This window comes from Ramlibacter sp. (genome assembly GCF_028291745.1).
Classification (GTDB): Bacteria; Pseudomonadota; Gammaproteobacteria; order Burkholderiales; family Burkholderiaceae_C; genus Ramlibacter.
Genome location: NZ_JAQGNQ010000087.1, coordinates 1 through 48,878 on the forward strand (window position 1 = coordinate 1; position 48,878 = coordinate 48,878).

The window sequence follows — 48,878 nt, forward strand, 5'->3', positions numbered from 1 at the left end:
CAGGGCGCGATCTTGCGGCATCGGCGCGAGTCACCCCTGCGAGGCGCCGTCAACGCCCCTTGCGAGGCGGCTTGGCGGCGCCGGTGACGCGCGGCGGCAGGCCGGTGTGCTGGGTCAGCATGCGGCCCTTCACAGGAGTCGACGACCTCAGTGCGACCGGCGCTGCGGTTGAGTTCTTGCGCCGCGCGCTGGTGTAGCCGCCGTCGGTGAGCGGCTGGAAGGTCGGGATCAGGTGGTGCTTGCCGTTGCCGATCAGGTCGGCCCGGCCCATCGCCTTCAGCGCCTCGCGCAACAACGGCCAGTTGTTGGCATCGTGGTAGCGCAGGAAGGCCTTGTGCAGCCGCCGGCGTTTCTCGCCCCGGACGATGTCCACGCTGTCGTCCGCCGTCGCCTCACGCCGCACCTTGCGCAGCGTGTTGCGGCCGCTGTGGTACATCGCGGTGGCCGACGCCATCGGACTGGGATAGAAGGTCTGCACCTGGTCGGCACGGAAGCCGTTCTTCTTCAGCCACAGCGCCAGGTTCATCATGTCTTCGTCGCTGGTGCCCGGATGCGCGGCGATGAAGTACGGGATCAGGTACTGCTTCTTGCCGACCTCTGCCGAGAACTTGTCGAACATGGTCTTGAAGCGGTCGTAGCTGCCGATGCCCGGCTTCATCATTTTCGAGAGCGGGCCGCCCTCGGTGTGCTCGGGCGCGATCTTGAGATAGCCGCCGACGTGGTGCTGCACGAGCTCCTTCACGTACTCGGGCGACTGCACGGCGAGGTCGTAGCGCAGGCCCGAGCCGATCAGGATCTTCTTGATGCCCTTGAGCGCACGCGCGCGCCGATAGATCTTGATCAGCGGACCGTGATCGGTGTTGAGGTTGCTGCAGATGCCCGGGTACACGCAGCTCGGGCGGCGGCAGGCAGCCTCGATCTCGGGCGTCTTGCAGCCGATGCGGTACATGTTGGCCGTCGGTCCGCCCAGGTCCGAGATCACGCCGGTGAAGCCCGCCACCTTGTCGCGGATGTCCTCGACCTCCTGGATGATCGATTCCTCGCTGCGGCTCTGGATGATGCGGCCCTCGTGCTCGGTGATCGAGCAGAAGGTGCAGCCGCCGAAGCAGCCGCGCATGATGTTCACGCTGAAGCGGATCATGTCCCACGCCGGGATCTTCGCGTCGCCGTACACCGGGTGCGGCGCACGGGCATAGGGCAGCCCGAAGACGTGGTCCATCTCCGCGGTGGTCAGCGGGATGGGCGGCGGATTCAGCCAGACATCGCGCTCGCCGTGCGCCTGCACGAGGGCCCGGGCGTTGCCCGGGTTGGTCTCGAGGTGCAGCACGCGACTGGCGTGGGCGTAGAGGACGGCATCCGACTTGACGGCTTCGTACGCAGGCAGGCGGATGACGGTGTGGTCGCGCGGCGGGGGTCTGAGCTTGACCTTGGGATTGGCCACGAAAGTCAGCGGCTGCGCCTGGATGTCATTGCGGGCTTGACCCGCAATCCATGCAGCGCCCGGATCCACCGCCGCACTGGATCCCGGCTCGAGGCCGGGATGACATCCTTCATCCTTTGCCTTCTCCTCCTTCGCGCACGTCTCCCCCTGCGCCTTCGCCTGGTCGGAGATGGTCAGGTAGGGGTTGATGTGCTCCTCGACGCGGCCGGGTGCATCGACGCTGGTGGAGTCGATCTCGAACCAGCCCTCGGGGGTGCTGCGGCGCACGAAGGCCGTGCCACGCACATCGGTGATCGTGTCGACCGGCTCGCGCGCGGCGAGGCGGTGCGCCACTTCGACCAGCGCGCGTTCGGCGTTGCCGTACAGGAGCAGGTCGCACTTGGCATCGAGCACCACGCTGTGCCGCACCTTCTCCGACCAGTAGTCGTAATGGGCAATGCGGCGCAGGCTGCCTTCGATGCCGCCCAGCACGATCGGCACGTCCTTGTACGCCTCCCGGCAACGCTGGCTGTACACGATGGCGGCGCGGTCCGGCCGCTTGCCGCCGACGTCGCCGGGCGTGTACGCATCGTCGCTGCGCAGCTTCCGGTCCGCCGTGTAGCGGTTGATCATCGAATCCATGTTGCCGGCGGTCACGCCCCAGAACAGGTTGGGCTTGCCCAGCGCCTTGAAGGGCTCGGCACTCTGCCAATCCGGCTGCGCGATGATGCCGACGCGAAAACCCTGCGCCTCGAGCACGCGGCCGATCACCGCCATGCCGAAGCTGGGGTGGTCGACATAGGCGTCGCCGGTGACCAGGATCACGTCGCAGCTGTCCCAGCCGAGCGCGTCCATCTCCTTGCGGCTCATGGGCAGCATGGGGGCGGGGCCGAAGCGATGCGCCCAGTACTTGCGGTAGCTGGTCAGGGGCTTCGCGGCGCGAGCGAACAGGGAGACGTCGACGGGGGCGTTCATGGAGTCTTTGGGGAACCGAGTATTCTATGATTCCCCCGCGCGCGACATGCAGGCATGGATATTCCCGCGCCGCCGAGCCAGTGCCGCTCACTCGTGCACGTGGGCCAGCACGCGTTCCAGCAGGCCGGCCAGCTGCCGCTGCTCCGGCCCGCTGAGGCAACCGAAGATCTCCTCGTTGCGCCGCTCGATCAGCCGCATCACGCGCGTCCAGAGCCGGCGGCCTTCTGCCGTGGGCTTCAACTCCACCCCGCGGGCGTCTGCCCGGCTGGTCTCCTTGCTGACGAGTCCGCGATCGACCAGCGCCTGCGCCGCGCGACTCGCTTGTCCCTTGTCGAGGTTGGCCCGGGCGGCCAGCTGGTTGATCGACACCGGCGCGAAATGGCCGATCGCCGCCAGGCAGCGCGCCTCCCCCACGGGCAACCCGACCTCCTGGGCATAGGCGTCGATGCTGCCGCGGTCGGTCACCTTGCTGACCTGGTGCAGCCGGTAGCTGAGGAATTGGTCCAGTGGCTGGACATCGCGACGGGTGGCCATGGTCACTCCTGCAGGATGCGGTCACGCGAGCGCGCGACCAGGGTGACGATCTCGTCCGCGCCGCCGGAGCGCGCCATCAGCGCCAGGGCGACCATGGCCAGCAGCATTTCGCTGCGCCCCGGCCCGACCGCGCCGAGTGCCTGGCACAAGGCGGTGTAGCTGCGATCCAGATCCGCGTCGTTCATGGCTGCAATCCTTTCGCGTGCAGGCAGGCGAGCACCGGCGCCGGGTCGAGCCCGCGCCAGCGGCCCATCACGTAACCGTCCGGGCGCACCAGCACCAGCCCGGTGGCGCCATCGTGTTGCAGGCCGTAGCGCGATCGTGCCTGGCCATGCGCATCGGCTTCGGGCATCACGTCCAGCACCGCGACCCCGTGCGTGGCCAGGTCGGCCACCGCATGCGGCACCGAGCCGTCGCCGAACACCACGCAGGTGAAGTCGGTGCCAAAGCATTGGGACAAATGGAAGTCGCCGCGCGACCCGCGCAGCAGCGCCTCCGGCGCCGGCTGCCCAGGCGCGGCCAGCGCGCTGGACCACTCGCCCTGCTGTGGGCCGTTCAGCGGCGAATCGGCATGGGCGATGGGTGCGGACTGGCGCGGATTGATCAGCGGCCGCACGGCGGGCTCGTCCAGCGCCAGTCGCAAGGTCGCTTCGCGCATCAGGGAAAAGGCGAAATCCGGCGGCGCCATGAACTCGGTGCTCTTGGCGCCGTAGGCGATGTTCTCGCGCGCGGCGGGCACGCGCTCGAGCGAATAGGAGTCGAGCAGCGCGTCGCCGGCCGATCCCTCCAGCACCAGGGCGAGCTTCCACGCCAGGTTGGCCGCGTCGTCCAGGCCGGAGTTGAGGCCGCGCACGCCGAAGATCGGCACCAGGTGCGCGGCGTCCCCCGCGAACAGCACGCGGCCCTGCCGATATGAGGGCAAGGTCAGGCACTTGGCGTTGTACATCGAGGACCAGAGCAGCTGCCACGGCTCGTGCTCGCCGATCATCTCGAGGTGGCTGCGCACGCGAGGCAGGATGTTCTCCGGCTTCAGCGCTTCGGCCGCATCCTCGTCGTCGCGCAACTGGTAGTCGATGCGCCAGACGTCATCGGGCTGGCGGTGCATCAGCAGCGTGGAGCCGGGATTCGAGGGCGGGTCGAACCAGGCGAGCCGCTCCACCGGCCGGTGCGTCTTCTGCACGATGTCGACGATGACGTAGCGCCCTTCGTATTGCGTGCCCTCGAATTGCAGTCCGAGCTGCTCGCGCACCGTGCTGCGCCCGCCGTCGCAGGCGAGCAGCCAGCCGGCATGGATGTCATGACGGCCGTGCGCGTCCTCCACTTGCACCAGCACCCCCTCGCCTTGCGGCTGCACGCGCTCCACGCGGGTGGACCACGCCACCCGCGCCAGCTCGGGCACCTGCTGCAGCGCCTGGTGCACGAAAGCCTCGACGTGGTACTGCTGGATGTTGACCATGGGCGCGAAGCGCTGGGTCGGCTCGTGCGGCATGTGGAACTGCAGCACCTCGCGATGGCGCCAGTAGCTGCGCCCGCCGGTCCAGGGCAGCGCCTTGGCCGCAAGCGCGGCGCCGGCGCCGGCCACCGACAGGATCTCCTGCGAGCGGCGCGCAATGCAGATCGCGCGGCTACCGGTGCAATAGCCCTCGTCGGCTTCGACGACCAGGCTGCGCACGCCGTGCCGCGCCAGCAGCGCGGCCAGCGTCAGCCCCACCGGACCGCCGCCGGCGATGAGAACAGGGATCTCCTGCGGCAACGGCTGCACCGGCTGCACGCGCCCTCCTGAAGGTTGGCGGGCGACTATAGAGCCGGAGGGTTGCGCGCGCAACCATCCGGCTGTGGGGCCGCTGCTGTCAGCCGCGCCGCGGACGCAGCTGCCCGCGGATCTCGCCGCCCGGGTTCTGCGCGGTGTGCAGGTTGACGTACGTCTGCCCGGCGGAAATCTGCGCGAGCTGCTCGGGCGTGATCACCATTTCGCCCTGGAAGGGCGACACGTTCATGGCCCCCGTGAACGGGACCAGCACGCCGGCATTGGTGCCCGGCGCTGCCGGACCGTGGATGTGGGCCGCGGTCACCGGGCCAGTCAGGCCGCTGTACGTGATCTTGTAGCGCAGCATGCCCGTGTTCCGGTTGTATTGCACTTCCGCCATGCCGCTGCCACCGGTCGTCTTGGGCGGCACTTCCTCGCCGCCGCTCATGGTTGCCTCCCAGATCTCGGTGCTCTGCGACGGACGCATGGCCCCGCAGCCGGCGAGCACGGCGCCGGCCAGCGCGACGGCCACACTGGTGCGAACAAAAACGGATCGGTTCATCTCACATCCTCTGCTGGTACGAAGGGATGCGAATGATGGCCGGACTTCGCCGCGCGCCCGTGTAGGACGCGACCGCGCGCTGCGGCATGGGGCTCAGCGGTCCTTGGGCAGATGACCGCGCGCGGCGTCCAGCTCGTAAGGGCTGGACTCGACATTGGGGCCGTCGGGGTAAGCCTCGCTGCCTTTGGCCACGCCCGGTCGCGGCCGCGCGCCTGGCACGCCGGCCGGCACCTGCGCGCCGGCCTCGTCGATCACGCCTTCGGCGCCAGCCGCAGGCTGTTGCGCGGCCTGGTCGCCGAGGGTCTTGTTGCCGCAGCCGTCCGCATTGGCGGGATTGTCGTTGCCGCCCCTGGCACCTTCGGGTCCGATGCTGGTTGAAGTGCTCATGGTCGCACTCTAGGCAGCACGCGCGGGCGCGGGTGCAAGCACGGTCGCCACACGCCTGTAGGACGAAGGCGGCCGGGCAGCGTGCCTGGGCGCAGGCCCTTTCCTACGGACTCGCCGTCTTCCTCCGACATGCGCGGCGCACGCGCGTTCTTACATTGAAGTTCGAGAGCCGGCGGGCGCCGGTTCTTCGAACTATCAGGAGAGCTTCATGGGACAAGGCCAAGAGCAGAGTCGGCAACAGCAGGATCAGCAGAACCAGAACCAGAACCAGCAGAACCAGAATCAGCAGGACCAGCAGAACCAGCAGAATCAACAGGACCAGCAACGCCAGCAGGACCAGCAGCGCCAACAGGGCGGCAGCAGCCAGGACCAGCAAAGGCAGCAGGACCAGCAGCAGCAGCGCCAGGACCAGCAACGCCAGCGTTGACCCTTGCACTTGCCGCCGCGGGGGCCTTGGGTCCCCGCTTTTTTTCGTTCCGCGTGCTGCCCGCCGACCGACCCGCACCCATGCACTCTCGCCCTTCAGCCGCCGACGTCGTCAAGTTCTGGCGCGACGCCGGGCCCCGCCGGTGGTTCCGGCATGACGAGGCTTTCGACGCCGCGTTTCGCGAGCGCTTCCTCGTTGCGCACGAGGCGGCCGTCGCTGGAGAACTGGCCGAGTGGGGAGCGAGTGCCGAAGGCGCGCTGGCCCTCGTGCTGCTGCTGGACCAGTTTCCGCGCAATGCGTTTCGCGAGACACCGCGCATGTACGCGAGCGACGCGCAGGCCCGGCAAGCCGCCGGGGCGGCGCTGGCGCAGGGCTTCGACCGCGAGGTGGACGACCCCCTGCGGCAGTTCTTCTATCTGCCCTTCATGCACTCCGAGCAGCTTGCCGACCTCGAGCGCTGCGTCGCCTTGAATCGCGCGCAGGGCGGTGAAAGCCTGCGCTATGCGCTACACCACCGGGACATCGTGGCACGCTTCGGCCGCTTTCCCCACCGCAACGCGGTGCTGGGTCGGCCGAACACGCCAGAGGAGCAACGCTTCCTCGCCGAGGGCGGCTTCAAGGGCTAGTGGATATCGATGGCTTCGCTGGCGCTGTCGAAGGCCAGCGAGGACAGGTCCACTTCCGAATCGCCGAACTCCGGCGCGTCCGCGGCAGGGACGTGCGCGTGCGCCGCCTCGGGAACATAGGTCTCGGGCGAGATCACCAGTCCGCCGAGGGGAGCGGCGGCGGCGACTTCGGCCGCGCGCAAGGGCTGCTCACCGAGCGGCGTGCACCACAGCCGGCCGCGCACCCGGAAATAGGCGAGCGTGCACAGGCCGCTCACGACGCCGATGCGCAGTGCCATGCCCGCTGCAGCGCGTTGCAGGTCGAGCGCCATGCGGACGGCGGCTCCGGGGTCTTCGAACGTGATCAGCGCCGTGGCATTCACATAGGCATCGAGCCGGCCATGGTGACGCGCATTGAGGCGCTGCAGTTCCTGGGAAAAGTGCTCGCTTGCGCTGCCCGCGGCCCGCGCGTCCGCGTCGACGTGGACCAGGCTCAGGTGCAGCTCCTCGAAGCGGATGCTGTCGCGCTCGGTCCCCAGGAACAATCCGCGCCACACGGCGGGCGGCAGCTGGTGCAGCACCTTGTCGGACAAGGCTTCCAGCAGCAAGGCCGATGGCTCGGTGGTGGTCGTCATGAGGCTTTCCATAGCTCGTAACCAGATGAAACCACACGCTTGTGCCTCGTCGGTAGGCGAAACGTCCGGCAGGGTTAAGCAATTCGCCTAGCCGCCGGAAGGGCCACCTCACCGCCGCTTGCTGGGCGTAGCAGGCGGGAGTTCCAGTTCGATCCACGTCGGCGCGTGATCGCTGGCCTTTTCTTCGCCGCGCACCCAGGTATCCACCCCGGCGGCCCGCAAGGCGGGGGCGAGGCGTCGATTGAGCAGCAGGTGGTCGATGCGCAGGCCGGAGTTGTGCTCCCAGTGCTGGCGGAAGTAGTCCCAGAAGGTGAACACGGCCTGCTCGGGATGCAGGTGCCGGATCGCGTCGGTCCAGCCTTGGGCCAGCAGGCGCGCATAGCACTCGCGGGTCTGCGGCTGCAAGAGCGCGTCCCTGCGCCAGGAGCGCGGGTTGTAGATGTCGAAGTCGGTCGGCACCACGTTGTAGTCGCCGCACATGACGACCGGATGGTCCGAGTCCACCAGCGTTTGCGCGTGCGCGATGAGGCGCTCGAACCAGGCGAGCTTGTAGTCGAACTTGGGACCGGGTTGCGGGTTGCCATTGGGCAGGTACAGGCAGGCGACGATCACGCCAGCCACCGCCGCTTCCAGGTAGCGACTCTGTTCGTCGGCTTCGTCGCCGGGCAGGCTGCGGCGGATCTCGATCGGCTCCACGCCGCGCGCAAGTATCGCCACCCCGTTCCACGAGCGCTGTCCCTGCCACAGCGGGTGGTAGCCGGCCGCGCGGATTTCCTCGGCGGGGAAGCTCTCGTCCAGCGCCTTCAGTTCCTGCAGGCAGGCGACATCGGGCTGCTCCCTGGCCAGCCAGCGCAGCAGGTGCGGCAGCCGCGCCTTCACGCCGTTGACGTTGAACGTGGCGATTTTCATGGGCGGCGATCCTACAGAAGCAAGGCCGGCTCGGGCTTAGATTGGGCACGACAACCTGCAAGGAGAACGCACATGCCCGACGCGAAGGACAACGCCAAGCTCACCGGCGACACCCATCCGCCCGAAGTCGAAGACCTGGACGACGGCAGCCCCGAAGGGCAGGCCCGCACCGAGGGCGCCGACGGCGCGCCGGCCGACAGCTCGCTCAGTCGCGACGTGCAGAACGAAGGCCGCGCCGGCAAGGGCGTCAACCAGGCCGGCTTCCTCAAGGACAAGGACGCTCCCGGCATGGGAGGCGGCAAGTCCTGAACCTGCGGGCCTCAGGGCTTGGTCCGACGGCGGCTGAACGCTTCGGCGCCGCCGCTGCCGGCGCCGTCGGGGAAGTCGTGCGGATCCAGGCGCGGCTTCGGCGCCGGAGCCTGCGGTGCTTCCATGATCGTACTGGCCGAATTCTCGCCGTGGTCCGGCTTGGCCGGTACCGAGGAGGTGGGGCGCTCGCCGAGATTGGCGCGGCTAGCGCGGGTGTCGCGGGACTTCATGCCGCAAAATTAGCCAAGGGTCCGGCCCGCCCATGTCGGACAAGCCCGCGAAGGACGCCATGAAGATCGCCTGTGCCCTCCTCGTCCTGGCCGCCGCGTCGCTGCCGCCGCGCGCGCAGGAAAGTGATCCCCTGAAGTCACCGGCCTGTGGTGCGGCGCTGGCGCGATTGCAGGCCGCGCGCGCTGCCGACAACACATCGGCCGAGGCGGTCGAAGCCGTGCGCAGCGCCGCGGCGACCGCATGCCTGGGCAGCGGCTCGCCGCCCGCGCGCCCCGGCCGCGTGCTGCAGGCGCCGGTGGCGATCCCGCCGACGCAGATCGAGCTGCCGCAGCATGTCGCGCCCTTCCCTGCGCCGACCGCACTGCCGCCTCCCGTCGCCATCGACCGGCCTGCCGCGCCCGCCCTGTGCGATGCCGCCGGATGCTGGGCCGACGACGGCACGCATCTGCGGCAGGTGCCCCCCACGTCGCTGGTCGGCCCGCGCGGCCTGTGCACGCAGCGCGCCGGCCAGCTGTTCTGCCCCTGAGTCGCTCTGCGCCCTGCACGCGCTTCCTGCACCGTCCTACAGGGGGGCGGCGGTGACTCCCCTACCGTGGTCGGGCTGCCTCAAGGAAATCATGCCCGCACCGACCAGCTCTCGCACGCTGTGGAAAGGGGCCATCAGCTTCGGCCTGGTCCACATTCCCGTCACCCTGCATTCGGCGACCGCCGAGAGCCGGATGAAGTTCAACCTGCTCGACAAGTCGACGATGACCCGCGTGGGCAACAAGCAGGTCAACAAGGCCACCGGCGAGGCGGCTTCCAGGGAGGAGATCGTCAAGGGCTTCGAGGTCGAGAAGGACCATTTCGTGGTCCTCACGCCCGAGGAGATCAAGGCGGCGCTGCCTCGCTCCACGCAGACCATCGACATCGAGGCCTTCGTCGACCGCGAGCAGATTCCCAGCGTCTACTTCAACAAACCGTATTACGTGAGTCCTGGCGGCAAGGGCGGGCAGAAGCCCTTCGCGCTGCTGCGCGAAACGCTGCAGCGCACCGGCAAGGTCGGCATCGCCAAGGTGGTGATCTCCACCAAGCAGCACCTGGCGCTGCTCGCCCCGCACGGCCAGGGCCTGGTGCTGAACCTGCTGCGCTGGTCCGACGAGGTGCGCGACACCGCGGGCCTGGCCTGGCCGGGCGAGGACATCAGCGTCAGTGCCGCCGAACTGAAGATGGCCGAACAGCTCGTGGCCGCGATGGCGGGCGACTGGCAGCCGGACCTGTTCCATGACGAGTTCCGCGAAAAGCTGATGGCGCTGGTGGAAGAGAAGTCGAAGGAAGGCGCCGTGCGCACCGTGGCGCCGCTGCCGGGCGAAGACGTGCCGACGAGCGCCGAAGTGATCGACCTCACCGAGCTGCTGCGGCGCAGCCTGAAGGGCAATGCAGCCGCAGGCGCAGCACCGGCGGGGGCGAAGAAGACCACGACGCGCCGCGAGGAAGCCGCCGCCAACGACGAAGCCACGCCGGTGCGCAAGGCCGCGGCGCGCAAGACCCCGGCGACCGCGCGGGCGAGCACCAAACCTGCGACCACGCGCCGCAAGAGCGGATGATCCGGCCCGAGCGGACCATGCCAGTCCGGGCCGCAATTCCTGTCCTCGTGCTGGCGCTGTTGGCGCTGGCGGGCTGTGACGCTCGCACGGCCAAGCCCGACCACAGCAACAACACCGCGGTGCTGGGCAGCTACGGTCCGCCCACGGACGGGACTGCGGGCGCAGCGCTCACCGACGCCCAAGGCCAGGCCATCCCCGCTCCGCCGGCGCCGCACGGCGCCCGTGCGCAGATGGCGCGCTCGGGAGACGAAAGCGCACTGGCCGTCTGGGTGGCCGACGACCACGTCGTCGCCTCCGGCTGGACCCGCGCCAGCGGCTGGAGCGCACCGCAGCCCCTGGAGCGCATCTACGGCGCCTCGAGCGATCCGCGGATCGCCAGCAACGAACGCGGATCGGCGATGGCGGTGTGGCATCACCGGGTGGGCAACATCCACAGCCTGCGCTTCAGCCGCTTCGACGCCGGCTCGGGCTGGAGCCTGCCCGACGTGGTGCCCGGCGCGTTGCCGGAGCCCGAGGTCGCCGGCGCACCCCCGGGGCGCGATGCGCCCCAGTTGCAGATGGATGCGGCCGGCACGGTCGTCGCGCGCTGGCCAAGCGGCTTCCACGCCAATGAAGTGCAAAGCGCGCGCTACCTGCCCGGGCAGGGCTGGACGCCCCCGGCGAGCGAGGCGCTAGCGGCAGCGACGCCGGCATCGGCCGCGCCCCGCGCTGCATCGTCGGCGCGCTAGCGTCAGCGCACCGTGCGCCGCAGGCTTTCGAAGAACAGGTCCGACTGCATGCGTTCGCCCAGCGTCTGCGCGGCGACGCGTGCCGCGAGCTCGGGCGCCACCGGGCGCAGCGGTCGGCCGGTGGAGTGCGCCAGCACCTGGTGCATGCAGGCGCGCTCGAGGTAGTAGAGGTCGTCGAAGGCCCAGGCGATCTGCTCGCCGCAGACGATGACGCCGTGGTTGGCGAGGAACACGACGTCGGCGCCGTGCATGGCCCGCGCGATGCGCTCGCCCTCGCCGGCATCGAGCGCCAGCCCGTTGTACTCCGCATCGACGGCGACCCGCCCGTGAAAGCGCATCGCGTTCTGCGACAGCGTGGTGTCCAGCGCCCGCAGATCGGTCAGCGTGAGCGCGGTCGCATGGGGCATGTGCGTGTGCATCACGCAGGCCTTGGCGGCAATGCGATGCACCGCCGCGTGAATGAACAGGGCCGTTGGCTCGCTGGGATGGCGGCCTGCCAGTTGGCGGCCCTGCGCGTCGACGAGCACGATGTCGTCCGCCTGCACCTCGCTCCAGTGCAGCCCGCGCGGATTCAGCAGGAACCAGTCCGGCCTTTGCGGCAGGACGACGCTGAAATGGTTGCACACCCCCTCGCCCAGGCCATGCTGCGCGGCCGCGCGCAAGGCCAGGGCCAGGTCGTTGCGCAAGCCGCGCACGGCCGCATCGTCGAACAACGATCGCGCCTCGATCGAGCCATCGCCCATGGAACACCTCCTGGACAGCGATGGTAGCGCCGCGCTGCACGGCTGAGGCTTTGTCCTACTGCCCGTGCCTCCGCACGACTACAGTCTGGCGCCACGCGACCGTCAGACTGCTCCGACACACACGAGGATCAGCAGGTGGTGAAACGCGCCAAGCGCGGGCAACCCGAGCCCGTGCGCCCCAAGGAAGCCGTCCCGGCATTGCCGCCGCTCGAGCGCCACAGCGGCGAAGGTTCGGCGAGCGCGCTGGAAACGCTGCAGAAGCTGGAGAAGCGCCGCACCGCGGCCAAGCCTTCCGATTCGGCCTGACGCGTCAGCCGGCGAGCCGTTCTTCGAGCGATGACGTCCCAGATTCGCTGGGCCCTTGTCCTACAAAGGACAGCCAGCGCGGATGACAGGATCGCCTCGTCCCGTTTTTCCCACGGTCCCCGATTTGCCGCCTGCCGTCCTCCTTCCCAGCCAGTCCGCTTGCCTCGCCGCTCCGCTGAGCGTCCTGCGCGCCGCGACCCGCCCCCACCATGACCGCATCGACGCCCTGATGAACCTGCGGCGCATGCGGCAGCCCGGCCACTACCTGCGGGTGCTGCAGGTCTTCGACAGTTTCCTCGCCGGCTGGGAGCCGGCGGTGGCCGCCGCCCTGCCGGAGCGCGCGCCCTGGCTGCGCGCGCGCTCGCGCCGTCCCTTCCTGCAGCAGGACCTGCAGCTCCTGGGGGCGCCGGCGGGTGAGACGGCCGTCTTGCCCGCGCTGCCCAGCGGCGCCGCCGCCTGGGGTTCGGTCTACGTGATGGAGGGCTCCGCCCTCGGCGGCGCGACGATCAGCCGCAGCCTGGCGGGCGCCGGCCTCGGCCCGGAGCGCGGCGCCGCGTACTTCCATGGCTGGGGCGAAGCGAGAGGCCGCATGTGGCGCGAAGCGCGCGACGTGCTGGAAAGCGAACTCGCCTGCCCCGAGGCACTGGCGCAGGCCTGCGATGCGGCGCGCGCCACCTTCGACACGCTCTCCGCCCTGCTGGAAAAGGCCATGAATGAGCGCGCTCCCGCTGCCTGACCTGTCGCAGTGCGCGAACGAGCCGATCCGCGTGCCGGGTGCGATCCAGCCGCATGGCCGGCTCGCGGTGCTGGCAGCGGACAGCGGGCAGCTGCTGGCGTACAGCGCCAACTGGAACAGCGAAGAGGCCGTGCGGCAGGCGCTCGCCACCCTGCCGGTCGACAGCGGCCGACTGCAGCCCGCCACCGATCCGGCCTGGGTCGGCACCCTGCCGCTGGCCGGCGCCACCTTCGATGTCGCGGCCCATCGCCACGGATCGCACCTGCTGGTGGAATACGAACCGGCGGGCCCTTCGGCCAGCATGCATGCGCCGCTGTATGCCGTCGCGCGTGACCTGCTGCCGCTGCTGGCCCAGGCCCATTCGGTGATCGGCCTGTGCGAGCTGGTGGCCCGGGAGATGAAGCGCCTCACCGGCTTCGGCCGCTGCCTGGTTTACCGCTTCGATGCCGACGACCACGGCCAGGTGCTGGCCGAACGCGCGGATCCCGGTTACCACTCCTATGCCGGCCACCGCTTCCCGGCCAGCGACATCCCGCGCCAGGCGCGCGAGCTCTATCGGGCCAATCACATCCGGGTGATCCCGGATGCCAGCTACGAGCCGGTGCCGCTGGTGGCAGCCGCCGGCGCACCGGAGCCCACCGGCATCGACCTCAGCTTCGCGGCCCTGCGCAGCGTCTCTCCGGTGCACCTGGAGTACATGCGCAACATGGGCACGCCGGCCTCGATGTCGGTTTCCATCGTCGCGCGCGGCAAGCTCTGGGGCCTGATCTCCTGCCACCACCGGGCGCCGCGCCAGCTGCCGTTCCAGACCCGGGTGGCGTGCGAGCACCTGGGCCGGCTGCTGTCGCTGCAGATCCAGGCGCAGGAGGACAACGCCGAAGTCGCCCAGCGGCTGGCGCTGCACCAGCGCGTGCTGACGCTGGTGGCGCTGATGGCCGAGACCGACGGCACCTTGCAGCGCCTCGCCGCCCCGGAGCTGAAATTGCACGAACTGGCCGATGCGAGCGGCGCCGCAGTGGTGCTGAATGACATCTGCTGGATGATCGGCGCCACACCGGCCGCGCAGGAGATCCTCCCGCTCGCGCACTGGGTGGCCGCGCGCGGAGAGGATGTGTTCTCCACCGATCGCCTGTCGGAGTCGTACGACGGTGGCAAGCTCTTGCTGCCTGCGTGCGCCGGCGTGCTCGCGATCTCGATCTCGCACGTGCACCGGCACGTCGTCCTGTGGTTCCGGCCGGAACTGGTGCAGACCATCCGGTGGGCCGGCGATCCGCGCAAGACGCTGCCGGCCAGCGGCCGCATCCATCCGCGCCAGAGTTTCGAGAGCTGGCAGCAACGCGTGCAGGGTCGCTGCGCGCCCTGGCAGGCGGCGCAGGAAGGCGCGGTCGGTGAATTGCGCCAGGCGCTGCTGGCGCTGGTGCTGCGGCGGGCGGAGGAGATGGCCAGCCATGCCGTCGAACTCGGTCGCGTGAACAAGGAACTCGAAGCCTTCAGCTACACCGTGTCGCACGACCTGCGGGCGCCGATGCGCCACATCGCCGGCTATGTCGACCTGGTGGTCGAGGACAACGGCGACAAGCTGGACGAGCGCGCCCGGCGTTACCTGAAGCACGTCAAGGACGCCGCCGCCTATGCCGGGCAGCTGGTCGACGCGCTGCTGGATTTTTCCCGCCTGGGCCGATCCGGCCTGCGCCCGTCTTCGGTGGACGCCGCGTCGCTGGTCGAAGACCTGGTCGACGAGTTCCGGCAGCAGGAACGGGGCCGCGAGATCGAATGGGAAATCGTGCAGCCGCTGCCCCGCCTGCATGCCGACCCGCTGCTGCTGCAGGTGGCGATCCGCAACCTGCTGTCCAACGCGGCCAAGTACACGCGCGGCCGCAATCCCGCGCGCATCCGCATCGTCCCCGTCACCCAGCCGGAAGGCAACGGGCTCGAGGTCAGTGACAATGGCGTGGGCTTCCCGATGAAGTATGTCGGCAAGCTGTTCGGCGTGTTCCAGCGACTGCACCGCAGCGAGGATTTCGACGGCACCGGCATCGGCCTGGCCAACGTGAAGCGCATCGTCGAACGGCACGGCGGCACGGTCTGGGCCCGCGGTGAGCCCGACCGCGGCGCCAGCTTCGGCTTCGTCCTGCCGCCCGCCCCTGACACCAACTACGACGCAGCCGCCGCTGGAGCGCGCCGCGAGGAGTCTGCCTGATGATCAAGCCCATCCTGTTGGTCGAGGATGATCCACGCGACCTGGAACTCACCCTGGTGGCACTCGAACGCAGCCAGCTTGCCAACGAGGTCATCGTCGTGCGCGACGGCGAAGCCGCCCTCGAGTACCTCACGCGCAGCGGCGAGCATGCCGCCCGCGCCGAAGGCAATCCGGCGGTCATCCTGCTGGACCTGAAGCTGCCCAAGGTCAACGGCCTCGAGGTGCTCCAGACGGTGCGCAACACCGATGCCCTGCGCAGCATCCCCGTGGTGATGCTGACCTCTTCGCACGAGGAGACCGACGTCCTGCGCAGCTACCAGCTGGGCGTCAATGCCTATGTGGTGAAGCCGGTGGAGTTCAAGCAGTTCGTCGAGGCGATCGCCGATCTCGGCATCTTCTGGGCCGTGCTGAACGAGCCGCCGCCGGGCTCGTCGCGCACGAGGCGCCGGCATGAGTGACAGCGCGCCGGGCGCCGCAGCGGCGCCTGCCATGACCCTGCCCGGGGCCGGCACGCGGGGACCCGGCGGAAGTGCATGCCCGGCTGGCCGAGGCGCTCTGCGCCCACCCTGCCACGACACCGTAGTCCGCACGAAGCACAGCGGGGGGTCGGCGTCGGACGGGGCTTGCCGCCTGGGTCTTACAGCCGTGCTTGGGACGGACTCCCAGAATGCGAGGCATCCCAGCAGATCAACAAAGGAGTCTCGCCATGCGCCAAACCGCTTTCATCCTCGCCGGCCTCGTGTCCGTCGCCGCGATCGGCCTCGCCGGCTGCGACGTGAAGAAGACCCAGGAGGGCAAGGTCGACCTGCCGAAGTACGAAGTCTCCAAGACGCAGGAAGGCAACGTGCAGCTGCCGAAGTACAACGTCGAAGCGCCGAAGGTCGACGTGAGCACCGAGAAGAAGGAAGTCAACGTGCCCAAGGTTGGCGTCTACACCGAGAAGGAGACGATGACCGTGCCGAAGGTCTCGATCACCCCGGCCAAGGACCGCACCGACAAGGTCGCGACCAAGGACAAAGAGTCCTCCAAGAAATAAGAACAAAAAGCGCAAAGCATCGGGTTGCGGGGGCCGGCAGTTGCCGGCCCTTTGCTTTGCCGGCGCGGCTGCGCACCCAACCTGCCCGGCGGCGCCAGCCCTTGCGCGTGGGCGAACATCCGGCTCGCGTGACAGACAAATCCTTCAACTGAGCGGCGCGGCCCCGCAGAGGTGAGAAGGGCTTAGACTCCGGCCTGCCCGGAACGCAATCCCGGACGGTCCCGCGCCAGTGCCACACAACACCATCACCACCCACGTCCTGCTCGTCGACGACCAGCCCGCCAATCTGCTGGCCCTGGAGGCGGCGCTCGATTCGCTCGGGGTCGACATGGTGCGCGCGCAGTCCGGCCCGCAGGCACTGGCCGCGCTGGAAAAGCAGGACTTCGCCGCCGTGCTGCTCGACGTGCGGATGCCCGGGATGGACGGCTTCGAGGTAGCGCGCGCGATCCGCTCGCGGGCGCGTTCGCGCTTCACGCCCATCCTGTTCGTCACGGCCGGCGACGATCCCGACGAGGCGATGCTCTCGGCGTATGCGCTGGGCGCGGTCGACTTCCTGGCCAAGCCGCTGCGCACCGAGATCCTCAAGGCCAAGGTCGGCGTGTTCGTCGAGCTCTATCGCAGCAAGGAGGAACTGCGCCTGCGCGAGCGGCGCGACTTCGAGCAGCGGCTGGAGGCCAAGGAGGAGCGCTACCGCGCCCTGTTCGAGTCGATCGACGAGGGCTTCTGCGTGGTCAAGCTCCAGCGCGATCGCGACGGCCGGGTGCGCGACTACCGTTTCGAGGAGGCCAACGAGGCCTTCGCCATGCACACCGGCCTGCGCAACGCCATCGGCAAGAGCGTCCTCGAATTGCTGCCGCAGGCCGAGAGCCACTCGATGGAGATGTACGACCGCGTCGCCCGCACCGGCGAAGCGATCCGCTTCGTGCAGGAAGTGAAGTTCATGAAGCGCTGGTTCGACGTCTACGCAACCCGGCTGGGTGGCGAAGGCAACGACCTCGTCGCGATCCTGTTTTCCGACATCACGCAGCGCCTGGTCGCCGAGCAGGACCTGCGCCGCCTGAACGACGAGCTGGCGCAGGCCAACCGGCGCAAGACCGAATTCCTGGCCACGCTCGCGCACGAACTGCGCAATCCGCTGGCGCCGCTGTCCAACGGGCTGCACCTGATGCGCATGGCATCGAGCAAGCCCGAGCTGCTGGACAAGACCCGGCAGATGATGGAGCGGCAGATCCAGCACATGGTGCACCTGGTCGACGACCTGCTGGACGTGGCGCGCATCAGCACCGGCAAGGTCGAACTGCGCCGCCAGCGCATCGACCTGAAGGAAGTGGTCGCCACCGCCGTCGAGACCAGCACTTCGCTGATCGAGGCGGCCGGCCACAAGCTCACCGTCGAAGTTCCGGTGCAGCCGCTGCCCATGGATGCCGATCCGACCCGCATCGCGCAGATCATCAGCAACCTCCTGAACAACGCCGCCAAGTACACCCCCGAGGGCGGACGCATCGCCCTGAAAGTGTGGACCGAGGACCGGCAGGCGGTGCTGTCCGTGGCCGACACCGGCATCGGCATCGGGCCGGAGGCGATCGACAAGGTGTTCGAGATGTTTGCGCAAGTGCCCGGAGCCGGCAAGCCGCAGGGCGGACTGGGCATCGGTCTGTCGCTGGTGCAGAGCCTGGTCGCGCTGCATGGCGGCAGCGTCTCGGCCGGGAGCGCGGGTGTCGGGCGCGGCAGCACTTTTACCGTGCGACTGCCGCTGACTGGGGCCGCCGACGCGGGCACTTCGCCGCAGGCAGTGACGGCTGCCGGCAAGCCGGGCCAGTTGCAGGTGCTGGTGGTCGACGACAACACCGACGCCGCCGAAAGCCTGGGCGTGCTGCTCGACATCGAGGGCCACGCAGCGCACATTGCGCACAGCGGCGCCGAGGCCTTGCAGCTGGCGCAATCGCAGGCGCTCGACGTGGTGTTCCTGGACATCGGCTTGCCGGACATGACGGGCTACGACGTCGCCAAGCGCATGCGCATGTTTCCCAGCATGCAGAAGACGCTGCTGGTCGCGCTGACCGGCTGGGGCACGCAGGACGACCGCCAGCGCACCCGCGACGCCGGCTTCGACCGCCACCTCACCAAGCCGGCGGAGCTGACCGCGGTGGAAGAACTGCTCAGGGCGGCGGCGCAGGCGAAGCGGGGGGAGTGAGGCGTTGGGGCCGGACGTGCCGGGGTGAGTGGCAGTTCAAGCAAGTCTGAACGCAGAAGGCGCGGAAGTGACGCAGAACTCGCAGAAGAAAATTCATCGAATGCGTTCTGACCCTTCGGCGTGTTCTGCATCACTTCTGCGTTTTCTGCGTTTCAAAATTGCCGAACACACCCCCGCGCTCTGCCCGCTCCACTGCACTCAGGTGCCAGGCCGCTCAGCCCTGCGCCAACAGCGCCCGCGCGATCCCGTCCAGCTCCGCCGACAGCGGCCCCACCACCGTGGCCGCCTCCGCCGCCTGCCTGGCCTGCTGCCACAGTGAGCCCAGTTCGACTCGACGTGCTTCCACGGCCGCCACCACCTCGCTGCGCCATCCGGCCGGGGCGGCATCGGGCGTCTCGTGCAGGCCCCGATGGGCGACGGCCAGGTAGGCGAGCAGCAGGTTTTCGGTGAAGGTCTGCAGCAGCTCGTCGCCCAGCTGCACCTGCGGCTGGCCGGAAGCGCTGCCGCGGTTCTTCCAGGTTGCCGCGACGTAGGCGGCGCCACCGCCGATCACCGCGCCCAGCGCGGCCGCCGCACCGAGCGTGAGCCCCCCGGTCAGCAAGTCGATGCCGGCACCCATGGCCGCACCGGTTGCCGCGCCGGCGGCACCCGCTTGCGGCGCATCGATCGCGTGCTGTTCGGCGAAGCCGAAGTCCATGCGCCCCGCGGCAATCGGCGCGACCGGCGTGCCGGTGCGGTGCAGCTGCACCAGGTCGGCAAACACGCGCGTCTCGCCTTCGCGCAGCCGCTGCAACAACGCCGCACGGGCGGCCTCGCGCGCGCGTTGCACCGCGTCGCGGTCGGCCGCGTTGACCAGGTGGCGCAGGCCCACCGGCTCGCTGCCGGCCTCCTCGTGGTCGCGCGCCGCCCGCACGAGTTCGTTCGCCAGCAGCCGCATCGCCTCGCCGAAGCGTGTCGTGTTGCGCTCCTTCCAGGTGGCGGCCAGCCGCTCGAAGCCGGCGCGCTTGTTGGTGGCGATCCGCGCGGCGGCGGCATCCAGCAACTGCGGATCGCACAGCCAATGGGCCGTCGCGCCGGCAAGCGGCAGCACCTCCGCGGCCAGCCCGAGGCGCTGCGCGGCCGCCCGCAACGGTGACTCCTCGCCCGGCGCCAGCACCAGCACGGGCTGCGCCACCCACTGCAGCATGCGGCCCGCTTCCTGCAGGTCGCTGCTGCCCGCGGGCACCAGCAGCATCAGGTCGGTGTCGGCCAGGGTGGCCTGCGCGGCATCGCGCTCCTGCGGGCGGGGGGCCGCCTTGAAGCGCGCCAACAGGTCCTGCAGCCAGGCCTGCGCCGCCGCGCCGTTGCCGGCCTGCGCCGTCACCGTCGGGGCAGGCGGACGAAAGCCCGCCGGCACCTCGAACACGCGCAGCACGTCGCCCTTGGCGGTGCTGAGCACGGTCCACGGGCCACCGTCCTCGGGCGGCGGCCGGTCGGCGACCTGGCGCAACATGCGCAGCACCACGTCCCGCGCGGGACCTTCGCGCGCCACCAGGCTGAAGGTGACGCGCGCCGGGCTCACCCGCGCCAGGACCTGCACGAAGTAGGGATCGCGCAGGTCGATGCCGATGGCGCGCCCGCGCCGCAAGCGCAGCCACGCCGTCCACCCCGCCAGCACCAGCCGCGGGACGATCACCACGGCGAACAGCAGCGCGACGTACATCCAGACCCAGCGCCGCGCCTCGTCGACGCCGATGGCGGCGCCGGAACGGAAGGCCATGCGCTGCAGGTCCGCCACCGAGAAGGTGTCGAAAGGCAGCAGCGCCACCACCGGGGCGAACAGCGCGGACAGCAGCCCGTGCACCTGGTCGACTCCCAGCAGCGTGCTCTCCCAGCCCACGCGGTACTCGCGCACGATTCCCCCCAGCACGATCGAGATTGCCAGCCCCAGCGCCCAGCCCGCGGCGCTCAGGTGCAGCAGTTCCTTCCACCACAACCACTGCTGCGCGCCGGCTGCTTCGTGCCAGTGTTGCTGGAAGCGCGCGAGGACGTCCGGGCGCAGCCGGCCCGTGCGCCGACCGCTGGCGGGCACGCCGGCCAGCCATCGCTGCAGGTGCGGCAAGGGCACGCGCGGCGCCCAGGTGCCGGGTACGACGGCGGTGACGACGATCAGTGCGTAGATCGCGAGGTTCCACGCCAGCACCCCCAGCAAGGGGGGCGACAGCATGTTCACCTGGTGCGGGTTGTCGATGCGATCGATGGCGGCGCCGAACACGCAGGCCGCCAGCGGCAGCAGCAACAGCAGCCAGCCGCTCCACGGCGTGCGATCCTGCAGGGCGGCAATGCGCGGGTTGCGGTTCTCCACCGCCTGCAGCATGCGGTGCGCGCGCTCCTTCAGGTAGCGCGCCACGTCCATCCCGCCGGCGCCGACGCGCGTCGCTTCGAGGGCCTCGCGTTCGAGCTGTTCGCGCTCCACCTCGCTGAGCAGCTTGCCCTGCGTGTCCACGTCCTCGATGGCGCGCACCAGCACCAGTTGCCGGGCGCTGCCTTCGTCGAGGTACAGGATGCCGTCTTCCACTGCCGACCAGTCTAGGGTGCGACGCCGTGCCTGTCCCTCACCGACACACGCCGTAACCTTCTTCATCGAACGGTGGCGGAGCGGAGGGTCCCTCCAGCTCCGCCCCGTGGCCCTCCTCCGGGTCGCCGATTTCAGCGCGCCTGCCGCAGGAAGCGGCGAACGTTGTCGGGGTCATGACCCACGTACGTGACTGCGTGTTCGAGTTCCTGCTCGCTGCATCCGAGCCAGTTGCACCAGTTGCGGCGCTCCCACGCCGGCTCCAGGTGAATCAGCAACTGGTCGGCGGCCATCTTGTTCGCGTCTTCCGACATGGTCAGTTCCCCCTTTTCCGATGGCTCCAGAGTAGGTGGGGCGCGGGACTGCCGCGGCAGGACGAGCGAGCGGCCGACCGTGCGACCACGGTTTCGCCCGCTGTAGGACTCTCAGCCGGCACGGCTCGGCGCCGGCGCCGCGGCGCCGGCAGCCGTCCTGCGGCGCGGGCGGCGGCCAGCCTACACGGGCCGCCGCAACGGCGGCCGACGATCCAGGGCACGAGGAGTCCTGTCATGTTGCTGCGCAAGCTCATTGTCTTTGCCATCACCTCCGGCCTGGCCAGGAAGGCCTGGGACCACTACCGGAAGGACCCCCGCCCTCACCTGCCGGTGGACCTGACCGATGTGGTCGCCCGGCCCGTCGCCAGCGCCGATCCGGCCGAGCGCCATCGCAGCCGCAAGGTGGGAGCGCGCCGGCGCAAGGAAGGGCCGGTTTCCTGACCGCCGAAACAGTGCGCGGGCAGCGTATACACTCCCGCGATGCTGCAGAAAACCGTCCTCGTAATCGCCCTCGCCGCCGCCGCTGCGGTCGCGCACGCCCAAACCACACCTGCCCCGGCCAGCCCGGCTTCCGCCCCGGCGCTGCCCTCGACGCCGGCCAAGCGCGAGCTGGTCGCCCGCATCCTCAAGGTGCAGCAGCCCGGCATCGAAGCCATGGCGCGCAACCTGGTGGAGCAGCCGGCCCTGGAGATGATGGACCGCGCCGCCAACGCCCTGCCGCAACGCGTGCCCGCCGACAAGCGCGAATCGGTGGCGCGCGACATCCAGGCCGACGCCCGCAAGTTCGTCGACGAGACCCTGCCGACCGTGCGTGACCGCGCGCTCAAGCTGGCGCCGACCACCATCGGCACGGTGCTGGAAGAGCGCTTCACCGAGGACGAACTCAAGCAGATTGCCACCATGATGGAATCGCCCGTGTTCGCCAAATTCCAGCAGATCGGCGGCGACATGCAGAAGGCGCTGGTCGACAAGCTGGTGACCGACACCGGCCCACAGGTCGAGCCGCGCGTGCGCACGCTCGAAGCCTCGATCGCCCGCCGCCTGGGCATCAATCCCAACCAGCCGCAGCCGCCCTCCGGCCCCGCGCCGACCGCACCGGCCGCCACCAGCAAGGCACCGGCCAAGAAGTAAGGCCTGAGCGTGTGATGCCGGGCTCGACCCGACAGCGACGCTAGCGGCGGCACGCGCTCACGGCTGCAGCAACTGCGCCAGCGGCCCGAAGTCGCGTTCGCGCGCGATGTCGGCCGCGGTCTTGCCGCGGTCGTCGCGCAGCGCGCGGTCCGCACCGCGCGCGATCAGCAGCCGCGCCACCGCTTCATGGCCATAGCCGGCCGCCCACATCAGCAGCGTGAGCTCGTTGGCGTGGCGGGCGTTCACCGGCTGGCCGGCCCCCAGCAGTTCCTCGAGGCAGGCCGTGCAGCCCTGCCCGGCCGCGTAGACGGACGCATCCTTCTTCACGCGGTCGACCGCATCGGTGCGCGCACCCGCCGCCAGCAACTTGCGCACGATCTGCGCATTGCCGGCATAGGCCGCGGCCATCAGCGGCGTCACGCCCGAGAGGTTGGCTTGCTGCACGTCGGCACCGGCGCGCAGCAGCACGTCCACCAGTTCGATGTTGCCGCGCGCGGCCGCCATGTTCAGCGGCGTGTCGCCATTGCGGTCGCGCGAGTTGACCTGCGCGCCGGCGGCCAGCAGCGCGGCGACCCGCGGCACCACGCCCGCGCGCGCGGCGAGCACCAGCTGGCCGTTGGCGTTGATGTCGCCGGCGCCCTGCTGCGCGGAGGCCGGCAGGGCGAGGGCACTGGACAGCAGGGTGGCCGCAATGCGGGCAGGGATGCCGTACATGGTGGAGCGCCTCCTTGTGCGCGGGCAGAGAAATCATGATACTCACCTCGGCTCTTCCATAGCCAGCCCGACGCCCGCGCGCCGGACTTCACTCGTCCCACCTCGCGAGGAGAAGTCTCATGCTACTCATTCGTCACTTCCTGCCACCCGTGGCACTCGCGTGTGCGCTGGCGGCGCCCACCCACCCCGCAGCCCAGGAGGTCCAGCGACCGCGCGGCGCCGGCGGTCCACCGATGATCCTGAAGTCGCCCAACGTGACGCAGGGCATGCTGAACGAGGCCGACCGGCAGTCGGTGAACTGGCTGCACACCAATGGCGGCTATGCGCAGCAGCGCTACTACCCCGGCTCGCAGATCAACGCCGGCAACGTCAAGCGGCTGCGCCCCTCGTTCATGTTCCAGACCGAGGTGAACGAGTCGATGGAGACCGCGCCCGTGGTGGTCGACGGCGTCATGTACATGACGACCTCGTTCAACCACGTGTATGCGCTCGACGCCACCACCGGCCGCCAGTTCTGGCACTACAAGCACAAGATGGGGCCGATCACCACCTTCTGCTGCGGCCCCAACAACCGCGGCGTGGCGATCGAGGGCGGCAAGCTGTTCATGGGCACACTCGACGCCAAGCTGGTGGCCCTGGATGCGCGCACCGGCGACGTGGTCTGGCAGACCGAGATCGCGGACCCCGAGAAGGGCTACAGCGAAACGATGGCGCCCACCGTCGCCGACGGCAAGGTGCTGATCGGAACCAACGGCGGCGAGTACGGGATCCGCGGCTTCGTCAAGGCCTTCGACGCGCGCGACGGCAAGCTGCTGTGGACCTTCTACACCATCCCCGAGAAGGGCCACGAAGGCGTCTGGGCCGAGAACGACGCGACCGGCCGCAACATGAAGCGCAACATCCCCGCCGAGAAGCAGGCGCTGGCGCGCGACAGCAACTTCTACCAGACCCTCGGCGGCGGTGTCTGGATGAATCCGGCGGTGGACCTGAAGACCCGCACCATCTTCTTCGTCGTCGGCAATCCCTCGCCGGACCTGTTCGGCGCCGAACGCCCGGGCGACAACCTCTACACCGACTCGATGGTGGCGGTGGACCTGGACACCGGCCAGTACAAGTGGCACTCGCAGTACATCGCGCACGACGTGTGGGACCTGGACGCAGTGAGCCCGCCGATGCTGGTCGATGCGAAGGACGAGAACGGCCGGATGATTCCGGCGGTGATCCACGGCGGCAAGACCGGGCACGTGTACGTGCACGACCGCGCCACCGGCCGCCTGATCCGCTACTCCGAGGCGATGATCCCGCAGGAGAACATGTGGGTGCAGCCGACCGCAACCGGCGCGCGCATGCTGCCGGGCGCCAACGGCGGCGTCGAGTGGTCGCCGATGGCGTTCAGTCCCAAGCACCGGCTTGCCTATGCGCTCAACCTGCACCAGCCCATGACCTACCACGTGGAAGACGCGAAGTATCCGGGCGGCAAGCTGTGGCTCGGCGGTGCCTTCAAGGCCATCGAGGGCGAGCAGCAGTGGGGGCGTCTCGCCGCGGTCAACGTCGACACCGGCAAGCTGGCCTGGAAGTTCGACACCGAGCAGCCCCTGATCGGCGGCGCGCTGGCCACCGGCGGCGACCTGGTGTTCTACGGCGAGGGCAACGGCTTCATCCGCGCCCTGCACGCAGGCACCGGCCAGAAGCTGTGGGAGTTCAACTGCGGCGCCGGCGCCAATGCCATGCCGGTGAGCTACATGGTCGGGCGCAAGCAGTACGTGGCGATGGGTTGCGGCGGCAACACGCAGCTCGATTTCAAGCGCGGCAACACGATGGTGGTGTTCGCGCTGCCGGACTGAGTGCATGCGGCGCGCAGGGGTACTGCTGGCCGCCGCGCTGCTTGCCTGGGCGTCGGCGGCGCCACGGCCAGCGGCTGCGCAGGACATCGAGGCAGGCCGCGCGAAAGCGCAGGCCTGCGCCGCCTGCCACGGCGCCGACGGCAACGCCGTTTCGGCGGACTTCCCCAGCCTGGCCGGCCAGACCTGGCGCTACCTGTACGTGCAGCTGCGCGACTTCAAGGAGGGCCGGCGCAGCAATCCGCTGATGTCACCGATGGCGGCGGCGCTGTCGCGCGACGACATGATCAACATCGCCAACTTCTATGCGGCGCAGCCGCTGAAACCTGCGGCCTTCGCGGTGGACGAGGCCAAGGCCCGCCTGGGCAAGGCCAAGGCCGACGAGACGCTGTGCACGATGTGCCACCTGGGTGGCCTGCTCGGACAGAACGAGATCCCGCGGCTGGCCGGGCAGAACTACTCCTACCTGGTCGCGCAGCTGCAAGCGTTCAAGGCGCGCACGCGCACCAACGATGCGGGCACGATGACGAGCGTGGCGCAGACGCTGAGCGCGGACGATATCGACAACCTGGGGCACTATCTCGCCGGTCTGCGGTGAGAGGAAGGCTCGGATCGGATGTCATCCCGGGCTCGACCCGGGATCCATGCAGCGCATATGCACGCGCCGTCGTGGATTGCGGGTCAAGCCCGCAATGACATGGGACGCGACCGCCCCTTGCCGCTCACCTCCGTCAGGCCGCGGCGTCCGGTGCCGACTCGGCGTTGATCGGGGCGCCGTTCAGGCCGACCTTGGCGTCGAAACTGAAGCACGCCGCCTCGAACGCGCGGATCTCGCGCAGGGCTTCCTTCAGGCTCATCTCGCCGTGCTCCATCAGCTTGCCGGCCAAGTGCTCGGTCAGCGGCTTCAGGCGCGCGAGGGTGGCCTTGGTCTCGGCGTAGAGGCGCTCGCTCTGCATCTCCATGATCGCGCGGGTCTCTTCGTCGACCGTGCGGTTGCCCGAGTCGTTGAGCGCGCCGAAATTCAGGCGCGTCTTGCGGTACATGCCCATCTCGGCCACCGCATGATGCAGCAGCTTGGTGACGCGGGTGATGTCGTTGTGGGCGCCATTGGTGGTGCCCTCCTCGCCGAAGAACAGTTCCTCGTTGGCCATGCCGCCCAGCAGCACGCGCACGTCGTGCTCGATGTCGGACTTGGTCTTGAGCAGGTTGTTGCCCTGCTTGTGGAACACGAAGCCCAGCGCGTTGTTGCGCGGGTTGGCCTTCAGCGAGATCTTGATGGTCTTCATCTCGGACTGGAGCTTCTCCCAGTCGCCACCGGTCTGCTTGCGCTCCAGTTCGAAGTCCACCAGGAAGTGGCCCCACTCGTGGATCGCGATGATGCGGCGATCGCGCTCGCGCTCCTTGGTGGTGTCGCCGTTGACGTTGCCGACCAGCACGCGCTCGGCGGCCTGCATCAGCGTGTCGCCGTCGATCAGGTCCCCGGCCTGCACCGCGGTGATGCCCGCCTGGTTGACGATGGTCTCCAGGTCGGCGGGGCTGCGGCCTTCGGTGATCTCCACCATGTGGCGCAGGTCCAGGTTGGAGGCCACCTTGTCGGCGCGGCTGTGCAGGTAGTGCGCGATGATCGCGCCGCGCTCTTCCTTGTTCGGCAGGCGGAAGTCCACCTTCATCTGGAAGCGGCGCAGCATCGCCTCGTCCATCTGCATGGATTCGCTGTTGAAGTTGGAGGCCACGATCCAGATGATCTCGGCGTCGCTCTTGGTGCGCACGCCATCGAGGATCGCCAGCAACATGTTCTGCGTGTCGTCGTCGAACTTGCGGTGGCCGCCGCGCTTCATGAACAGGTCCTGCGCCTCGTCGAGGAAGACGATGCAGCGCTTGCGGCGCTTGGCCATCGAGGCGATGCGCGCCAGCGTGTTCGAACCGCCCGCCACATAGCCCGTCTCGAGGTTGGCGGCGGAGTGGAACAGGATCGGCAGGTTCAGTTCCTTGGCCAGGTAGCTGGCCAGCTTGGTCTTGCCGGTGCCCGCGGGGCCGCTGAACATCACGTTGAAGGGCTTGTTGATCCCGTACTCGGCGTACGCGGCGCGCCGGTCGTACTGGTCCTTGATCTGGCGCACTTCGCTCTTGATGTCTTCCATGCCGACGAGATCGTCGAGCGAGCCGTGCACCTGCTGCGGCTCCACGAAGCGCAGCGACTTGAACTGGCCCTTCATGTGGAAGGCGAGGTAGCCGAGCAGGCCCAGGGTCAGCGCGGCCGACAATGCGCCGCTCACGCCGGCCTTCCAGCCGTCTTTTTCGGACTGCGGCCGGGCGCTGGCGAAGCGCTCGTCCAGCTTCTCCAGCATGTCGAGGCTGCTGGCGCTCAGCTCGCCACGCGGCACGAAGACCAGCTTGCCGCCCCAGGCGGCGTTGACCGCGCGATCGGAGAAGATCTTGGTCTCCATGTCGCTCGGGTAGTAGGCGTACTGCTTGCCACCGGACTCGATCAGCAGGATGCGCTCGGACACGTTCCACATCAGCGGCTTGTAGATCACGGTGATGCGGTCCACCGGGTTCTGCTCGAGAAAGCCCAGCGCCGAGCCGGTGCCGAAGACCACGGGCAGCTTCTCGTTCAGCGTCGACAGCGCGTCGCCGCCAGACCGCTCCGCCATCGCCTTGACCTGCTCGGCCACCTGCACCTGGCGCTGCCACACGGTGAACGAGTAGCAGGCCGACAGCGGGATGAGGATCGCCACGGCGATCACCAGCAGCTTCACGGCCGTGGTCTGGACGGCATACCAGTCGGACACGCGCGCGCCCAGTTTCTTCAGAGTGAGCCACACACTCGGCGCGTCCGCGGCGGCGTCGGTCGCCTCCACGGGGTCCTTGTTGGCGGAAAGTTCGGACATGCTGTTCCTGCTAAGAGGTTGCCGCGCGGCGCGCGGCAACACGAAATGTGTTCTGGCGGCCCCTGCGCGGGGACGGCTCCACTGTCAGAGTCATCCTACAGAAAGGGTTCCGTAGAGGCGAGTTCAATAAAAGGGATGGTGTCGGCGTTCAGCCACGCGACGTGACAAATTCCCGAACCGGGCTGTTGGCATTTCGCCGCACTCCGCTGCCGTCGGGCTCGGACGGAACCCGGCACGGCTTGTGCAATCGAACCGATTGAGCCGGGTTCTTTTTCAAGTTTCTTTCCCGGCTACTTATCCCCTCGGGGCACCAGTGGCCCCCGGGGGATTTTTTATTGTGCTCCGCGCACGCAAACGGGGCGCCCGGCCCGCACGACACCCCTACCTGCCCGGCGGACATGCACCGTCGCGCTTGCCTCCCGGTCCGCAATGACGTTCCCCCGCGACGCTCGCCCGAAAGAGCGACCGTGCGGCACCGTGGCCGCTCATCAATGCCTCTATAGTCCTCCCCGACGCACGTTGAACAAGACCGGACGAGGAAGAAGCAATGAAGGAAGTTGGGCAGGGGCACGGCTTGGGCCGGGCCTGGCAGGGAGCGCTCGCGTTTGCCGTGCTGGCGTGCGCGGCCGGCGGCAGCGCCGCCGGCGAGATGTTCCAGTGCGGCAAGGTGTTCCAGGATCGCCCCTGCGAGCAGACGGATGTGCAGCAGCGTTTTTCGCGCACGCAGGGCACCTTCGCCATCGAGCAGGTCAACCCCACCACGGACCAGGACTGCGCGCGCGTGGCGGCCGACGCCATGGCGTGGTGGCGGCGCATGGCCGCGGGCGAGCCCATGGAAAAGCTGCAGGCCGAGATCCAGGACCAGAAGATCAGCCGCTACGCCAAGAGCGTGCTGCGCGACGTGCTGATCGCGGTGAAGAACTCCACCGGGTCGCAACGCGAGGTGCGCGGCGAGTTCGAGACGCACTGCATGGCCTACAAGCGCCGCAACGGCTACGCGACCGAGCGCGACCTCGCCTCGCCGACAGCCAGTGGGGGTGCCGCGCTTGGGACCGACGCGGCGCGACAGTCGCCGCGCCAGGCAGAGGTGGATGCCCGCCGGGCGGAGATCGAGGCGCGGCAGGCGCAAGCCGAAGCGCGCCGGGCCGAAGCGGTCCGCGCCCGCGCCCTGCGCTCGCAGCAGCAGTTCTGAGCAGCACCATGCGATCTGCTTACCTCGTGCTGGGGGTGCCCGGCAACGCCACCCCCGAAGAAATCGAACAGGCCTTCCGTACGGCCGAACACCAGTTCCCACGCGAACGGCTCGCGGAAGAAGAAGGCGCGCTCGGCCGCATGGGCGAGATCCGCAACGCCTACAAGGTGCTGCGCGACCCGGAGTCGCGCGCCGCGCACGACCGGAAACTGCAGGAGACGGCGCGCCCGCGGCCGCGTCCCCGCACGGTGATCGTGGAGTCCGACGAGCCCTCGCCGGCACGCCGCATGCTGCTGGCCGGCGTGCTGCTGGCCGCCGTCCTGTTCGCTGCCGCGGGCTTCATCAACTGGCGCACGGCGCAAACCCGCAAGGAAGAGGCAGCGATCCAGCTGGCCACCCAGAAGGCGGCCGCCGAGGCCGCGGAACAGAAGCGGCTGGACGACGAACGCCAGGCCCAGCTGCGCACCGCGCAGGCGAAGCAGGCCGAATTGAACGAGCGGCGACTGGCCATGGAGTCGCGCTACAGCGCCGCCAACGCGGCGGCCGTGCTGCAGTCCCAGGAGTTCAGTGCCGCCAACGCGCGGCGGACGGAGCTGTACGAGCAGCAACGCCGCGAGTCCTCGCGGGTGGAGGATGAGCGCCGCGCCGCCTACGAGGCGCGGATGCGCACCGAAAGCGACAAGGCGCGCATCCGCGCCTTGTGCCTGCAGAACTACCACCGCGTCGACTGCTGAAGCGCGGCGGCCCGGATGAAGCGGGCACACTAGCGCCATGGCAAGCCTCCAGAAACTTCGCAGCCAGCGCTGGCTGGATCGCGACGAGTTCCGCAGCTTCAACCACCGCTCGCGGGTGATGCAGATGGGGTATGACCCCCAGGATTGGGTGGGAAAGCCCGTTATTGCGGTCCTGAACAACTGGAACGACTTCAATCCCTGCCACCAGCACTTCAAGCACCGGGTCGAGGAGGTCAAGCGCGGCGTGCTGCAGTCCGGGGGTTTTCCCCTGGAACTGCCCACCGTCTCGCTCGGCGAAGTGCTGATCAAGCCCTCCGCCCTGCTCTATCGCAACATGCTGGCGATGGAGGTGGAGGAGATGATCCGCGCCTATCCGGTGGACGGCGTGGTCCTCATGGGCGGCTGCGACAAGACCACCCCGGCGATGCTGCTCGGCGCCACCAGCGCCGACGTGCCGGCGATCTTCCTGCCCGCGGGCCCCATGCTGCGCGGCATGTCGCGCGGGCAGACCCTGGGCTCGGGCTCCGATGCGTTCAAGTACTGGGACGAGCGGCGCGCCGGCACCATCAGCGAGCCGCAGTGGATGTCCATCATCGGCGGTATCGCCCGCAGCGCCGGCACCTGCATGACCATGGGCACGGCCAGCACGATGACCTCGATCGCCGAGGCGATCGGCATGGCGCTGCCGGGTGCGGCAGCGATCCCCGCGGTGGATGCCAGCCACCAGCGCATGGCCACCGCGTGCGGCCGGCGCATCGTGGAGATGGTGAACGAGGACCTGCGCCCTTCCGTCATCCAGACGCGCGAGGCCTTCCTCAATGGCATCGCCGTGGCCATGGCCCTGGGCTGTTCCACCAACGCCATCATCCACCTCATCGCGCAGGCACGCCGGGCCGGGCAGGACATCGGCCTGGCCGACTTCGACCGCGCCAGCCGCGAGATCCCGGTGCTGGCCAACATCCGCCCCAACGGCAGCAGCCAGTACCTGATGGAGGACTTCTACTACGCCGGCGGCCTGCCCGCGCTGATGCAGCGGATCCAGGGCTTCCTGCACCTGGACCAGAAGACGGTCACCGGCAGGACGGTGGCCGAGAACATCGCCGGCGCCGAGTGCTTCAACGACGACGTGATCCGGCCGCTCGCCGACCCGGTGTACCGCGAAGGCTCGCTGGCCGTGCTGCGCGGCAACCTGGCGCCCGATGGCTGCGTGATCAAGCCTTCGGCCATGAGCGAGAAATTCCTGCAGCACGCCGGCCCCGCGATCGTGTTCGACGACTACCCCAGCATGAAGAAGATGCTGGACAACCCCGAGGCCGACGTCACCGAGGACCACGTGATCGTGCTGCGCAACGCCGGACCCAAGGGCGGGCCGGGCATGCCGGAATGGGGAATGATCCCGATGCCGGTGAAGCTGCTGAAGCAAGGCAAGCGCGACATGCTGCGCATCAGCGATGCCCGCATGAGCGGCACCAGCTACGGCGCCTGCGTGCTGCACGTGGCGCCCGAGGCCTTCGTCGGCGGCAACCTGGCGCTGGTGCGCACGGGCGACCGCATCCGCATCGACGTGCCCGGGCGCAGCATCCACCTCGAAGTGTCGGACGAGGAACTGGCCCGCCGCCGCAGCGCCTGGCAGGCGCCGCCGCCGCGGTTTGCGCGTGGCTACGGGTGGATGTTCTCGCAGCACATCCTGCAGGCCAACGAAGGATGCGACATGGACTTCCTGCGCACCGAGTTCGGCGACAGCGCAGGGGAGCCGGATATCTTCTGACTACGCGGGGGCCGCCCGGCGAATCGTGGATGATCGCGGCTGCATAGCAGGAGCCCCCATGAAGATCGTCGAGATCCGCGAGAAAACCGTTCCCATCAGTTCCCCGATCCGCAACGCCTACATCGATTTCAGCAAGATGACGCTCAGCCTGGTGGCCGTCATCACGGATGTGATTCGCGACGGCCGGCCGGTCGTGGGCTACGGCTTCAATTCCAACGGCCGCTACGGCCAGGGCCAGCTGATGCGCGAACGCTTCCTGCCCCGCGTGACCGAGGCCAGGCCCGACGCGCTGCTCGATGCCCGCGGCGTCCTCGATCCGCACAAGGTGTGGGACACGATGTTCAAGAACGAGAAGCCGGGCGGCCACGGCGAGCGCTCGGTGGCGATCGGCACGATCGACATGGCGGTCTGGGATGCGGTGGCCAAGATCGAGAACAAGCCGCTGTTCCAGCTGCTGGCCGACCGCTACGGCGACGGCTCCGTGAACCGGAAAGTGTTCGTCTATGCGGCCGGCGGCTACTACTACCCGGGCAAGGACGACGCGCAGCTCAAGGACGAGATGCGCAGCTATCTCGACCGCGGCTATTCCGTGGTGAAGATGAAGATCGGCGGCGCCTCGCTCGCCGAAGACCTGCGCCGCATCGACTCCGTGCTGTCCATCCTGCAGGACGGCCAGCGCCTGTGCGTGGATGCCAACGGCCGCTTCGACCTGGACACGGCCATCGCCTATGCCAAGGCGCTCTCGCAGTACAACCTGTTCTGGTACGAGGAGGCCGGCGATCCGCTGGACTACGAACTGCAGGCCGTGCTGCGCAGCTACTACAAGAACCCGATGGCGACGGGCGAGAACCTGTTCTCGATGCAGGACGCGCGCAACCTGGTGCGCTACGGCGGCATGCGGCCGGACCGCGACTGGCTGCAGTTCGACTGCGCCCTCTCCTATGGCCTGGTCGAATACCTGCGCACGCTCGAGATGCTCGCGCAGCACGGCTGGTCGGCCAGCCGCTGCGTGCCGCACGGCGGCCACCAGATGTCGCTGAACATCGCTGCCGGGCTGGGCCTGGGCGGCAACGAGTCCTATCCGGACCTGTTCCAGCCCTATGGCGGCTTCCCCGACGGCGTGCGGGTCGAGAACAGCTACGTCACGATGCCCGACCTGCCCGGCATCGGCTTCGAGGGCAAGAGCGACCTGATCAAGGAGATGCGCGCGCTCTCGGAGTAAGCACCCGGCCCTATTCGCTCGCGGCGGCGTCGGCGGCCGCGGAGGGCGTGGTGGCCGGAGACTCCCAGTCCCGCGCCGCGCGCACCGTGTCGCCGAAGATCGTGGCGCTTTCGAGGAGCCAGGCCTTGGCGTCGGCCGACAGCGCCACGGGCCGGCGGTGCGCGTCCACCGGCATGCGGTCCTCGCGCACGGCGCGGATCAGGCGGTCGATTTCGCCGGCCGCGTGCGCCGGCGTGGTCAGCAGCACCGGGCGCTGCATGTGCTGCGAATTGTCCGGCGCGTGGCACGCCGTGCATTGCGCGTCGCGCAGGTGCAGCGCGAGATCCCGGTACTGCCGCTCCAGCTTGGGCAGGAAGGGATTCTCGGGGCGGTACATGCCGTCGAAGGCGGCCACGGCCGGCTGCGTGCGGCCGCCGTCATCGGTCCACAACCACTGGCCGCCGAAGCGCCGGGCGATGATCTCCACGTCCTGCAGCGGCGGCGTGGTCGCGCGGCTCGTGAACTGCGCCACATGCACGCTGCCGGTCTGCGGCTGCAGCCAGAGCAGCAGGCCGTTGGCATGCTGGTAGGTGCGCCATTTCTGCGCGTCGTGCCAGAACGGCGTCGGATATTGCCCGGGCGGCAGCCGGTTGCGGAAAGCCGTCTCCAGCCGCACCAGGTAGTGGTTCTCCTGCGCCACCCACTCCACCTGGTAGCGGCCATTGAACATGAACAGCGGTGCATACAGTTGCGTCCACAAGTCGGGCGACAACTGGGTCAGCGTACTGGCCGCGAGGCTCGCCTGCGGCTCGGCGCTCTGGCGGCCCCACAGCACGATCTGCGGCAGGCGCGCACGCAGTGCGTCGCTGCCGCGAAGCGCCTCGCGACAGCGCTCGAAGGCGGCGATGTCGTTGGCCGGTGCCAGCGGGCAGTGTTCGGCAAGCAGCGCCGCCAGTTCGCCGGCCGTGCGTGCAATCGCCGGCGGCACGCTCGCACTCTCCTGCGCATGCACCGTGCTTGCCTGCCAGAACAGCGCTGCGGCCAGCAGCGCCAGTGCACGTGCCGGCCAGGTTCTTCCTTGCGTTCCCATGCTTGCCTCCCTCTGTGTCGTCGGACCACTTTGAAAGAAGCGGCAAGCGGGGACAAGGGCGCGGTGGCCAGGCGGCAGGGCCGTCGGCGGGCTGCCGTGACATCTGCTCACCGGCACTAACGGCGGCTCACACGGTGCAACGTTGCGCGCGCAACGTTCGGTGCCGCCGCGCGGACCAGTGGCACGCATCGACGAATAGCTCACGAAAGTTCTCTGGCCTTCATGGTGATGTTGCATGCATGCCCGCGCGGCCGTTCGTCCGAAGGGCGCGAGCGGCTGCATTTCTGTAGGACCGCGCCGCAAGCGTGTAACCCGGACCCACAGCCGCGCACCTGCTGACGCACACTCCCGGCCCAGGAAAGAAGTACAAGGGAGCGCGACATGGAAAGGATCTGGGGGCCGCTCAATGGCTTCTATCTCGCGGCTTATGCGGCGCCTGCCGGCGACGGCGAACATTTCGCGAGCTATGCCAAGGTGTGCTGGACCCGGCCGCAAAGCTACTGGCAGGCGGACTGCGCCTTCAAGCTCTTCGGCGGCGAGCACCACCGCTCGCCGGAAGGCGCGCTGCGCGCCGTGGCCGCCGACGCGGCCAACGAGATCTCCTACCTGCCGCGGCATGCGCGCTCGGTCGCCGAGCATCGCCAGCGGCAGCGGCTGCACGCGGCCCTCTCGGCGCTGTTCGCCACCGCCTCGTCGCGCCATCGCCTGCACCCTGATGCACCCCGTCGCGGACGCGATCAATTCATTCACAGCTTCTGAGGTCCGCTGCTGATTTCGTAGCAGCGAACCCACAGCGAGGCCGCCGATGCAAGCTTTTGCTGGACGACGCCCGGACGAAGCTATGAAAATCGTAGCGATGGACGAGTCCATGCCCACCTACTACGACGTGCTGCAGGTCGAGCGCGATGCCGCCCCCGAGCGCGTGCGCGCCGCCTACCGCAAGCTGGCGCACCAGTACCATCCGGACAAGATGCCGGGCAACGCCAACGCTGCCCGCGCCATGGCCGCGATCAACGCCGCCTACGAGGTGCTCTCCGATGCGCACCGCCGGACCGAGCACGACCTGTGGATCCGCCGCGCCGAGCGCAGCGCGCAGCCCCGCCCGCCGGTGCCGCAGCCGCCTCGCCACCTCTGGGCGTACCTGCATCCGGCGAGGAGCTGGCCCTGGTATCTGCTGTTCGGCACCACGGTGTTCGTCGTCGTCACGGTGACCACCGCCGTGGTCCTGACCGTCATGCCCGCGCGGGCCGCGTCGCCGCTCAACGCGCAGCCCTGCACGGCGCAGGCCACGGCGCCCGCGCCGGGTTGCCGCCGCCCCGCCTGAGCGCACTGCCGAGCCGTCTACTGCCGGCCAGACTGCGCTGACGGGCGGTGCCGTCGCGGTCCGATGCCGGGTGCACCAGCCCGGCCGTACCTTGTCTTCATTGACAAGGAGATTCGCTATGAACCGCAAGACTCTGCTGGCCGCGGCCCTGGCCGCCGGCTCCCTGATGGGGATCGCATCCGTCGCCCAGGCGGCGCCCGCCGTCGTCGCGGGCACCGGCCCCTACTACTCCGGCGCGCCGACGTACAACTACCCGAGCACGCCGGTGTACGGCTATCCGGGCCAGAACGTGATCGTGCAGACGGCGCCGCCGGCGCCGATCTACGAAGCCATGCCGGCCCCGCGCGAGGGCTACGTCTGGGCACCGGGCCACTACGCGTGGGACAACGGCCGCTATCTCTGGCGCGGCGGTGAATGGGTTGCATCGCGCCCCGGCTATGCGTGGCAGGCCGCCCATTGGGAGCAACGCAATGACGGCGCCTGGTACCTGGTGGGCGGCACCTGGGTGCGCAGCGACAACGTCGCCACCTACAACGACGGCCGCAGTGGCCCGTACGGAGACCGCGACGGCGACGGCGTGATCAACCGCGACGATCGCTATCCGCGCGACCCGGGCCGCTACTGACCCACGGCGCAAGCCTCAGTGTCCGGGGCGCAGCGCCTGCAGCATGCTCAGGCGATTGCGCTCGGTGTCGATGAAGGACACATAGTGCCCGACGCCCGGGATCTCCATGGGTTCGCCCAGGATCTCCCCGCCGGCATCGCGCACTGCCTTCATCGCGGCCTGGATGTCGCCCACACCGATCACCACGGACGGATGCACTTCCGGCATCTGCGCCGTGCGCGTGAAGATGCCGCCGTTGATGGCGCCGCGGGGCGCATCGGGCCGGGCATCCTCGCTGGCGGTGGTCACCAGCACGTAGTTGGCCATCTCGGGCCCAAGCATCTCCAGCTTCCAGGCGAAGGCCTGGCGATAGAAGCGGGCAACGCGCTCGCGGTCGTCGCAAGGCAGTTCGAAATGCACGACAGGGTTCATGGCACTCTCCGGGTCAGGCGCCGGCATGCGCGCGCTGCAGCGCGGCGAGGTCCAGCTTCTTCATCTGCATGATGGCGGAGAAGACGCGCTCCACCTTTCGCGGGTCGGGATCGACGCTCCTGGCAGCTGTCGACGAGCGCGCAGTCTAGGCCTTGCCGCCACCATGTCAAGGACGGGGGGGCTTCCTATACTTGCGCAACCGAGGAGACCCCATGAGCGAAGCCTTCGTGTACGACGCCATCCGCACCCCGCGCGGCAAGGGCAAGAAGGACGGCAGCCTGCATGAAGTCAAGCCGGTGAACCTGCTGGCCGGGCTGCTCGGCGAGCTGCAGCGGCGCAACGATTTCGACACCGCGCAGGTCGACGACGTCGTGATGGGCGTGGTCTCGCCGGTGGGCGAACAGGGCTCGGTGATTGCCAAGGTCGCTGCGCTCAAGGCGGGCTGGGACTGGCGCTGCAGCGGCGTGCAGCTCAATCGCTTCTGCGCCTCCGGGCTGGAGGCCGTCAACATGGCGGCGCAGAAGGTGCGTTCCGGCTGGGAAGACCTGGTGGTGGCCGGCGGCGTGGAGAGCATGAGCCGCGTGCCGATAGGCTCCGACGGCGGCGCCTGGTCACAGGACCCGGAGACGAATGCCGCCACCGCTTTCGTGCCGCAAGGCATAGGCGCCGACCTGATCGCGACGCTGGCAGGCTTCACGCGCGAGGAGGTCGATGCCTTCGCGCTGGAGTCGCAGCAGCGCGCGGCCCGCGCCCGCGAGGACGGCTTCTTCGCCGGCAGCATCGTGCCGGTCAAGGACTTCCTGGACCAGATCCTCCTGGACCAGGATGAATTCATCAAGCCGCACACGACCATGGAGGGCCTTGCGGCGCTCAAGCCGGCGTTCGAACAGCTGGGTGCCATGGGCTTCGACCAGGTGGCCATCCGCCGTTATCCGCACGTGGAGCGCATTGCGCACGTGCATCACGCCGGCAATTCCTCGGGCATCGTCGATGGCGCCGCAGCCGTCCTGGTGGGCAGCGAGGCGGCGGGGCGCACGCATGGCTTCACGGCGCGCGCGCGCATCGTGGCCGCGGCGCTCTCCGGGGCGGATCCGACGATCATGCTCACCGGCCCGATGCCGGCCGCGCGCAAGGCGCTGGCGAAGGCCGGATTGACGGTCGATCAGATCGACCTGTTCGAGGTGAACGAAGCCTTCGCCGCCGTGCCCATGAAATTCATGAAGGAGCTGGGCGTGCCGCACGAGAAGGTCAACGTCAACGGCGGCGCCATCGCCCTGGGCCATCCGCTGGGTGCGACCGGCGCGATGATCCTCAACACGCTGATCGACGAACTGCATAGGCGCCAGCTGCGTTACGGCATGGCCACCTTGTGCGTGGGCGGCGGCATGGGCATCGCGACCATCGTCGAACGGGTCTGAGCATGGACACCATCCGCTACCAGCTGGCCGACGGCATCGCCACCCTCACCTTCGACGAGCCGGGCTCGCCGGTCAACACCATGGGCGCGCAATGGCAGCACGACATGGGCGCGGCCGTGCAGCAGGTGCTGGCCGACCAGGGAGCGATCCGAGGGATCGTGCTGGCCTCGGCGAAGAGCACCTTCTTTGCGGGCGCCGACCTCAAGGGCGTGCTGCGCCTGCAGCCGCAGGACGCGGCGCGCGTGTTCCGCGAGATCGAGCAGGTGAAGAAGAACTTCCGAATGCTCGAGACCCTGGGCAAGCCGGTGGTCGCCTGCCTGAACGGATCGGCCCTGGGTGGCGGCTGGGAAATCGCGCTGGTGGCGCATCACCGCGTTGCCGTGGACGACGCGAAGATCCAGCTGGGCCTGCCGGAGATCACCCTGGGGCTGATCCCGGGCGCGAGCGGCATCACCAAGATGACGCGCCTGCTCGGACTGCAGGACGCCCAGCCCTTCATCCTGGAAAGCCGGCTGTTCTCCCCGCGCGAGGGGCTGGAGCTGGGTCTGGTGCACGAACTCGTGGACGATGCATCGGCATTGCGCGAACGCGCGCTGGCCTGGATCGCCGCGCATCCGCAAGTGCAGCAGCCCTGGGACGCGAAGGACTACCGCATGCCGGGCGGCCCGCCAGGCAGCCCGAAGATCGCGGCCATGCTGGCGGTCGCACCGGCGGCCTTGCAGCAGAAGACGCGTGGCCTCTATCCCGCCCCTGAAGCGGCGCTGGCGGCGATGGTCGAAGGCGCGCAGGTGGACTTCGACACGGCGCTGCGCATCGAGAGCCGCTACCTCGCACGGCTGATCGTGTCGCCGGTGGCGAGGAACATGATCAACACCTTCTTCTTCGACCTGAATGCGGTCAGGAGCGGGAAGTCGCGTCCGGCCACGGGCACGCAGAAGTGGCGACCGCACAAGGTCGGCATCCTGGGCGCCGGGATGATGGGCGCCGGCATCGCCCACGCCCAGGCCAGCCGCGGCATCGCCACCGTGCTGAAGGACGTGTCGCTGGCTCGCGCCCAGGCGGGCAAGTCGGCCAGTGCACGGATCACGCAGGCACGGGTGGACCAGGGCCGCATGAGCGCGCAGGCGCAGGCCGAACTGCTCGCGCGGATCGTGCCGACCGAAGCGGCCAGGGACCTGGAAGGCTGCGACCTGATCATCGAGGCGGTGTTCGAGAATCGCGATCTCAAGGCGCGCGTCACGCGCGAGGCCGAGTCGCTGCTGGCCCCCGGCGGCATTTTTGCCAGCAACACCTCCACCCTGCCCATCACGGGCCTGGCGCAGGCAAGCGCGCGGCCGCAGCACTTCGTGGGCATTCATTTCTTCAGCCCCGTCGAGAAGATGAAGCTGGTGGAGATCGTCCGCGGCCATGCGACCGACGACCACACCGTGGCGCGCGCCTTCGACTATGTGCAGGCGCTGGGCAAGCTGCCGATCGTGGTGAACGACGGCCGCGGCTTCTTCACCAGCCGCGTGTTCGGCACCTTCGTGATGGAAGGCGCGGCCATGATCGGCGAAGGCCTTCCCGCCGCCGTGGTGGAACAGGCCGGCCTGCAGGCGGGCATGCCGGTCGGGCCGCTCGCGGTGCTGGATGAAACCGCGCTCTCGCTGGCCGTGCACGTGCTGGACCAGACCCGCGCCGATGCGCGTGCCGAGGGCGGCACCTACATCGCAACGCCCGGCGAATTGCTGGTGGAGCGCATGGTCAAGGAGTTCGACCGCAACGGGCGCGCGGCAGGTGGCGGCTTCTACGAGTATCCGCAGGAGGCTGGCGCGCGCAAATTCCTGTGGCCGGAGCTGCCCAAGATCTTCGGCCGGCCCGATCCGGTGTGGGAGCTGCAGGACCTCAAGGACCGCCTGCTCTATCGCCAGTCCGTCGAGACCGCGCGCTGCCTGGCCGAAGGCGTGTTGACCAGCGTGCACGACGCGAACATCGGCTCGATCTTCGGCATCGGCTTTCCGGGCTGGACGGGTGGAGCGATGCAGTTCATCTACGGCACGGGAGTGGACGCGTTCCTGCGGCGCGCACGGGAGCTTGCGGCGAAGTACGGGCCGGGCTTCGATGTCGCACCGGAAGTGGTCGACGCGATTCGTCGGCATGAGCCCAGGTGGTGAACGGGCCCATGTCATTGCCGGCCGGCAAGGTGGTGCTGCGCGATCCCGCGCCGGGCGACCTGGGTTGGGTGGTGCAGGTGCATGGCGAGCTCTACGCGCGCGAGTACGGCTTCGATGCCAGCTTCGAGGCGCTGGTGGCGGAGATCGCGGCGAGCTTCCTGCGCGACTTCGATCCGCAAGGGGAGAAAGGCTGGATCGCCGAAGTGGATGGCGAGCGCGCCGGCTGCGTGTTCCTGGTGCGCAAGTCGGCCACCGTGGCACAACTGCGCTTGCTGCTCCTGCGGCCGGAAGCCCGCGGTCTCGGGCTGGGCGGCCGCCTGGTGGACGAATGCGTCGCCTTCGCGCGCGACCGCGGCTATCGCCGCATGGTGCTGTGGACCCAGAGCAACCTGGTCGCGGCCCGTGCCATCTACGCAGCGCGCGGCTTCGTGCTGAAGGACAGCGAAGCGAACCAGGCCTTCGGACAGCAGCTGGTGAGCGAGGTGTGGGAGCGGGAGTTGTGAAGCAAGTGTCCTGGTCGCTCAAGAAGTCTTGAACGCAGAAGTCGCAGAAGTTGTGCGGAAGACGCAGAACAAACCTTCAAGGGTTTCATGTCTTCTTCTGCGATTTGTGCGTCACTTCTGCGTCTTCCGCGTTCGAAATTGCCGGATCGCCAGATGAGCTTCGCTTCGTCTTGAGCTTGGCCGCACCCGCCATCGCACTTGGCGAAGGCCGCCCTCGCGCATCCGCCGGTGCCCGCGTCGAATCGTCAGCTTGCCGCCGGATAATCGCGGGAATGTCCCCCCACGTAGTTGCCGGCGAGGCGCCGCTTGCGCGCCCCAAGTCCCTGACCGACCTGTTCCTCTCGTTCACGTGGCTGGCCCTGCAGGGCTTCGGTGGCGTGCTGGCCATCGCCCAGCGCGAGCTGGTGGAGAACAAGCGCTGGATGACCCGCGAGGAATTCATCGAGGAATGGGCGGTCGCGCAGATCATGCCCGGCCCCAACGTGATCAACCTGGGCATCACGCTCGGCTGGCGCTATTTCGGCTGGCGCGGCTCGCTGGTGTCACTCGCGGGCATGCTCACCCTCCCGCTGCTGCTGCTCCTCGGGCTCGCGCTGATCTATGCCCGGTTTGCCGACAACCCGCACGTGGCCGGTGCGCTGCGCGGCATGGGCGCGGTGGCGGCCGGCCTGATCATCGCCACCGGCCTCAAGCTGCTGCCGGCGCTGCGCAAGAACGTCATGGGCCTGCCGCTGGCCAGCCTGCTGGCCATCGCGGCCTTCGTGGCCATCGCGCTGCTGCGCCTGCCGCTGGTGTGGGTGCTGCTGGGATTGGGCGCCCTCGGTTCCGCCGCGGCCTGGCGGAGGCTCGCATGAACATCCCGCTGGCCATGTCCGTGGCCGACTGGCTGTCCCTGTTCCTGCATTACGCGACCCTGTCGCTGCTGTCGGTGGGCGGCGCGATCAGCACGGCGCCCGACATGCATCGCTTCCTGGTCGTCGAAAAGGGCTGGCTGACCGATCCGCAGTTCAGCGCCTCCATCGCCATCGCGCAGGCCGCGCCCGGACCGAACGTGCTGTTCACCGCGCTCATGGGCTGGAACGTGGGCCTCAATGCCGGCGGTCTCTGGACCGGGCTGCTGGGCATGATGCTGTGCCTGGGCGGCATCATGTTGCCCAGTTCGGTGCTGGTGTACGTCAGCGCGCAGTGGAGCCATCGCAACCGTGACCTGCGCGGCGTGCGCGCGTTCAAGCAGGGCATGGCACCCATCACCGTCGGCCTGCTGATCTCCACCGGGTGGATCCTGGCCACGGGCAGCGGCTATTCGCTGCACAACGCCCCGCTCTGGGGCGTGACGCTCGTGAGCGCGTTGCTGGTGTGGCGCACGCGGCTGCACCTCCTTTGGTTGCTGGCCGCGGGGGCGCTGTTGGGTTGGATCGGCTGGGTGTGAGGCTTCGTGGGGTGCGCGTTCAGGGCGCCGGCAAGCGCTGGCGCACCGCCTCGTACAGGCAGATGCCGCTGGCCACCGAGACGTTCAGGCTCTCGACCGCACCCAGCATCGGGATGGACACGAGACCATCGCAGGTCTTGCGCGTGAGCTGGCGCAGGCCCGTGCCTTCGGCGCCCATGACCAGCGCCGTCGGCGCCTTCAGGTCGGACTGGTACAGCGTCTGCGTCGCCTCGTCGGAGAGACCCAGGCACCAGATGTTGCGCTCCTTCAGTTCGCCCAACGTGCGCGCGAGATTGGTGACCATGAAGTACGGCACCGTCTCGGCCGCCCCGCTCGCCACCTTCGCGACCGTGGCATTGATCCCGACCGCGTGGTCCTTGGGCGCGATCACCGCGTGCGCGCCGGCGCCATCGGCCACGCGCAGGCAGGCGCCGAGGTTGTGCGGGTCGGTCACGCCATCGAGCACCAGCAACAGCGGCGGCACGGCGATGCCATCGAGCAGGTCGTCCAGCGAGGTACTGACCGCCATCGGCTCGACGCGGGCGACCACGCCCTGGTGACCGGCGCTGCCGGCCAGCTGCGACAGGCGCAGGCCGTCCGCGGTGATGGGACGCAGCCCCGCCTCCTGCAGCTTCTGCTGGAACTGCCGCATGCGGGCGTCCCTGCGCGTCGCGTCGACGTAGATCTCGATGATGGATTTGGGCGCGGTGCGCAGGCGCACACCGACCGCATGGAAGCCGAACAGCACTTTGGGAGAGGCAGACATGGAGGGATTATCCCGTCCGGCCCCTCCCCCCCGGATGCGCGCTCAGTCGATCTTCGCGCCCGAGGCCTTCACCACCTGCGCCCACTTGTGGATGTCGTCGGCCAGGATGCGCGAGAACTGCTCCGGCGTGGTCGCATACGGGTCGGCGCCGTTGGCCGCGAATTTCTCCAGCAGGTCGCGGTCGCGCAGGACCTCGGCGACGTCGGCGTTGATCTTGCGGACCACGGGCTCGGGGGTGCCGGCGGGCGCCAGCAGGCCGAACCACGGGCTCAGCTCGAAGCCGGCCAGGCCGCCCTCGGCCAGCGTCGGCACGTTGGGAAACGCCGGCGAGCGCTTCGCCCCGGTCACCGCCAGCGCCCGCACCTTGTCGCCGCGGATGTGCGCGGCCACCGAAGGCAGGCTGCCGAAAGTCAGCTGGATCTGGCCGCCGATGGTGTCGGTCAGCGCGCCGGCCGCGCCCTTGTACGGCACGTGCACGAGCTTGATGCCCTGGTTCAGGTTGACCATCTCGCCCAGCAACTGATTGAGCGAGCCGTTGCCGGCCGAGCCGAAGTTGACCTGCCCCGGGTGGGCCTTGGCATAGGCCACCAGCTCCTGGGTCGTCCGGGCCGGGAAATTCTGGTTGACCACCAGCGCGAACGGCACGGTCGCCACCGTGGCGACGGTCGCGAAATCCTTGTACGGATCGAAAGGCAGCGAGCGATACACGCTGCCGTTGATGGCTTGCGTCCCCACGTAGCTCATGAGAAGCGTGTAGCCGTCGGCCGGCGACTTCGCCACGAATTCGGTGCCGACGTTGCCGCCCGCGCCCGGCTTGTTGTCGACCACCACCGGCTGGCCCCAGCGCTCGGAGAGCTTCTGGCCGACGATGCGGGCCAGCGCGTCGGAGGCGCCGCCCGGCGTCTGCGGCACCACGATCTTCACCGCCCGGTTCGGAAACGATTGGGCCCAGGCCGGGCCGGCCATCAGCGTGGCCGCAGCCAGAGCGATGGCAAATTGCTTGCGATTCAACATGAGGTTTTTTTCTTTCAGCGGGGCGTGTCACCGGCCAGCGTGATGCGATGCATCAGGCGCCGGTAGCCGTGGTAATCGTTGACCGGGTTGTGCTGCACGCAGCGGTTGTCCCAGAAGGCGATCGATCCCGGCTGCCAGCCGAAGCGGCAGGTGAATTCCGGCTTCACCTGGTGCTGGTACAGCCAATGCAGAAGCGGCGCGCTTTCGTCCTCCGCCATGCCGTCGAAACGCAGCGTGTGGGCGATGTTCACGTACAGCGCCTTGCGCCCGGTCTCGGGATGGGTGCGCACCACCGGGTGCGCCGACACGTAGTCCTTGCGCGCTTCGGCGCGGCCATCGCTGGCGATGCGATCTTCCCGCGTCTTGGAGACATCCGCCTTGGCCGAGCTGTTGATCGCCACCAGCGGATCCAGCAGCTTGCGCATGCCTTCGGAGAGCGCCTCGTACGCGAGGTACTGGCTGGCGAACAGCGTGTCGCCCCCGAAGGGCGGCACTTCGCGCGCGAGCAGCATGGAGCCCATGGGCGGCTGTTCGAGGTAGCTGGTATCGGAATGCCAGATGCCGCCGAAGTTGCTGCGCTCGTGCTCCAGCTTCTTGACCTCGATGATTTCCGGGAAGCCCTCCAGGCCTTTCACGAAGGGATACTCGATCGGCTTGCCCATCGCCTGCGCGAAGCGCAGGTACTGCTGCGGGCTGAGCTGCTGGTCGCGAAAGAAGATGACCTGGTGCGCGAGGAACACCTCTCGCACCTGCGCGGCCTGGGATTCGGTGAGGCCGGCAGCGAGGTCGAGACCGTGGATCTCGGCTCCCAACGCCCCGGCGATACGCTTGACTTGCAATTGCGGCATGGTGCCGCCGATGCTAACGACAGCCCGTGATGCGGCCCATGTGGGAATCCCTCAGGGGACGATGCGCCCCGCCTCGATCGTGATGCGATGCTCGCAGCGCTCGGCGATGGCGTGGTCGTGCGTCACCAGCACCAGCGTGGTCCCCTGCTCGCGATTCAGGGCGAACATCAGCTCCATCACCGTCTCGCCGGTCGCGAAGTCGAGGCTGCCGGTGGGCTCGTCGGCCAGCAGCACCGCTGGCTGCACGACGAAGGCGCGGGCCAGCGCCACGCGCTGCTGCTCGCCGCCGGAGAGCACGCGCGGATAGTGGCCCAGCCGCTGCGAGAGGCCCACGCGCGCCAGCATCTCGGCGGCGGTCTTGCGGGCATCGCGGCGATCGGCCAGCTCCAGCGGCAGCATCACGTTCTCCAGCGCCGTGAGGTTCCCCATCAGCTGGAAGCTCTGGAACACGAAGCCGACTTTGCGCGCGCGCAGTCCGGCCCGCGCATCCTCGTCGAGGGCGAACAGGTCCTCGCCCGCGATGCGCACCGTGCCCTGCGTGGGGGTGTCGAGGCCCGCGATGATGGACAGCAGCGTGCTTTTCCCCGAGCCCGATGCGCCCACGATGGCGGCAGTTTCCCGGGCCGCCAGGGAGAAATCGATATCGCGGAGAATGGCGAGTGTGCCGGTGGAATCGGTCACCGACTTGTGAACGTGTTCGACGGAAATGATGGATTCAGCCATGCGTTTGGTGTCTTTGCGGCGGCGCGCAGCGATCGCTGGCCTGCTGGCGCTCGCTTGCGCTGGCGCGGTGCGGGCGGCAGCGGCGCCGGTGGTCCTGGTGGTCGGTGATTCGCTGAGCGCCGAGTATGGCCTGAAGCGCGGCTCCGGGTGGGTCGCGCTGCTGCAGCAGCGCTTGGCGCAGCAGAAGATCGCGGCCGACGTGATCAACGCCAGCATCAGCGGCGACACCTCGTCGGGCGGCCGCGCGCGGCTGCCGGCCTTGCTGGCGCAGCACAAGCCGGACCTGGTGGTGTTCGAACTCGGCGCCAACGACGCCCTGCGCGGGCTGCCGCTGGCCGGCACCGAAGACAACCTGGCGCAGATGACCCAGGCCGCGCAGAAGGCCGGCGCCCGCGTGCTGCTGGTGGGCATGCAGGTGCCGCCCAACTACGGCAGCGACTATGCCAACAAGTTCAGCGGCCTCTTTCCGAAAGTCGCGAAGCAATACGGGACCGGGCTCGTGCCTTTCCTGCTGCAAGGCGTGGCCGATGCGCCGGATGCGCGCGACCTGTTCCAGGCGGATGGCCTGCATCCGCTGGCGCAGGTGCACCCGCGCATCCTGGAGAACGTCTGGCCGGAGTTCCGCAAGGCCCTGGCGGCTGCCGCCAAGGGAAAGCACGTGGGGGCTGCCGGTTCATGAGCGTGAAGCCGATTGCGGCCGCCGACGCGATGGCGCGGCTGGCCGAGTTCGATGCCGTGATCGATGCGCGCAGCGAGTCCGAGTACGCCGAGGACCGCCTGCCGGGCGCGCTCAACTGGCCCTCGCTCGATGACGCCCAGCGGCACGAGGTCGGCACGCTGTACAAGCAGGTCAGCCCTTTCGAGGCGCGCAAGCGCGGTGCCTCGCTGGTGGCGGCCAACATCGCGCGCCACATCGCGCGCGAGGTGATCGACAAGCCCAGGGAGTGGAAGCCCCTGGTGTATTGCTGGCGCGGCGGCCAGAGAAGCGGCTCGCTGTCGCTGGTGCTGGGGCAGATCGGCTTCCAGGTGCAGATCGTCGAGGGCGGCTACAAGGCTTTCCGGGCCGCGGTGCTGGCCGAACTGCCGGCGCTGGTGCAAGGACTCTCGTTGCGCGTGATCTGCGGGCCCACCGGCTCGGGCAAGACCCGGTTGCTGCAGGCGCTGCAGGCGGCGGGCGCGCAGGTGCTGGACCTCGAAGGCCTGGCCAGCCACCGCAGCTCGGTGCTGGGCTTGATCCCCGGTCAGCCGCAGCCCACGCAGAAGCGCTTTGACACGCTGGTGTGGGAGCAGCTGCGCAGCTTCGATCCGGGCCGTACGGTGTACGTCGAGAGCGAAAGCAAGAAGGTCGGCAACGTCGCGGTGCCCGAGTCGCTGATGACGGCGATGCGCGCGAGCCCGTGCCTGCGCCTGGACCTGGCCGATGACGAGCGCGTGCGCCTGCTGCTGGAGGACTACGACTTCTTCAGCCGCGATCGCGACCTGTTCTGCGAGCGCCTCGCTGCGCTCACGCAGATCCGCGGGCGCGAACAGGTGCAGGCCTGGCAGGCGCAGGTGCGCGCGGGCGCGCTCGAGCCGGTGGTGCGCGAGCTGCTGGTGAAGCATTACGACCCGGGCTACGCGAGCTCGACGCACCGCAACTTCCAGGGTTTTGCGCAGGCCCAGGCGATCGCGCCGAGGGATCGCACGCCCGAGGCGATGGCGGAACTCGCACGCGAGTTGGTCGGCCTGTAGGCTGGGCTGCCCGAAGGGCACCCCAGCGCTACGCGGGGAAGCTGGGGTTCGCTGCGCGAAGCCCAGCCTACGAATGCCCCGCTGCGCGGAGCGCCTGCAAGGCCTGATCGATATCCGCCTGCAAATCCGCCACATCCTCCAGCCCCACCGAAAACCGCACCAGCACCCCCTTGTGCGGCCACGTCGCCAGCTGCGCGCTGCGCATCGAGGCAATGTCGTAGGGCACGACCAGGCTGACCGGCCCGCCCCAGGAATAACCCAGCTTGAACAGCTTGAGCGCATCGCAGAAGGCATCCACCTGCGCGGTCGTGAAGCGCTCGTGCAAGACGATGGAAAACAGGCCGGCCGCCAGGCCCTGGTCGCCGCAGAGCGCCTGCCAGTGCGCATGCCCGGGCGAGCTCTCCAGCGCCGGGTGCAGCACCTGCACGATCTCGTCGCGCTGCTCGCACCAGCGCGCCAGAGCGCGTGCGGCCACATCGTGCGCGCGATAGCGCAAGGCCATGCTGGGAAGCGAGCGCAGCACCGCCTCCGCGTCGTTCGCCCCGATGCCCCAGCCCACGCGCATGTGCGTGAGCTTCACCTGCTGATGCAGCTGGTCGTCGCGCGTGACGATGCTGCCCATGAGGACATCGCCGCCGCCGCTGGGATACTTGGTGAGCGCATGGACGGAGAGATCCACGCCGAGCTCTTCCCCCGGCACCAGGTCGAAGGGATTGAAGGCCAGTCCCGCACCCCAGGTGTTGTCGAGCGCGCAGGTCACGCCCTTGCGGCGACAGATGCGCACCAGCTCCGGCAGGTCGGGAAACTCCATCGTCACCGAGCCGGGCGCCTCCACCCACACGAGGCGGGTGTGCGGGCCGATGCGTGCCTCCAGGTCCTGCGGCTTCATGGGGTCGTACAGGCGATGCGCGATGCCCCAGGCGCGGAACTCGCCGTCCGCGAGGTTGCGGCTCGGCCCGTACACGTTGTCGGGCAGCAGGACCTCGTCGCCCGTCTTCAGCAAGGCCATCCCGGCGTTGGCGATCGCCGCCAGGCCGCTGGGCACCAGCACGCACTGCAGCCCGCCCTCCAGCGCCGCGATCCGTTCTTCCAGCAGGAAGGTCGTCGGCGTTCCGTGCAGCCCGTACGTGTACCCGGTCTTGTGCTTCCAGTCGCGCGCGCGCATGGCGGCGACATTGGCAAAGATGACCGTGGAGGCCTTGAACACACCAGGCTGCGGCGCGGCAAAGCCGGCCGGGGGGACATAGGGATGGTGGATGAGGTCGGTGACCGGCTTCGTCATGCGGTCATCGTAGCGACTGTTTGAAACCCGACAACCGAACGCAGAGACGCAAAAGTTGCGCACAAGACGCAGAAAAAGTCCGTTTGTTCATGAAACCCTGATCACCCTTCAATGGTTTCCTTCTGCGATTTCCGCGGAACTTCTGCGCTTTCTGCGTCCGGTTGTTGCTCTTTCCCTCTTCCTTCAGATCTTCCACTTCTCCAGCAGCTTTTCCGGACGCATGCCGTCGTAGCTCTCGAAGGGCTGGTGGATCCAGGGATTGGTCGCGAGGAATTCGACCGAGTAGTCCGGGGTGAATTTCGACAGGCCCTTGGTCCACAGCACCGCGCTGCGCAGCTCGGTGATCTTCTCGTACTTGGTGCGCAGCATGTCGACCACCTTGTGCAAGGTCAGGCCGGAGTCGGCGAGGTCGTCGACCAGCAGCACCTTGCCCGCGATCTCGCCGCGGGGCGTGGTGATGTAGTGGGCGATGTCCAGGTGGCCCTGCACCGTGCCGGCGTCGGCGCGATACGAGCTGGTCGACATGATCGCCAGCGGCTTGTCGAAGATGCGCGACAGCACGTCGCCGGGCCGCATGCCGCCGCGTGCCAGGCACAGGATGGTGTCGAACTCCCAGCCCGACTGGTGCACCTTGATCGCCAGCTTCTCGATCAGGTTGTGGTACTCGTCGTAGCTCACGTACAAGTGCTTGCCGTCTTCCGTCAACATGCTTCGTTCCTTCCTATCGCTTCACTGGCTGCCGCTCACGCCAGGTAGGGGTGGCGCATCATGATGGTGTGGTCGCGGTCGGGGCTGGTGGAGATGATGTCGACCGGCACCCCGGTCACCTGCTCGATGCGCTGCAGGTACAGGCGCGCGTTCACCGGCAGCTTGTCGTACTGGGTGACGCCCACCGTCGATTCGGTCCAGCCTTCCATGGTCTCGTAGACCGGCTTGCAGCGCGAAATCTCG

General features: G+C 68.9%; 52 protein-coding genes and 1 pseudogene. 30 read left to right on the forward strand and 23 right to left on the reverse strand.

Annotated elements, in window-relative coordinates; translation table 11 throughout:
• Positions 1-49: 49 nt before the first annotated feature.
• The 6 genes from JWP60_RS16220 to JWP60_RS16245 form a co-directional block, all read right to left on the reverse strand.
• The gene (locus JWP60_RS16220; protein ID WP_299793508.1) at positions 50-2,395 is read right to left on the reverse strand and encodes a YgiQ family radical SAM protein; all 2,346 of its coding nucleotides are present in this window, start codon (positions 2,393-2,395) and stop codon (positions 50-52) included.
• A gap of 87 nt (positions 2,396-2,482) precedes the next feature.
• On the reverse strand, positions 2,483-2,929 hold the full coding sequence (locus JWP60_RS16225; RefSeq protein WP_299793511.1) for a MarR family winged helix-turn-helix transcriptional regulator: 447 nt from the start codon (positions 2,927-2,929) through the stop codon (positions 2,483-2,485).
• A gap of 2 nt (positions 2,930-2,931) precedes the next feature.
• Positions 2,932-3,114 (reverse strand): hypothetical protein, encoded by a 183-nt coding sequence (locus JWP60_RS16230; RefSeq protein WP_299793513.1) that lies wholly within the window; start codon positions 3,112-3,114, stop codon positions 2,932-2,934.
• Positions 3,111-4,700 carry an FAD-dependent monooxygenase gene (locus JWP60_RS16235; protein WP_299793515.1) on the reverse strand — a complete coding sequence of 530 codons (1,590 nt, stop codon included), beginning with the start codon at positions 4,698-4,700 and terminating at the stop codon, positions 3,111-3,113. The genes JWP60_RS16230 and JWP60_RS16235 overlap by 4 nt, the downstream gene beginning before the upstream one ends.
• Positions 4,701-4,779: 79 nt before the next feature.
• Entirely contained in the window at positions 4,780-5,238 is a 459-nt protein-coding gene (locus JWP60_RS16240) for a CHRD domain-containing protein (protein WP_299793517.1), read from the reverse strand.
• Between the two features lie 93 nt (positions 5,239-5,331).
• A complete protein-coding gene (locus JWP60_RS16245; RefSeq protein WP_299793519.1) occupies positions 5,332-5,625 on the reverse strand; it encodes a hypothetical protein in 294 nt (97 codons plus the stop codon).
• Between the two features lie 208 nt (positions 5,626-5,833).
• On the opposite strand from JWP60_RS16245, the gene JWP60_RS16250 reads away from it, so the two are divergent.
• Both JWP60_RS16250 and JWP60_RS16255 read left to right on the forward strand, forming a co-directional pair.
• The gene (locus tag JWP60_RS16250; RefSeq protein WP_299793521.1) at positions 5,834-6,052 is read left to right on the forward strand and encodes a hypothetical protein; all 219 of its coding nucleotides are present in this window, start codon (positions 5,834-5,836) and stop codon (positions 6,050-6,052) included.
• Positions 6,053-6,132: 80 nt separating this feature from the next.
• On the forward strand, positions 6,133-6,678 hold the full coding sequence (locus JWP60_RS16255; protein ID WP_299793523.1) for a DUF924 family protein: 546 nt from the start codon (positions 6,133-6,135) through the stop codon (positions 6,676-6,678).
• On the opposite strand, the gene JWP60_RS16260 is transcribed toward JWP60_RS16255, so the two are convergent.
• Positions 6,675-7,292: a hypothetical protein gene (locus JWP60_RS16260; protein WP_299793526.1), complete on the reverse strand. Its 618-nt coding sequence runs from the start codon at positions 7,290-7,292 to the stop codon at positions 6,675-6,677. The two genes, JWP60_RS16255 and JWP60_RS16260, sit on opposite strands and share 4 nt — an antisense overlap.
• A gap of 108 nt (positions 7,293-7,400) precedes the next feature.
• Positions 7,401-8,201, reverse strand: a complete 801-nt coding sequence (xth, locus tag JWP60_RS16265) for an exodeoxyribonuclease III (RefSeq protein WP_299793529.1) — start codon at positions 8,199-8,201, stop codon at positions 7,401-7,403.
• 72 nt (positions 8,202-8,273) lie between these two features.
• On the opposite strand from xth, the gene JWP60_RS16270 reads away from it, so the two are divergent.
• Positions 8,274-8,510, forward strand: a complete 237-nt coding sequence (locus JWP60_RS16270) for a hypothetical protein (protein ID WP_299793532.1) — start codon at positions 8,274-8,276, stop codon at positions 8,508-8,510.
• 11 nt (positions 8,511-8,521) lie between these two features.
• On the opposite strand, the gene JWP60_RS16275 is transcribed toward JWP60_RS16270, so the two are convergent.
• Positions 8,522-8,740, reverse strand: coding sequence for a hypothetical protein (locus JWP60_RS16275; protein WP_299793535.1), 219 nt, complete (start codon positions 8,738-8,740; stop codon positions 8,522-8,524).
• A 32-nt stretch (positions 8,741-8,772) separates the two neighbouring features.
• On the opposite strand from JWP60_RS16275, the gene JWP60_RS16280 reads away from it, so the two are divergent.
• From JWP60_RS16280 to JWP60_RS16290, 3 genes are all read left to right on the forward strand, one after another.
• Positions 8,773-9,267 (forward strand): hypothetical protein, encoded by a 495-nt coding sequence (locus JWP60_RS16280; protein ID WP_299793538.1) that lies wholly within the window; start codon positions 8,773-8,775, stop codon positions 9,265-9,267.
• A 91-nt stretch (positions 9,268-9,358) separates the two neighbouring features.
• Positions 9,359-10,327 (forward strand): Ku protein, encoded by a 969-nt coding sequence (locus JWP60_RS16285; protein ID WP_299793541.1) that lies wholly within the window; start codon positions 9,359-9,361, stop codon positions 10,325-10,327.
• A 17-nt stretch (positions 10,328-10,344) separates the two neighbouring features.
• Positions 10,345-11,055, forward strand: coding sequence for a hypothetical protein (locus tag JWP60_RS16290; protein WP_299793543.1), 711 nt, complete (start codon positions 10,345-10,347; stop codon positions 11,053-11,055).
• 2 nt (positions 11,056-11,057) lie between these two features.
• Here the strand turns inward: JWP60_RS16290 and JWP60_RS16295 are convergent, their stop codons facing one another.
• Entirely contained in the window at positions 11,058-11,798 is a 741-nt protein-coding gene (locus JWP60_RS16295) for an aldolase (RefSeq protein ID WP_299793546.1), read from the reverse strand.
• 138 nt (positions 11,799-11,936) lie between these two features.
• On the opposite strand from JWP60_RS16295, the gene JWP60_RS16300 reads away from it, so the two are divergent.
• The 6 genes from JWP60_RS16300 to JWP60_RS16325 all read left to right on the forward strand — a co-directional run bounded on the left by JWP60_RS16300 (position 11,937) and on the right by JWP60_RS16325 (position 18,270).
• On the forward strand, positions 11,937-12,104 hold the full coding sequence (locus tag JWP60_RS16300; protein WP_299793548.1) for a hypothetical protein: 168 nt from the start codon (positions 11,937-11,939) through the stop codon (positions 12,102-12,104).
• Between the two features lie 229 nt (positions 12,105-12,333).
• Positions 12,334-12,840 carry a biliverdin-producing heme oxygenase gene (locus JWP60_RS16305; RefSeq protein WP_299793550.1) on the forward strand — a complete coding sequence of 169 codons (507 nt, stop codon included), beginning with the start codon at positions 12,334-12,336 and terminating at the stop codon, positions 12,838-12,840.
• A complete protein-coding gene (locus JWP60_RS16310) occupies positions 12,818-15,040 on the forward strand; it encodes an ATP-binding protein (protein WP_299793553.1) in 2,223 nt (740 codons plus the stop codon). Before JWP60_RS16305 ends, JWP60_RS16310 begins: the two co-directional genes overlap by 23 nt.
• Complete coding sequence (locus JWP60_RS16315; RefSeq protein WP_299793555.1) at positions 15,040-15,498, forward strand: response regulator; 459 nt, start codon at positions 15,040-15,042, stop codon at positions 15,496-15,498. Before JWP60_RS16310 ends, JWP60_RS16315 begins: the two co-directional genes overlap by 1 nt.
• A 248-nt stretch (positions 15,499-15,746) precedes the next feature.
• Positions 15,747-16,076 carry a hypothetical protein gene (locus tag JWP60_RS16320; RefSeq protein WP_299793557.1) on the forward strand — a complete coding sequence of 110 codons (330 nt, stop codon included), beginning with the start codon at positions 15,747-15,749 and terminating at the stop codon, positions 16,074-16,076.
• A 229-nt stretch (positions 16,077-16,305) separates the two neighbouring features.
• On the forward strand, positions 16,306-18,270 hold the full coding sequence (locus tag JWP60_RS16325; RefSeq protein ID WP_299793560.1) for a response regulator: 1,965 nt from the start codon (positions 16,306-16,308) through the stop codon (positions 18,268-18,270).
• A 214-nt stretch (positions 18,271-18,484) separates the two neighbouring features.
• Here the strand turns inward: JWP60_RS16325 and JWP60_RS16330 are convergent, their stop codons facing one another.
• The gene (locus JWP60_RS16330; RefSeq protein ID WP_299793563.1) at positions 18,485-20,827 is read right to left on the reverse strand and encodes a DUF3482 domain-containing protein; all 2,343 of its coding nucleotides are present in this window, start codon (positions 20,825-20,827) and stop codon (positions 18,485-18,487) included.
• 131 nt (positions 20,828-20,958) lie between these two features.
• A complete protein-coding gene (locus tag JWP60_RS16335; protein ID WP_299793565.1) occupies positions 20,959-21,138 on the reverse strand; it encodes a DUF3606 domain-containing protein in 180 nt (59 codons plus the stop codon).
• A 234-nt stretch (positions 21,139-21,372) separates the two neighbouring features.
• Between JWP60_RS16335 and JWP60_RS16340 the strand changes: the two genes are divergently transcribed.
• Positions 21,373-21,579 (forward strand): hypothetical protein, encoded by a 207-nt coding sequence (locus JWP60_RS16340; RefSeq protein ID WP_299793568.1) that lies wholly within the window; start codon positions 21,373-21,375, stop codon positions 21,577-21,579.
• 39 nt (positions 21,580-21,618) lie between these two features.
• Positions 21,619-22,269, forward strand: a complete 651-nt coding sequence (locus tag JWP60_RS16345; RefSeq protein WP_299793571.1) for a hypothetical protein — start codon at positions 21,619-21,621, stop codon at positions 22,267-22,269.
• A gap of 57 nt (positions 22,270-22,326) precedes the next feature.
• On the opposite strand, the gene JWP60_RS16350 is transcribed toward JWP60_RS16345, so the two are convergent.
• A complete protein-coding gene (locus JWP60_RS16350) occupies positions 22,327-22,983 on the reverse strand; it encodes an ankyrin repeat domain-containing protein (RefSeq protein WP_299793574.1) in 657 nt (218 codons plus the stop codon).
• 119 nt (positions 22,984-23,102) lie between these two features.
• Between JWP60_RS16350 and JWP60_RS16355 the strand changes: the two genes are divergently transcribed.
• A complete protein-coding gene (locus tag JWP60_RS16355) occupies positions 23,103-24,827 on the forward strand; it encodes a PQQ-binding-like beta-propeller repeat protein (RefSeq protein ID WP_299793577.1) in 1,725 nt (574 codons plus the stop codon).
• 4 nt (positions 24,828-24,831) lie between these two features.
• Positions 24,832-25,422 (forward strand): c-type cytochrome, encoded by a 591-nt coding sequence (locus JWP60_RS16360; protein ID WP_299793579.1) that lies wholly within the window; start codon positions 24,832-24,834, stop codon positions 25,420-25,422.
• A gap of 133 nt (positions 25,423-25,555) precedes the next feature.
• On the opposite strand, the gene JWP60_RS16365 is transcribed toward JWP60_RS16360, so the two are convergent.
• Entirely contained in the window at positions 25,556-27,715 is a 2,160-nt protein-coding gene (locus JWP60_RS16365) for an AAA family ATPase (protein ID WP_299793581.1), read from the reverse strand.
• A gap of 547 nt (positions 27,716-28,262) precedes the next feature.
• Here JWP60_RS16365 and JWP60_RS16370 point away from each other — a divergent pair.
• Genes JWP60_RS16370 through JWP60_RS16385 form a run of 4 tightly spaced genes read left to right on the forward strand, consistent with a single transcriptional unit; the run spans position 28,263 to position 32,631 of the window.
• The gene (locus tag JWP60_RS16370) at positions 28,263-28,907 is read left to right on the forward strand and encodes a hypothetical protein (protein WP_299793584.1); all 645 of its coding nucleotides are present in this window, start codon (positions 28,263-28,265) and stop codon (positions 28,905-28,907) included.
• 8 nt (positions 28,908-28,915) lie between these two features.
• On the forward strand, positions 28,916-29,641 hold the full coding sequence (locus JWP60_RS16375) for a DnaJ domain-containing protein (protein ID WP_299793586.1): 726 nt from the start codon (positions 28,916-28,918) through the stop codon (positions 29,639-29,641).
• A gap of 37 nt (positions 29,642-29,678) precedes the next feature.
• Positions 29,679-31,409, forward strand: coding sequence for an L-arabinonate dehydratase (araD, locus tag JWP60_RS16380; RefSeq protein WP_299793588.1), 1,731 nt, complete (start codon positions 29,679-29,681; stop codon positions 31,407-31,409).
• Between the two features lie 58 nt (positions 31,410-31,467).
• A complete protein-coding gene (locus JWP60_RS16385; protein WP_299793590.1) occupies positions 31,468-32,631 on the forward strand; it encodes a mandelate racemase/muconate lactonizing enzyme family protein in 1,164 nt (387 codons plus the stop codon).
• 10 nt (positions 32,632-32,641) lie between these two features.
• Here JWP60_RS16385 and JWP60_RS16390 read toward each other — a convergent pair whose 3' ends face one another.
• Positions 32,642-33,700, reverse strand: coding sequence for a hypothetical protein (locus tag JWP60_RS16390; RefSeq protein WP_299793591.1), 1,059 nt, complete (start codon positions 33,698-33,700; stop codon positions 32,642-32,644).
• 381 nt (positions 33,701-34,081) lie between these two features.
• On the opposite strand from JWP60_RS16390, the gene JWP60_RS16395 reads away from it, so the two are divergent.
• The 3 genes from JWP60_RS16395 to JWP60_RS16405 all read left to right on the forward strand — a co-directional run bounded on the left by JWP60_RS16395 (position 34,082) and on the right by JWP60_RS16405 (position 35,649).
• Positions 34,082-34,459 (forward strand): hypothetical protein, encoded by a 378-nt coding sequence (locus JWP60_RS16395; RefSeq protein WP_299793593.1) that lies wholly within the window; start codon positions 34,082-34,084, stop codon positions 34,457-34,459.
• A gap of 82 nt (positions 34,460-34,541) precedes the next feature.
• Entirely contained in the window at positions 34,542-35,024 is a 483-nt protein-coding gene (locus JWP60_RS16400) for a DnaJ domain-containing protein (RefSeq protein WP_299793595.1), read from the forward strand.
• A 118-nt stretch (positions 35,025-35,142) separates the two neighbouring features.
• Complete coding sequence (locus JWP60_RS16405; RefSeq protein WP_299793597.1) at positions 35,143-35,649, forward strand: hypothetical protein; 507 nt, start codon at positions 35,143-35,145, stop codon at positions 35,647-35,649.
• 15 nt (positions 35,650-35,664) lie between these two features.
• On the opposite strand, the gene JWP60_RS16410 is transcribed toward JWP60_RS16405, so the two are convergent.
• Positions 35,665-36,060 carry a VOC family protein gene (locus JWP60_RS16410; protein ID WP_299793600.1) on the reverse strand — a complete coding sequence of 132 codons (396 nt, stop codon included), beginning with the start codon at positions 36,058-36,060 and terminating at the stop codon, positions 35,665-35,667.
• Between the two features lie 212 nt (positions 36,061-36,272).
• Here JWP60_RS16410 and JWP60_RS16415 point away from each other — a divergent pair, with 212 nt between their 5' ends.
• The 5 genes and pseudogenes from JWP60_RS16415 (at position 36,273) to JWP60_RS16435 (ending at position 41,563) form a co-directional block, all read left to right on the forward strand.
• Positions 36,273-37,478 (forward strand): acetyl-CoA C-acetyltransferase, encoded by a 1,206-nt coding sequence (locus JWP60_RS16415; RefSeq protein ID WP_299793602.1) that lies wholly within the window; start codon positions 36,273-36,275, stop codon positions 37,476-37,478.
• Positions 37,479-37,480: 2 nt separating this feature from the next.
• Complete coding sequence (locus JWP60_RS16420) at positions 37,481-39,631, forward strand: 3-hydroxyacyl-CoA dehydrogenase NAD-binding domain-containing protein (RefSeq protein ID WP_299793604.1); 2,151 nt, start codon at positions 37,481-37,483, stop codon at positions 39,629-39,631.
• Positions 39,632-39,660: 29 nt separating this feature from the next.
• Positions 39,661-40,134, forward strand: a pseudogene (locus tag JWP60_RS16425) (GNAT family N-acetyltransferase); the annotation flags it as partial.
• A gap of 272 nt (positions 40,135-40,406) precedes the next feature.
• Positions 40,407-40,988, forward strand: a complete 582-nt coding sequence (locus tag JWP60_RS16430; RefSeq protein WP_299793606.1) for a chromate transporter — start codon at positions 40,407-40,409, stop codon at positions 40,986-40,988.
• Positions 40,985-41,563: a chromate transporter gene (locus tag JWP60_RS16435; RefSeq protein WP_299793608.1), complete on the forward strand. Its 579-nt coding sequence runs from the start codon at positions 40,985-40,987 to the stop codon at positions 41,561-41,563. The genes JWP60_RS16430 and JWP60_RS16435 overlap by 4 nt, the downstream gene beginning before the upstream one ends.
• Before the next feature lie 19 nt (positions 41,564-41,582).
• Here JWP60_RS16435 and rlmB read toward each other — a convergent pair whose 3' ends face one another.
• Genes rlmB through JWP60_RS16455 form a run of 4 tightly spaced genes read right to left on the reverse strand, consistent with a single transcriptional unit; the run spans position 41,583 to position 44,914 of the window.
• Positions 41,583-42,329: a 23S rRNA (guanosine(2251)-2'-O)-methyltransferase RlmB gene (gene rlmB, locus JWP60_RS16440; RefSeq protein ID WP_299793610.1), complete on the reverse strand. Its 747-nt coding sequence runs from the start codon at positions 42,327-42,329 to the stop codon at positions 41,583-41,585.
• Positions 42,330-42,371: 42 nt separating this feature from the next.
• A complete protein-coding gene (locus JWP60_RS16445; protein ID WP_299793612.1) occupies positions 42,372-43,343 on the reverse strand; it encodes a tripartite tricarboxylate transporter substrate binding protein in 972 nt (323 codons plus the stop codon).
• A gap of 14 nt (positions 43,344-43,357) precedes the next feature.
• Positions 43,358-44,191: a TauD/TfdA family dioxygenase gene (locus tag JWP60_RS16450; protein WP_299793614.1), complete on the reverse strand. Its 834-nt coding sequence runs from the start codon at positions 44,189-44,191 to the stop codon at positions 43,358-43,360.
• A gap of 51 nt (positions 44,192-44,242) precedes the next feature.
• Positions 44,243-44,914, reverse strand: coding sequence for an ABC transporter ATP-binding protein (locus JWP60_RS16455; RefSeq protein ID WP_299793616.1), 672 nt, complete (start codon positions 44,912-44,914; stop codon positions 44,243-44,245).
• Between JWP60_RS16455 and JWP60_RS16460 the strand changes: the two genes are divergently transcribed.
• Entirely contained in the window at positions 44,913-45,593 is a 681-nt protein-coding gene (locus JWP60_RS16460) for an arylesterase (RefSeq protein WP_299793617.1), read from the forward strand. The genes JWP60_RS16455 and JWP60_RS16460 overlap by 2 nt on opposite strands.
• On the forward strand, positions 45,590-46,645 hold the full coding sequence (gene mnmH, locus JWP60_RS16465) for a tRNA 2-selenouridine(34) synthase MnmH (RefSeq protein ID WP_299793618.1): 1,056 nt from the start codon (positions 45,590-45,592) through the stop codon (positions 46,643-46,645). Before JWP60_RS16460 ends, mnmH begins: the two co-directional genes overlap by 4 nt.
• 67 nt (positions 46,646-46,712) lie before the next feature.
• Here mnmH and JWP60_RS16470 read toward each other — a convergent pair whose 3' ends face one another.
• The 3 genes from JWP60_RS16470 to JWP60_RS16480 form a co-directional block, all read right to left on the reverse strand.
• Positions 46,713-47,927 carry a PLP-dependent transferase gene (locus JWP60_RS16470; protein ID WP_299793619.1) on the reverse strand — a complete coding sequence of 405 codons (1,215 nt, stop codon included), beginning with the start codon at positions 47,925-47,927 and terminating at the stop codon, positions 46,713-46,715.
• Positions 47,928-48,110: 183 nt separating this feature from the next.
• Positions 48,111-48,635: a phosphoribosyltransferase gene (locus JWP60_RS16475; protein WP_299793620.1), complete on the reverse strand. Its 525-nt coding sequence runs from the start codon at positions 48,633-48,635 to the stop codon at positions 48,111-48,113.
• 35 nt (positions 48,636-48,670) lie between these two features.
• Positions 48,671-48,878: adenylosuccinate synthetase (locus JWP60_RS16480; RefSeq protein WP_299793621.1), on the reverse strand; the 208-nt coding region annotated here is incomplete at its 5' end.

What these genes read in the sequence shown, in the direction of transcription:
- JWP60_RS16220 (WP_299793508.1), bottom strand. Translation starts at nt 2,395, where the DNA reads ATGAACGCCCCCGTCGACGTCTCCCTGTTCGCTCGCGCCGCGAAGCCC.
- JWP60_RS16225 (WP_299793511.1), bottom strand. Translation starts at nt 2,929, where the DNA reads ATGGCCACCCGTCGCGATGTCCAGCCACTGGACCAATTCCTCAGCTAC.
- JWP60_RS16230 (WP_299793513.1), bottom strand. Translation starts at nt 3,114, where the DNA reads ATGAACGACGCGGATCTGGATCGCAGCTACACCGCCTTGTGCCAGGCA.
- JWP60_RS16240 (WP_299793517.1), bottom strand. Translation starts at nt 5,238, where the DNA reads ATGAACCGATCCGTTTTTGTTCGCACCAGTGTGGCCGTCGCGCTGGCC.
- JWP60_RS16245 (WP_299793519.1), bottom strand. Translation starts at nt 5,625, where the DNA reads ATGAGCACTTCAACCAGCATCGGACCCGAAGGTGCCAGGGGCGGCAAC.
- JWP60_RS16250 (WP_299793521.1), top strand. Translation starts at nt 5,834, where the DNA reads ATGGGACAAGGCCAAGAGCAGAGTCGGCAACAGCAGGATCAGCAGAAC.
- JWP60_RS16255 (WP_299793523.1), top strand. Translation starts at nt 6,133, where the DNA reads ATGCACTCTCGCCCTTCAGCCGCCGACGTCGTCAAGTTCTGGCGCGAC.
- JWP60_RS16260 (WP_299793526.1), bottom strand. Translation starts at nt 7,292, where the DNA reads ATGACGACCACCACCGAGCCATCGGCCTTGCTGCTGGAAGCCTTGTCC.
- xth (WP_299793529.1), bottom strand. Translation starts at nt 8,201, where the DNA reads ATGAAAATCGCCACGTTCAACGTCAACGGCGTGAAGGCGCGGCTGCCG.
- JWP60_RS16270 (WP_299793532.1), top strand. Translation starts at nt 8,274, where the DNA reads ATGCCCGACGCGAAGGACAACGCCAAGCTCACCGGCGACACCCATCCG.
- JWP60_RS16275 (WP_299793535.1), bottom strand. Translation starts at nt 8,740, where the DNA reads ATGAAGTCCCGCGACACCCGCGCTAGCCGCGCCAATCTCGGCGAGCGC.
- JWP60_RS16280 (WP_299793538.1), top strand. Translation starts at nt 8,773, where the DNA reads ATGTCGGACAAGCCCGCGAAGGACGCCATGAAGATCGCCTGTGCCCTC.
- JWP60_RS16285 (WP_299793541.1), top strand. Translation starts at nt 9,359, where the DNA reads ATGCCCGCACCGACCAGCTCTCGCACGCTGTGGAAAGGGGCCATCAGC.
- JWP60_RS16290 (WP_299793543.1), top strand. Translation starts at nt 10,345, where the DNA reads ATGCCAGTCCGGGCCGCAATTCCTGTCCTCGTGCTGGCGCTGTTGGCG.
- JWP60_RS16295 (WP_299793546.1), bottom strand. Translation starts at nt 11,798, where the DNA reads ATGGGCGATGGCTCGATCGAGGCGCGATCGTTGTTCGACGATGCGGCC.
- JWP60_RS16305 (WP_299793550.1), top strand. Translation starts at nt 12,334, where the DNA reads ATGAACCTGCGGCGCATGCGGCAGCCCGGCCACTACCTGCGGGTGCTG.
- JWP60_RS16310 (WP_299793553.1), top strand. Translation starts at nt 12,818, where the DNA reads ATGAGCGCGCTCCCGCTGCCTGACCTGTCGCAGTGCGCGAACGAGCCG.
- JWP60_RS16315 (WP_299793555.1), top strand. Translation starts at nt 15,040, where the DNA reads ATGATCAAGCCCATCCTGTTGGTCGAGGATGATCCACGCGACCTGGAA.
- JWP60_RS16320 (WP_299793557.1), top strand. Translation starts at nt 15,747, where the DNA reads ATGCGCCAAACCGCTTTCATCCTCGCCGGCCTCGTGTCCGTCGCCGCG.
- JWP60_RS16335 (WP_299793565.1), bottom strand. Translation starts at nt 21,138, where the DNA reads ATGTCGGAAGACGCGAACAAGATGGCCGCCGACCAGTTGCTGATTCAC.
- JWP60_RS16340 (WP_299793568.1), top strand. Translation starts at nt 21,373, where the DNA reads ATGTTGCTGCGCAAGCTCATTGTCTTTGCCATCACCTCCGGCCTGGCC.
- JWP60_RS16345 (WP_299793571.1), top strand. Translation starts at nt 21,619, where the DNA reads ATGCTGCAGAAAACCGTCCTCGTAATCGCCCTCGCCGCCGCCGCTGCG.
- JWP60_RS16350 (WP_299793574.1), bottom strand. Translation starts at nt 22,983, where the DNA reads ATGTACGGCATCCCTGCCCGCATTGCGGCCACCCTGCTGTCCAGTGCC.
- JWP60_RS16355 (WP_299793577.1), top strand. Translation starts at nt 23,103, where the DNA reads ATGCTACTCATTCGTCACTTCCTGCCACCCGTGGCACTCGCGTGTGCG.
- JWP60_RS16360 (WP_299793579.1), top strand. Translation starts at nt 24,832, where the DNA reads ATGCGGCGCGCAGGGGTACTGCTGGCCGCCGCGCTGCTTGCCTGGGCG.
- JWP60_RS16365 (WP_299793581.1), bottom strand. Translation starts at nt 27,715, where the DNA reads ATGTCCGAACTTTCCGCCAACAAGGACCCCGTGGAGGCGACCGACGCC.
- JWP60_RS16370 (WP_299793584.1), top strand. Translation starts at nt 28,263, where the DNA reads ATGAAGGAAGTTGGGCAGGGGCACGGCTTGGGCCGGGCCTGGCAGGGA.
- JWP60_RS16375 (WP_299793586.1), top strand. Translation starts at nt 28,916, where the DNA reads ATGCGATCTGCTTACCTCGTGCTGGGGGTGCCCGGCAACGCCACCCCC.
- araD (WP_299793588.1), top strand. Translation starts at nt 29,679, where the DNA reads ATGGCAAGCCTCCAGAAACTTCGCAGCCAGCGCTGGCTGGATCGCGAC.
- JWP60_RS16385 (WP_299793590.1), top strand. Translation starts at nt 31,468, where the DNA reads ATGAAGATCGTCGAGATCCGCGAGAAAACCGTTCCCATCAGTTCCCCG.
- JWP60_RS16390 (WP_299793591.1), bottom strand. Translation starts at nt 33,700, where the DNA reads ATGGGAACGCAAGGAAGAACCTGGCCGGCACGTGCACTGGCGCTGCTG.
- JWP60_RS16395 (WP_299793593.1), top strand. Translation starts at nt 34,082, where the DNA reads ATGGAAAGGATCTGGGGGCCGCTCAATGGCTTCTATCTCGCGGCTTAT.
- JWP60_RS16400 (WP_299793595.1), top strand. Translation starts at nt 34,542, where the DNA reads ATGAAAATCGTAGCGATGGACGAGTCCATGCCCACCTACTACGACGTG.
- JWP60_RS16405 (WP_299793597.1), top strand. Translation starts at nt 35,143, where the DNA reads ATGAACCGCAAGACTCTGCTGGCCGCGGCCCTGGCCGCCGGCTCCCTG.
- JWP60_RS16410 (WP_299793600.1), bottom strand. Translation starts at nt 36,060, where the DNA reads ATGAACCCTGTCGTGCATTTCGAACTGCCTTGCGACGACCGCGAGCGC.
- JWP60_RS16415 (WP_299793602.1), top strand. Translation starts at nt 36,273, where the DNA reads ATGAGCGAAGCCTTCGTGTACGACGCCATCCGCACCCCGCGCGGCAAG.
- JWP60_RS16420 (WP_299793604.1), top strand. Translation starts at nt 37,481, where the DNA reads ATGGACACCATCCGCTACCAGCTGGCCGACGGCATCGCCACCCTCACC.
- JWP60_RS16430 (WP_299793606.1), top strand. Translation starts at nt 40,407, where the DNA reads ATGTCCCCCCACGTAGTTGCCGGCGAGGCGCCGCTTGCGCGCCCCAAG.
- JWP60_RS16435 (WP_299793608.1), top strand. Translation starts at nt 40,985, where the DNA reads ATGAACATCCCGCTGGCCATGTCCGTGGCCGACTGGCTGTCCCTGTTC.
- rlmB (WP_299793610.1), bottom strand. Translation starts at nt 42,329, where the DNA reads ATGTCTGCCTCTCCCAAAGTGCTGTTCGGCTTCCATGCGGTCGGTGTG.
- JWP60_RS16445 (WP_299793612.1), bottom strand. Translation starts at nt 43,343, where the DNA reads ATGTTGAATCGCAAGCAATTTGCCATCGCTCTGGCTGCGGCCACGCTG.
- JWP60_RS16450 (WP_299793614.1), bottom strand. Translation starts at nt 44,191, where the DNA reads ATGCCGCAATTGCAAGTCAAGCGTATCGCCGGGGCGTTGGGAGCCGAG.
- JWP60_RS16460 (WP_299793617.1), top strand. Translation starts at nt 44,913, where the DNA reads ATGCGTTTGGTGTCTTTGCGGCGGCGCGCAGCGATCGCTGGCCTGCTG.
- JWP60_RS16455 (WP_299793616.1), bottom strand. Translation starts at nt 44,914, where the DNA reads ATGGCTGAATCCATCATTTCCGTCGAACACGTTCACAAGTCGGTGACC.
- mnmH (WP_299793618.1), top strand. Translation starts at nt 45,590, where the DNA reads ATGAGCGTGAAGCCGATTGCGGCCGCCGACGCGATGGCGCGGCTGGCC.
- JWP60_RS16470 (WP_299793619.1), bottom strand. Translation starts at nt 47,927, where the DNA reads ATGACGAAGCCGGTCACCGACCTCATCCACCATCCCTATGTCCCCCCG.
- JWP60_RS16475 (WP_299793620.1), bottom strand. Translation starts at nt 48,635, where the DNA reads ATGTTGACGGAAGACGGCAAGCACTTGTACGTGAGCTACGACGAGTAC.